This is a genomic window from Nostoc sp. LPT (assembly GCF_017115165.1).
GTDB lineage: Bacteria > Cyanobacteriota > Cyanobacteriia > Cyanobacteriales > Nostocaceae > Nostoc.
On record NZ_JABXKF010000081.1, the window covers coordinates 1 to 56,544 of the forward strand.

45 protein-coding genes and 1 pseudogene are annotated in these 56,544 nt (G+C 41.4%); 20 read left to right on the forward strand and 26 right to left on the reverse strand.

All coding sequences use genetic code 11. From position 1 onward, the window contains the following. The 7 genes from HWQ58_RS17240 to HWQ58_RS17270 form a co-directional block, all read left to right on the forward strand. Positions 1-190 (forward strand): hypothetical protein (locus tag HWQ58_RS17240; RefSeq protein WP_292864931.1); only part of this gene is annotated, 190 nt, incomplete at its 5' end. 1,283 nt (positions 191-1,473) lie between these two features. Then, on the forward strand, positions 1,474-1,671 hold the full coding sequence (locus tag HWQ58_RS17245; RefSeq protein ID WP_292864934.1) for an NblA/ycf18 family protein: 198 nt from the start codon (positions 1,474-1,476) through the stop codon (positions 1,669-1,671). A 71-nt stretch (positions 1,672-1,742) separates the two neighbouring features. Further along, positions 1,743-1,922 carry a chlorophyll a/b-binding protein gene (locus tag HWQ58_RS17250; RefSeq protein WP_104906897.1) on the forward strand — a complete coding sequence of 60 codons (180 nt, stop codon included), beginning with the start codon at positions 1,743-1,745 and terminating at the stop codon, positions 1,920-1,922. Positions 1,923-2,153: 231 nt separating this feature from the next. Continuing rightward, entirely contained in the window at positions 2,154-2,399 is a 246-nt protein-coding gene (locus tag HWQ58_RS17255) for a hypothetical protein (RefSeq protein ID WP_292864939.1), read from the forward strand. 200 nt (positions 2,400-2,599) lie between these two features. After that, positions 2,600-2,941, forward strand: a complete 342-nt coding sequence (locus HWQ58_RS17260) for a hypothetical protein (RefSeq protein WP_292865041.1) — start codon at positions 2,600-2,602, stop codon at positions 2,939-2,941. An 87-nt stretch (positions 2,942-3,028) separates the two neighbouring features. Then, positions 3,029-3,196, forward strand: a complete 168-nt coding sequence (locus tag HWQ58_RS17265) for a hypothetical protein (RefSeq protein WP_292864942.1) — start codon at positions 3,029-3,031, stop codon at positions 3,194-3,196. 532 nt (positions 3,197-3,728) lie between these two features. Next, the gene (locus HWQ58_RS17270) at positions 3,729-4,100 is read left to right on the forward strand and encodes a DUF2237 domain-containing protein (protein ID WP_292864945.1); all 372 of its coding nucleotides are present in this window, start codon (positions 3,729-3,731) and stop codon (positions 4,098-4,100) included. A 115-nt stretch (positions 4,101-4,215) separates the two neighbouring features. Here the strand turns inward: HWQ58_RS17270 and HWQ58_RS17275 are convergent, their stop codons facing one another. The 6 genes from HWQ58_RS17275 to HWQ58_RS17300 form a co-directional block, all read right to left on the reverse strand. Then, positions 4,216-6,435 carry a response regulator gene (locus HWQ58_RS17275; protein ID WP_292864948.1) on the reverse strand — a complete coding sequence of 740 codons (2,220 nt, stop codon included), beginning with the start codon at positions 6,433-6,435 and terminating at the stop codon, positions 4,216-4,218. 4 nt (positions 6,436-6,439) lie between these two features. Next, positions 6,440-7,012, reverse strand: a complete 573-nt coding sequence (locus HWQ58_RS17280; protein ID WP_292864951.1) for a chemotaxis protein CheB — start codon at positions 7,010-7,012, stop codon at positions 6,440-6,442. Between the two features lie 64 nt (positions 7,013-7,076). Next, entirely contained in the window at positions 7,077-7,940 is an 864-nt protein-coding gene (locus tag HWQ58_RS17285) for a metal ABC transporter permease (RefSeq protein ID WP_292864954.1), read from the reverse strand. A gap of 24 nt (positions 7,941-7,964) precedes the next feature. After that, entirely contained in the window at positions 7,965-8,744 is a 780-nt protein-coding gene (locus HWQ58_RS17290) for a metal ABC transporter ATP-binding protein (protein WP_292864957.1), read from the reverse strand. A gap of 150 nt (positions 8,745-8,894) precedes the next feature. After that, the gene (locus tag HWQ58_RS17295; protein WP_292864960.1) at positions 8,895-9,893 is read right to left on the reverse strand and encodes a metal ABC transporter substrate-binding protein; all 999 of its coding nucleotides are present in this window, start codon (positions 9,891-9,893) and stop codon (positions 8,895-8,897) included. Positions 9,894-10,573: 680 nt separating this feature from the next. Then, positions 10,574-10,714 carry a hypothetical protein gene (locus tag HWQ58_RS17300; RefSeq protein WP_292864963.1) on the reverse strand — a complete coding sequence of 47 codons (141 nt, stop codon included), beginning with the start codon at positions 10,712-10,714 and terminating at the stop codon, positions 10,574-10,576. Between HWQ58_RS17300 and HWQ58_RS17305 the strand changes: the two genes are divergently transcribed. From HWQ58_RS17305 to HWQ58_RS17325, 5 genes are all read left to right on the forward strand, one after another. Further along, positions 10,696-11,196 (forward strand): DUF2231 domain-containing protein, encoded by a 501-nt coding sequence (locus tag HWQ58_RS17305; RefSeq protein ID WP_292864966.1) that lies wholly within the window; start codon positions 10,696-10,698, stop codon positions 11,194-11,196. The genes HWQ58_RS17300 and HWQ58_RS17305 overlap by 19 nt on opposite strands. Further along, entirely contained in the window at positions 11,193-11,810 is a 618-nt protein-coding gene (locus HWQ58_RS17310) for a DUF2231 domain-containing protein (RefSeq protein ID WP_292864970.1), read from the forward strand. The genes HWQ58_RS17305 and HWQ58_RS17310 overlap by 4 nt, the downstream gene beginning before the upstream one ends. A 109-nt stretch (positions 11,811-11,919) precedes the next feature. Beyond that, positions 11,920-12,834 (forward strand): cytochrome c oxidase subunit II, encoded by a 915-nt coding sequence (locus HWQ58_RS17315; RefSeq protein WP_292865044.1) that lies wholly within the window; start codon positions 11,920-11,922, stop codon positions 12,832-12,834. Between the two features lie 13 nt (positions 12,835-12,847). Further along, a complete protein-coding gene (gene ctaD, locus HWQ58_RS17320; protein ID WP_292864972.1) occupies positions 12,848-14,509 on the forward strand; it encodes a cytochrome c oxidase subunit I in 1,662 nt (553 codons plus the stop codon). A gap of 161 nt (positions 14,510-14,670) precedes the next feature. Beyond that, the gene (locus HWQ58_RS17325; RefSeq protein ID WP_292780386.1) at positions 14,671-15,273 is read left to right on the forward strand and encodes a heme-copper oxidase subunit III; all 603 of its coding nucleotides are present in this window, start codon (positions 14,671-14,673) and stop codon (positions 15,271-15,273) included. Between the two features lie 114 nt (positions 15,274-15,387). Here HWQ58_RS17325 and HWQ58_RS17330 read toward each other — a convergent pair whose 3' ends face one another. From HWQ58_RS17330 to HWQ58_RS17340, 3 genes are all read right to left on the reverse strand, one after another. Continuing rightward, entirely contained in the window at positions 15,388-15,984 is a 597-nt protein-coding gene (locus HWQ58_RS17330) for a hypothetical protein (protein ID WP_292865047.1), read from the reverse strand. A 202-nt stretch (positions 15,985-16,186) separates the two neighbouring features. Continuing rightward, entirely contained in the window at positions 16,187-17,548 is a 1,362-nt protein-coding gene (locus HWQ58_RS17335; protein WP_292864975.1) for an OB-fold nucleic acid binding domain-containing protein, read from the reverse strand. Between the two features lie 226 nt (positions 17,549-17,774). Continuing rightward, a complete protein-coding gene (locus HWQ58_RS17340) occupies positions 17,775-17,900 on the reverse strand; it encodes a hypothetical protein (protein WP_292864978.1) in 126 nt (41 codons plus the stop codon). Here HWQ58_RS17340 and gatA point away from each other — a divergent pair. After that, positions 17,899-19,359, forward strand: a complete 1,461-nt coding sequence (gene gatA / locus HWQ58_RS17345; RefSeq protein WP_292864981.1) for an Asp-tRNA(Asn)/Glu-tRNA(Gln) amidotransferase subunit GatA — start codon at positions 17,899-17,901, stop codon at positions 19,357-19,359. The two genes, HWQ58_RS17340 and gatA, sit on opposite strands and share 2 nt — an antisense overlap. Positions 19,360-19,599: 240 nt before the next feature. On the opposite strand, the gene HWQ58_RS17350 is transcribed toward gatA, so the two are convergent. Further along, on the reverse strand, positions 19,600-20,064 hold the full coding sequence (locus HWQ58_RS17350; protein WP_292864984.1) for a helix-turn-helix domain-containing protein: 465 nt from the start codon (positions 20,062-20,064) through the stop codon (positions 19,600-19,602). A gap of 294 nt (positions 20,065-20,358) precedes the next feature. Next, positions 20,359-26,070, reverse strand: coding sequence for a Calx-beta domain-containing protein (locus tag HWQ58_RS17355; protein WP_292864988.1), 5,712 nt, complete (start codon positions 26,068-26,070; stop codon positions 20,359-20,361). Between the two features lie 516 nt (positions 26,071-26,586). On the opposite strand from HWQ58_RS17355, the gene HWQ58_RS17365 reads away from it, so the two are divergent. The 3 genes from HWQ58_RS17365 (at position 26,587) to HWQ58_RS17375 (ending at position 29,250) form a co-directional block, all read left to right on the forward strand. Beyond that, a complete protein-coding gene (locus tag HWQ58_RS17365; protein ID WP_292864991.1) occupies positions 26,587-27,714 on the forward strand; it encodes an acyltransferase family protein in 1,128 nt (375 codons plus the stop codon). Positions 27,715-28,093: 379 nt separating this feature from the next. Further along, positions 28,094-28,795 (forward strand): CAP domain-containing protein, encoded by a 702-nt coding sequence (locus HWQ58_RS17370; protein ID WP_292864994.1) that lies wholly within the window; start codon positions 28,094-28,096, stop codon positions 28,793-28,795. Between the two features lie 182 nt (positions 28,796-28,977). Further along, the gene (locus HWQ58_RS17375) at positions 28,978-29,250 is read left to right on the forward strand and encodes a hypothetical protein (RefSeq protein ID WP_292864997.1); all 273 of its coding nucleotides are present in this window, start codon (positions 28,978-28,980) and stop codon (positions 29,248-29,250) included. Between the two features lie 253 nt (positions 29,251-29,503). Here the strand turns inward: HWQ58_RS17375 and HWQ58_RS17380 are convergent, their stop codons facing one another. The 4 genes and pseudogenes from HWQ58_RS17380 to HWQ58_RS17395 all read right to left on the reverse strand — a co-directional run bounded on the left by HWQ58_RS17380 (position 29,504) and on the right by HWQ58_RS17395 (position 35,336). Continuing rightward, positions 29,504-30,886, reverse strand: coding sequence for a carotenoid oxygenase family protein (locus tag HWQ58_RS17380; protein ID WP_292865000.1), 1,383 nt, complete (start codon positions 30,884-30,886; stop codon positions 29,504-29,506). A gap of 165 nt (positions 30,887-31,051) precedes the next feature. After that, positions 31,052-31,411: pseudogene (locus tag HWQ58_RS17385) on the reverse strand (efflux RND transporter permease subunit); the annotation flags it as partial. A 103-nt stretch (positions 31,412-31,514) separates the two neighbouring features. After that, entirely contained in the window at positions 31,515-33,104 is a 1,590-nt protein-coding gene (locus HWQ58_RS17390; RefSeq protein WP_292865003.1) for an efflux RND transporter periplasmic adaptor subunit, read from the reverse strand. Between the two features lie 942 nt (positions 33,105-34,046). After that, the gene (locus tag HWQ58_RS17395; protein WP_292865006.1) at positions 34,047-35,336 is read right to left on the reverse strand and encodes a glycosyltransferase family 4 protein; all 1,290 of its coding nucleotides are present in this window, start codon (positions 35,334-35,336) and stop codon (positions 34,047-34,049) included. A 1,519-nt stretch (positions 35,337-36,855) separates the two neighbouring features. Here HWQ58_RS17395 and glyS point away from each other — a divergent pair. Continuing rightward, the gene (glyS, locus tag HWQ58_RS17400) at positions 36,856-39,006 is read left to right on the forward strand and encodes a glycine--tRNA ligase subunit beta (protein WP_292865009.1); all 2,151 of its coding nucleotides are present in this window, start codon (positions 36,856-36,858) and stop codon (positions 39,004-39,006) included. An 84-nt stretch (positions 39,007-39,090) separates the two neighbouring features. Continuing rightward, on the forward strand, positions 39,091-40,572 hold the full coding sequence (gene murD / locus HWQ58_RS17405) for a UDP-N-acetylmuramoyl-L-alanine--D-glutamate ligase (RefSeq protein ID WP_292865012.1): 1,482 nt from the start codon (positions 39,091-39,093) through the stop codon (positions 40,570-40,572). A 40-nt stretch (positions 40,573-40,612) separates the two neighbouring features. Here the strand turns inward: murD and HWQ58_RS17410 are convergent, their stop codons facing one another. Then, entirely contained in the window at positions 40,613-41,014 is a 402-nt protein-coding gene (locus HWQ58_RS17410) for a transposase (protein WP_366838139.1), read from the reverse strand. 711 nt (positions 41,015-41,725) lie between these two features. Here HWQ58_RS17410 and HWQ58_RS17415 point away from each other — a divergent pair. Then, positions 41,726-41,947 (forward strand): ferredoxin-thioredoxin reductase variable chain, encoded by a 222-nt coding sequence (locus HWQ58_RS17415; RefSeq protein WP_292865053.1) that lies wholly within the window; start codon positions 41,726-41,728, stop codon positions 41,945-41,947. Positions 41,948-41,952: 5 nt separating this feature from the next. Here HWQ58_RS17415 and HWQ58_RS17420 read toward each other — a convergent pair whose 3' ends face one another. The 7 genes from HWQ58_RS17420 to HWQ58_RS17450 all read right to left on the reverse strand — a co-directional run bounded on the left by HWQ58_RS17420 (position 41,953) and on the right by HWQ58_RS17450 (position 49,158). Further along, positions 41,953-42,174 carry a hypothetical protein gene (locus tag HWQ58_RS17420; protein ID WP_292865015.1) on the reverse strand — a complete coding sequence of 74 codons (222 nt, stop codon included), beginning with the start codon at positions 42,172-42,174 and terminating at the stop codon, positions 41,953-41,955. A gap of 122 nt (positions 42,175-42,296) precedes the next feature. After that, positions 42,297-43,088 carry a YdcF family protein gene (locus HWQ58_RS17425; protein WP_292865018.1) on the reverse strand — a complete coding sequence of 264 codons (792 nt, stop codon included), beginning with the start codon at positions 43,086-43,088 and terminating at the stop codon, positions 42,297-42,299. Positions 43,089-43,295: 207 nt separating this feature from the next. Beyond that, positions 43,296-43,802, reverse strand: coding sequence for a hypothetical protein (locus HWQ58_RS17430; protein WP_292865020.1), 507 nt, complete (start codon positions 43,800-43,802; stop codon positions 43,296-43,298). Between the two features lie 141 nt (positions 43,803-43,943). Further along, positions 43,944-45,473 carry an AAA family ATPase gene (locus HWQ58_RS17435; RefSeq protein ID WP_292865023.1) on the reverse strand — a complete coding sequence of 510 codons (1,530 nt, stop codon included), beginning with the start codon at positions 45,471-45,473 and terminating at the stop codon, positions 43,944-43,946. 74 nt (positions 45,474-45,547) lie between these two features. Next, positions 45,548-46,165 (reverse strand): 50S ribosomal protein L25/general stress protein Ctc, encoded by a 618-nt coding sequence (locus HWQ58_RS17440; RefSeq protein WP_292865026.1) that lies wholly within the window; start codon positions 46,163-46,165, stop codon positions 45,548-45,550. Between the two features lie 98 nt (positions 46,166-46,263). Continuing rightward, the gene (locus HWQ58_RS17445; protein WP_292865029.1) at positions 46,264-47,607 is read right to left on the reverse strand and encodes an adenylosuccinate synthase; all 1,344 of its coding nucleotides are present in this window, start codon (positions 47,605-47,607) and stop codon (positions 46,264-46,266) included. Positions 47,608-48,381: 774 nt separating this feature from the next. Next, positions 48,382-49,158, reverse strand: a complete 777-nt coding sequence (locus HWQ58_RS17450) for a DUF4198 domain-containing protein (protein WP_292865031.1) — start codon at positions 49,156-49,158, stop codon at positions 48,382-48,384. Positions 49,159-49,983: 825 nt separating this feature from the next. Here HWQ58_RS17450 and HWQ58_RS17455 point away from each other — a divergent pair. Beyond that, the gene (locus HWQ58_RS17455) at positions 49,984-52,185 is read left to right on the forward strand and encodes a PAS domain S-box protein (RefSeq protein WP_292865033.1); all 2,202 of its coding nucleotides are present in this window, start codon (positions 49,984-49,986) and stop codon (positions 52,183-52,185) included. Between the two features lie 230 nt (positions 52,186-52,415). Here the strand turns inward: HWQ58_RS17455 and HWQ58_RS17460 are convergent, their stop codons facing one another. From HWQ58_RS17460 to HWQ58_RS17470, 3 genes are all read right to left on the reverse strand, one after another. After that, entirely contained in the window at positions 52,416-53,654 is a 1,239-nt protein-coding gene (locus HWQ58_RS17460; protein ID WP_292865035.1) for a hypothetical protein, read from the reverse strand. Between the two features lie 65 nt (positions 53,655-53,719). Then, positions 53,720-54,112 carry a hypothetical protein gene (locus HWQ58_RS17465; protein ID WP_292865038.1) on the reverse strand — a complete coding sequence of 131 codons (393 nt, stop codon included), beginning with the start codon at positions 54,110-54,112 and terminating at the stop codon, positions 53,720-53,722. 82 nt (positions 54,113-54,194) lie between these two features. Next, the gene (locus tag HWQ58_RS17470) at positions 54,195-56,483 is read right to left on the reverse strand and encodes a CHAT domain-containing tetratricopeptide repeat protein (RefSeq protein WP_292865056.1); all 2,289 of its coding nucleotides are present in this window, start codon (positions 56,481-56,483) and stop codon (positions 54,195-54,197) included. Positions 56,484-56,544 lie beyond the last annotated feature (61 nt).

Sequence of the window (56,544 nt, forward strand, 5' to 3'; positions counted from 1 at the left end):
ATCCATTCGCAGAATCGATCCCATACGTTGGCGCTTTCGCGACGTTGTAAGGTTGCTGTCATGGTTTTATAAGTGCGTTTGGTTGTTTATGAATCAGGCGGTTTTGTTTTTGCCTGTAAATGTACTTTACAATGCTTTACAATTTTTAATCAAGTTTTATTACTTCAGTAAACCTGATAGAAGTTATTAGTTTTACTTATTTAAAGGCAAGCAACGAGGTCAGGATACGCCGAAGCTCTTTTTTGTATGACATCACAACATACATAATAGACCTCTTGCACGAATGTAAAACTTGCCCACCCTGCGGGATCTTGCTACATCCCCCAATCCCTTCTCCCAAAGTTGGGAGAAGGGGAGCCAATTTCAAAGTCCCTCTCCCTAGTTTGGGAGAGGGCTTTTGATTCATGCAAGAAGTCTAATAGATAGTTGTAGAAATTCTTATATTTTGGTTTTATTGCTTACTGACGTGGGAATAATAGCTTTATAGATTCCGCTATTCCAAAAAAAATTAACCCTCGGCTTACCACTGGAGGCTTTTTTTGTTTGGCAAAATGGCATATCTCTAAATTAGACGGTTGCTATGGTATTTGAGTAGGATACATTCCATGCGAAAAGTACTGACTTGCATTACCCCTGGCTAGCTACCAGGGGTTTTTATTGGAACTTTACTCTAGTAATTGTGGAACTCTAAAAAATTTTTCGCTTCCTGAAATCTTGCAAGGTGTAGATAAGCCACACTGTACGGTTTTAGGAAAGTACAACTCATATTCCTCGCAATATCTTCAACAAACGCAGCAAAATTTGTGTCTTGCGCGTTTGTATTGCTTTGATCCTCCATTGGTCAAAATCTGCGAGACCCTACACGTAGCTTGCTTCTCCGGAGGAGTACGGTAAGCTTCTCTACGAGACGACAAGTGCGATCAATCGCAACGCTTCGACAAAATTCAAGATCAGTGCGGGATTTTGCAGTTATTGGACAATGAAGCATTTTATCCAGAAAGAACTGCAACTTGGACTAGAGCACTCAGGGTATCGAGTAGCGTCAGCAAAAAATGCCACAGAGGCAATAAATGTAATTTGAACGGTGCTAATTGCTTGATTAGCCTAAAGGCTGACATATCATACTCAGTCAAAAATGTCTAAATATGTAAACAATATGTTATATTAATTTATATAAAGTAACAAGTAGGCAATACAGCCCTGTACACCACTGATGACAGAGGTGCGCTCAATGCCTACGCAACTAGAAAAACCGACTCACCTATCTGATTGTTCTAGGTCTGAAGAGCGCCGTTGTTATTTTTTCCAAGAAGCGTTGCTATGCCGCTGATGATACTGACTTGGTTAACTGCCTTTGCCGTTAGCTAGGTGTTAAATATAGCAAGGCGTTCAGCTTCAGACCTAGATTTGAAGATAGTGCCCTGCAAGGTCAATTTGACAGTTTTTACCCTAAGTGGATTAAAAGAGGCAGTAATGAATCAGCCAATCAAATTATCTTTAGAACAAGAATTTAGCATTCGTTCCTTTAGCGATCAAGTGCAGCAGATGTCCCGTGAACAAGCTCAAGAGTTCTTGATCTTGCACTATAAGCAGATGATGATTCGGGAAACGATGTTTAAAGAAATCCTCAAACACAAGTGGAAACTAGATATGGATTTCGCCTCATCGTAAAACCGGGAAGCAATCCTTACTTTGCACAACGCCAGTAAGTTATTACAGTCACAAAACTTGGATTATTAACTATGTCAGCTAACACAAACATTAACCCCCCGATGCTTGATAATCGCAATGCCTGGCGTTGGGGATTTACACCCCAGGCTGAACTTTGGAACGGTCGTTTGGCGATGATTGGCTTTTTGTGCGCCGCCCTAATTGAACTATTTTCTGGTCAAGGCTTCCTCCACTTTTGGGGTCTTCTGTAGGTCAGCAGTTGCTCTAGTGCTGGTTAGGTTTTGTAAATGTATTTATATTACTGCTAGTGGTCACGGTGTCACCACTTGATACATTTTGAGTGATATCCGTTCCTCAGCTCCCTCTGAAAAATCACCAGTCAACTAGGCGATCGCTGCCCTCGACATATCTACCTTGCCTTTATCTGTTGGTTTATATCATAAAGCTAGCTATTTGACAAGATTGTTGTTATACTTATTTACATGAACACTAATTTAGACTTCAAATCTCCTGAGCTATTTGGTTCTGTTGTTTTCAGACCTGATTTTAATAGCTTTAAGACTATCAATGCTTCCCAAGCTTGGTCTTTATTCTTTACAGGTGGTAGAGAAGACAACAAACTAGATTCTAACCCTCGAATAGGTCTTTTGTTTACTAGTATTTTGCTAGGTCTTAGTGTTTCTGGGTTCGCCAGCGCACTGATTAGCCGGACAATATTTCCTGCTTAAGTGTTTGGCTAGTAGCTAATACGAAGTATAACTCTGAACCACCAACTTCTTGGTGGTTCAAATTTTTAGTGTGTCTTCACTAATATCTGAGTAACCCAATAGTTTCGGCTAACCTACAAATCTTTTAAAGTCTGACTAGCCTTGAAGGATATCAGGACAAATATTCATCTAAAATTTGGCAATTTAATCTAGGAGAATTAATATTGGACTTCAACACTTTGACGGTATTTTCAAGCACTTACTGCATTGGTATTTGTGCCTTTCTAATCCCAGTCAACCTAATTGCTACCTCGTTAACAATAGGTTTGACATTATTGTGTCGTCCAGCTATTGAAATTTGGCGAAGTGCTGCAATTGCCAGTACCTTTGCTTTATTAATGATACTGCACGTATTTGCTTGGTTCATGATTGGAGTTGTCATGGCTCCTACATACATTTTATTGGGACTAGGAAGCATCTGTCTGTTCGCAAATTTAGGAGCAATTCTCCTATACAAACGCTTTGCAAACGCATATGTAGCGATTCAACTTGAATTTTCCTAAGTACACGGAGAAGTAAGCCTTTATAGAGCAAACGCTTGTATTTTTCTTGGTAAGCTTACCCAAATGAGTATCTATCTTGGTATAAAGGTGGTACCAACTTTCAGGAGTGCGATCGCAATTAGAGTGATGATTAAATTGATTGCTGGCAAGTTCTATTTAGTTGAGGGTAGAGTATGCCGTTTTGCTGGCATTGCTCAAAATAAGTATTTTGGTACGATACACAATTTTATTGATGAGTTTGATTACTGCTGGTGAATTGTCTCCTCAGCAGTGCCCTATATTAAATTCTGGGTTAGAATAACCTGTTACCAAGTTTATGAAGTGCGATGGCGTACTCGCCCGCTTTATAGCGATCGCAAGGGGTGATCGCCAAAAATCTGATTAAAGATAGCGCTTTTGAGTAGCACATCAAACCCTTATAACTTCATGAAGAGTGCTGAGTTAAAAGTGCTGAGTGCTGAGTCGAAAGACCGCCCACAAGGAGCGGGGCTTTTACCAAGTACATCAGTAATGAGTACTTTTCTTTACTCAATAACCAGTACTCAGCACTCAGCACTGAGTATGGAAAAACTTTAATTGCCACAGTGGCAATTTTGTCTGCGCCTGGGGATTCTACTAAGATATTGCAGCATTCTTAATAACTCTAAGGTTGACAACTTGGGATGAGTAGTGATTCTAGAATTTCCTGCTTTTCCGAATTAATAAGGGATAGCGATTTTAATTTAACTAGGGAAGTGTCAATATAGGCTTATATCGAAGTGAAAAAATCAAGTGCAACGAATTAACGATGACAGAAGCTAAAAACGTAATCGGTGCAAACCTAGAAGCCTGCTGCACTTCTCCCATGACTGGGTTTTACCGCGACGGTTTTTGTCGCACAGGTGGTCAGGATTTTGGGGCGCATGTCGTATGTGCCCAAGTGACATCAGAATTCCTGGAGTTCACTAAATCGCAGGGGAACGACCTGAGCACACCTGTTCCTGATTCTAATTTTCCTGGACTGAAGCCTGGCGATCGCTGGTGTTTGTGTGCTTCTCGCTGGCAAGAAGCTCTAGAAGCTGGCGTTGCTCCACCTGTAATACTTTCAGCAACCCATGCTAGAGCTTTGGAAGTGGTTTCTCTAGACGAACTCAAAAAACATGCTCTAACTTTGTCTTGATTGGGCATTGGGCATAAGAGGCAGAGGTGTGGGGGAACAGAGGAGAAAACTACTGTAATTTCTCCTCTGCTCCCCTGCCCCTTTGCTTTACCTACTCCCCACTCTCCATTCCAAATCAACTCACTGGAACTTCAATAGGCAGTTCTAATACATTGACAACCGCAGAAATCAACTTATTGGGGTCAATTGGCTTAGATAAATGCTGCTGAAACCCTGCTCTTAGAGCTTCCAAGCGGTCTTCCTCTCGCGTGTATGCTGTTAAAGCGATCGCGGGGATGCATCCGCCTTTTTCTGGTTCTAAAGATCGCAGTTTCCTAATTAATGTATAACCATCTTGCTCTGACATACCGATGTCGCTAACCAGGATATCTGGTTTTGCTTGTTCAAGTACTACTAGGGCTTCATCAACTGATCCTACCGCAGTGGCAAAAGCTCCATACTCCTCAAACATAAAACTGAGAAAGTTACGGGTATCTGTTTCATCATCTACAACTAAAACTCTTAATCCAGCAAGGGGGGTAGATGCTACAGAGGAGGAAATTTTTCCTGTTGCTTCTCTATTTCCCCTATTGTCTTGTAAGAGTGGTAGTCTTACAGTAAAGGTTGCTCCTTGTCCAGTGCCTAAACTTTGGGCAAAAATTGTCCCCTTGTGTAGTTCTACTAGATGACGGACGATCGCTAATCCTAGTCCTAATCCATTGTGCGATCGCGTTGTGGTACTGTCTGCTTGCCGAAAACGCTCAAATACTTTGGGTAAAAACTCGGAACTGATACCAATGCCTGTATCGATAACTTTAATTTGGGCGTACTGAGATTTTGAATTTTGAGATTTTGCGGAAAGTTTAAGACTCGGCTCCCGACCATCAGAATTTTCCAAGACGGATTTTAGATTATTGCTTTCTTCAGTGTTTGAAGAGTCTAAATTTTCACTAAGAGATTCAAATCCAAATTCGTTCGACTGGGTTGTACTGAGGCTTGTGGAAGTACCGCTCACACCTAAATCTGAAATCGGTAATCCAAAATGCTTTGACAGCCTGACTTCTACCCTACCACCTTTAGGGGTAAACTTTATTGCATTAGTTAGTAGGTTCCAGACAATTTGCTGTAAACGGGCTGGATCGCCATAGACTGACCCTATCGAAGTATCTAGCACAGTATTTAATTGAATATCTTTTGGCTCTGCTAGGGGACGCACTGCCTCTAAAGCTGCCTCCATCACCGAGATTAGATTCACTGCCGATACGTTTAACCGCAACTGACCACGGATAATCCGGGATACGTCCAAGATATCCTCAATTAGTTGCATCTGAGATATAGCGTTGCGTTCGATCGCCTCCAAGGCGCGGGAAGTGGCTTTTTCGTCAAGTTTCTTGGTGCGGAGGATTTTTGACCAGCCGAGCATTGAGGTTAGAGGCGTGCGGAGTTCGTGGGAGAGAACAGCTAGAAACTCATCTTTCATCCGATTCGCAGCTTCTGCTTCCTGTCTTGCCGTTTGTTCGCGAATCACTTGAGCGTGGACTTCTTCTGCTTGCTTGCGTTCGGTAATATCTTCAAGAGTGCCTACATAACCCAACAAGTCTCCTTGACTGGAAAGCATCGGTGATGAGCGAACTTGAACCCAACGAATGTTACCGTGAGCAGCTTGAAAGCGAAATTCTTCTGAGTATTCCCGACCTTCATTAATGTAAGCAGACCAACTAGCGATCGCTCGTTCTTTGTCTTCTAGATGAACAGATTCCAGCCATCTCTTTTCTAAACTCTCTGACGCTTTCAAGCCACAAATTGCCTGATAGCGGGGATTAGTATATTTACAGTCACCTTCGGTATCAGTTTCAAAAATGCCAACGGGTGAGCAGGTACTTAGCGATCGGAATCGTTCTTCACTTTGCCTGAGTTCGGTATTCACAGCCACCAGTTGCGCTGTTTGTTGCTTGACGGCTTCTGTTTTCTTAAATAGTTCTACAAATACTGTGACTTTAGAAGTCAAGATATTGGGGTCTAGTGGTTTGAGCAAATAATCAACTGCACCCAAGGCATAACCTTTAAACAGCATTTGGTCGCTGGTGCTAAAGGCGGTGAGAAAGATAATTGGAGTGTGACGCGATCGCCCCCGATTGCGAATTAAGGTAGCAGTTTCAAAACCGTCCATTCCTGGCATTTGCACATCCAGCAAAATCACAGCAAAGTCTTGATGCAGCAGACACCTCAAAGCTTCTTCCCCGGAAGTAGCTCTCACGAGATTCTCCCCTAGTTTTTCTAGGATTGCCTCTAGTGCCAGCAAATTTTCTAGTTTATCATCTACTAGGAGGATGTTGACTTTGGGTTCCATCTGCATCGGTTTATTTCTGTGATAATTGACAAAGCTTGACCATCTGGGAAGCAATGTTTGAGAGTGTCAAAATCCAGTCTACTGTAATAGCAGAAATTGCTGCCTCTGGCATAATGTCGCTCTCCGCTGTGGCAGGTTCTTGTACAATGGTAATTCCTCCCCGCGCTTTTATTTTTTTAAGACCTTGCACACCATCTTGGTTTGCTCCTGTCAATATTACACCAATAACTTCTTCTGTGTAGACATCGGCTGCCGACTCAAACAGCACATCAATAGATGGTCTAGCATAGGAAACAGGCTGATCAGTCGAAAGAGCAAAGTGACCTGGTTCAACCAGTAAGTGGTAATCTGCTGGGGCTATGTAGATATGTCCCGGTAGTAGTTCGTCCTTATCTTCCACTTCTCGAATTTTCAACAAAGTGGATTCTTGTAATAAATCCTGGAGTGTGTTGCTAGAGTCTTTATGACGGTGTTGCACGATCGCGATCGGCACAGGGAAGTCTGCTGGTAAATTTCCCAGGACGATTTTCAATGCTGATAATCCGCCTAAAGAAGTACCAATTACCACAATTTTAAACGACACTTGTTTCGCCCTCACACCTGCAAAATGGGGGTTACGTAAATAGCAAAGGCTATTTCATCCTGAATTAGTCAGTGTTTTCTTGCTTCTTTGCTCTTACCAGTAACCCATGTTTAGGTGCAAAAATCATTGCTATGACAAACAACAAGGTTTGCAACACAACTATGCAACCCCCTGTTGCACCATCGATATGATAGCTGATGTAAGTCCCCATAACACTAGAAAATACTCCCGATGCCATTGCAATTAGTATCATGTGGTCAAAACGGTCTGTTAACAAATAAGCCGTTGCTCCCGGAGTAACTAACATAGCGACAACCAGAATAATTCCCACTGTCTGAAGTCCGGCGACTGCAGTTAACGAGAGTAATGATAGTAAAATATAGTGCAGCGCTCCTGTATTCAAGCCAATGGAACGTGCATGAGTGGGGTCAAAACAAAATAATAGTAGGTCTTTACGTAAAACAGCTATTGTTACTAAAGTAATAACGCTAATAATAACCGTTTGGATAATGTCTTCATTAGAAATACCCAAGACATTCCCAAACAAAATGTGCGTCAAGTCTACGCTACTTGGAGTTTTGGAAACTAGTACCAAACCCAGAGCGAAAAATCCTGTAAATACAAGTCCAATGACAGTATCTTCTTTAATTCTCGTCTTCGCTTTGATATAACCGATCGCAATAACTGAACCTACTCCGAAAACAAAAGCGCCCACAGCAAAAGGGATATTTAAAACATAAGCAATTACTACCCCAGGCATTACCGCATGGGAAACAGCATCTCCCATCAATGCCCAACCTTTTAGGGTCATAAAACAAGATAAAACAGAACAGACCACCCCAACTAAGGCACTTACACAAATTGCCTTCACCATGAATTCATGCTGTAAAGGTGTGGTTAACCAATCTAGGAATGCGAGAGTATTCATATTTTTAACAATATTAATTAGTAATTAATCAGATTCGCTTTTATTTCCACGGATTATCTGACTTTTGCTGAAAGATAAATCTCCAAGAGAACCACCAAAAGTCCGAGAGAGATTCTCTTCTGTGAAGACTTCAGATGTATTTCCATAAGCTAAAATAGTACGATTGATAAGTACTACTTGGTCGCAGAAAGTGGTAATAGACGCTAAATCATGGGTAGAAATCAAAATTGTATGACCTTCTTCTCGCAATTCCAGCAATAAGTCAATCATCGCTTTTTCTGTTTTGATATCTACCCCAGTGAAAGGTTCATCTAATAGTAAAACTGTTCCCTGTTGTGCTAAAGCACGGGCGAGAAAGGCGCGTTTTTTCTGTCCACCAGAGAGTTCTCCTATTTGGCGATCGCGCATTGACCACATTTGCACCCTTTCCAAACTTTCCTTCACCACTCTTTGATCTTTCGCCGATGGGATTCGTAATATATTCATGTATCCGTAGCGCCCCATCATCACCACATCATGGACACTTACTGGAAAATTCCAGTCCACTTCTTCTGACTGTGGTACATAGGCGACCAAGCTTTTTTTCTGTACAGTTTTTATCGGTAAGCCATTAATCAAAACCTGTCCTGTAACTGGCTTCAAAAAACCCATAATCGCCTTAAATAGGGTTGATTTACCACTACCATTCATCCCCAGTAAACCACTAATTGAACCTGCTTGGATTTGCAAAAAAGCACCATGTAAAGCAACTTTGCCGTGGTAAGCAACTGTCAGATTTTCGACATCAATACTAATAGATTTCACTAAAAATCACCTCTAAGATTAATCATTACTTTGTAGTGAGCGACTCCAGCATTTTTTGCGAATACGTAACGTTTTCTAGAGAACAAAACAGGACTAAAGTCCTTACTACAAGCTAATTTTAAATAATTAAATTTATTCTTACATACTTGCTCACTTTTCCTCTAATCCCTGAGTTAGAGTATTAATATTAAGTTCTAGCAACTTGAGATAAGTTGGTGCTGGCCCGTTTGCTGGAGACAGGGAATCAACGTAAAACACTCCACCAAACCTTGCTCCTGATTCTCTAGCTACCTGACGTTGCGCTCCATCGTTTACTGTACTTTCACAGAAAACTACAGGTATTTTATTTTTTTTAACTATATCAATGACTTTTTCTAGCTGTTTGGGAGTAGCTTGCTGTTCAGAATTGACTGCCCAGAGATAAGCTTCTTTCAAGCCATAATCGCGGGTGACGTATGAGAACGCGCCTTCACAGCTTACCATGTAGCGCTTGTCTGCTGGAACTACCGACACGCTTTTTCGCAGTTTCTCATCAACTTCTTTAATTTTTTGGCTGTATGCTTTGGCATTGGTATTATAAGTCTCTGCATTCGCTGAATCTAAATTAACTAATGCCTTGCGAATATTCTCTACGTAAATCAAGGCATTTTGTGGTGACATCCAAGCATGGGGATTAGGTTTCCCTTTGTAGGCATCCTCCGTAATTTCTACAGGTTTAATTCCCTCACTTAAGGTAACGTGAGGTACATTAGGGACGCTGTTATACAATTTCTGTGCCCAACGCTCTAAATTTAGACCATTATTCAAAATTAGGTCTGCTTTTTGCGCTCTCACCAAATCGCTAGGAGTTGGTTCGTAACCATGAATTTCCGCCCCTGGTTTGGTGAGAGATTCAACAATCGCCTTGTCTCCCGCCACATTTTGCGCCATATCTGCGATGACTGTAAAGGTGGTAAGAACCACTTTTTTAACTTTTTTATCTAGATTGGTGGTAGTTGTGGCTGGGTTTGGACTTAACTGTGGTTGAGAATTAGAGGCTGACGGGCTACACCCAGCCAAACATAGCCCCAATAGCAGCCCAGACGCTACAACCAATTTTTGTCCGTATAACGGTAGTTGCATCTGAAAATTATTGATATTAAATCTCATTATAGCAATTTCATAATCTTCTCACTTTTGTCTCACTTTAGCAGAAGTAAGATAAAAATGAAAGAATTATGAAAATAATATCAGAGGAAAAAAGCGAAGCTGTTGCAATTAACTGTATTTCTAGATTCTGACTTAACCTGGATTCGCCTTGATTCCTTCCTTTTCTCATTTTACGGTACTTTTTAAGTGGTTCAAATATTTTTGTTGTTTGCATAACAAAATAATATTTTATTATTGTGAAATATCTTACAGACAAATCTTATGTTTGAAATTGTTTATATTTAAAATAATGCAAAAATAAATACATTGTAAAAATATTTTTTTGTTAGCTAACTAACTTTTAAAAGTTTAATATTTATTGTTTTGACAATTCATAAAAATTTACTTAAGCTAAAAGATAGATTAAGCAAATCAATAAACGACAGCGATTTGATTTAGCTACATCAAGAATTGCTGTTGCAGACTATTGTCATAAGGAAATGAATCAAAACCAAAATTATTCTATGTAGGCAATTTAACCAAATTTGGCTACAAAAAGCTAAGACATGATTAAGCGTATTGAACCGCGCAGATATTGAACAGATTTCGGTCAATTATGGATGGATACTTGTGGTGATGTTAGTGAGTGTCCATCAATTATTGAAGCTTGACTAGCGATTTTAGATTTTTGATTAGGTCTTCTAGTTTATATCTCCTCTGGGACGGAATAAATCTAAAAGATGCTCGCTAAGACTGCGCGATCGCCAATCCAAAATCCAAAATTGATTGACCAAAGTGCGGTAGATATGTCCAGGAGAAGACGATGATTGAGTATTTGACATCCTTGAACGACCACAATTTGCCCTATCCAGATACGGTTCATCCCATCGTTGTCCACTTCGTAATTGCGATGGTGTTGTTTTCCTTCTTCTGCGATGTAATTGGCTATTTTACTGGGAAATCCGGTCTTTTTGAGGTGAGTTGGTGGAATATGTTAGTTGCCACGATCGCCATCTTCGTTGCGATTATTTTTGGTCAGTTTGAAGCGGGATTAGCACAGCCTTACAGCCTAGCGAAATCGGTGCTGAATTTACATACGCTAATTGGTTGGTCGCTTTCAGGAATTATCACAGCGATTACAGCTTGGCGCTACGTAATTCGTGCCCGTAACCCGCAAAAAGTACCGATTTATTATTTGGGAGCCGGACTAGTTTTAACCCTGATAGTTGGCTTGCAGGTATATCTCGGAGATGAGCTTGTTTGGGTATATGGATTGCATACCGTGCCAGTTGTGGAAGCAGTAAAGGATGGTTTGTTGCGATGAACTCAGAATTGATTGACCAATTGAGCGGCTCTTTAGGCGCAAACGGATTACCTTACACAATTCCCATTCATCCCAACTTAGTCCATCTGACAATAGGTTTGTTCATCATTGGTATGACCTTTGATATCGTTGGTGTTCTGTTCCCGTTTGAAAAATGGGTTTTCAAATTTTTGGCAATTACTGTGGAACGTAACAACTTGTTTGATGTTGGCTGGTACAACATTTTAGCTTGCAGCATTATTACATTTTTCACTGTCGGGGCAGGCTTTTACGAAATGCTATTGGCAACACCACCAGCTGATATGAAGAGTGCCTGGGGATTGCAGGCAATGGAAACTATGCTCTGGCATAGTATGGGTGGTGTGTTCTTATTAGCGCTGATTGTTGGTATGACCATCTGGAGAGGATGGCAGCGCTTCGTTTGGGGCAAACAAGAATATAAACAGACAGATAGAGAAGTGCAATGGATCTATCTGTTTGCAGGCATAGCAATCATGTTCATTATGTACATCCACGGCACACTAGGAGCGCAACTAGCCACCGAATTTGGCGTACACAATACAGCAGATAGTTTGCTGCGATTAGGTCAAGACCTCAATACAACACTCAAATGAGTCATTAGTCAATTGTCCTTTGTCCTTTGTCCTTTATTTAAAGTTACTAACCAATGACCAATGACCAATGACTAATGACCAATCACCATGACCAATGACTAATGTGACCATGAAAATCCAGAAGATTTTAAATATTTTGACGCTGCTTACAGGCGCGATCGCAGTGACTGTTACTAGTCTCTGGATCGGGAAGCAGGTTTACTCCTGGCTTCCCCCCCAAGCAGCAGCCGAATCCCTACTAATTGATGATTTGATTAGCTTCTTAGTAACCCTCGGTGCCTTCATCTTCTTGGGAGTAACAAGTACTTTGATGTATTCTGTAATCTTCCATCGGGCAGTCAAAGATGACTTTACTGACGGTCCCCCAATTGATGGTAATGTGGCAGTGGAAGTCGTCTGGACAGCGATCCCAATTCTCTTGGTATTTTGGATTGCAGGCTACAGCTACCAAGTTTATGAACAAATGGGAATTCAAGGCCCATCAGAACTAGTTCATCTGCATAATCCGCTGGCAATGGAATCAGCTTATACAGCACCAGCTAACGCCTTAGCAGAACCCGTTGAGAAAATCGACGTACTAGCTAAACAGTGGGCGTGGGTTTTTCACTATCCCGAAAGAGATATTACCAGTACCGAATTGCATTTACCGAGCGATCGCCGGGTACGTTTAGCGCTGCGATCGCAAGACGTTCTCCACGGCTTCTATATTCCTGCGTTCCGCCTCAAGCAGGATATTATTCCTAACCATGCGATCGACTTTGAATTTACTCCCATCCGTCCCGGCAAATACCGATTGACCGATTCTCAATATAGCGGTACATACTTTGCGACGATGCAGGCGAATGTAGTCGTCGAATCTCCTGAAGATTATCAGCAGTGGCTAGCACAAGCTGCAATCCAAAAGCCATCCCTAGCAAATAATCAAGCAGCTTCTGAGTATTCCCAAACATCCAATCAATCAGTCCAAACTGGTTGGGTCACAGTTCCACCTGCTGCACCTCCTCTAGTCAATTCACCTGGTTGAAAGGAAAGTAACCATGACTAATGTTCCTATTGAAGGTATCCTTCTCCCTGATGAGAAGCCTAACCATGAATCTTCGAGTAACTGGAAAGAATACTTCAGCTTTAGTACCGACCATAAAGTTATTGGTATCCAGTATCTCGTTACCTCATTTTTCTTCTTTCTCGTCGGCGGTATCTTTGCAATGGTGATGCGGGGAGAACTGCTAACACCCGAATCAGATTTAGTCGATCGCACCGTCTATAACGGTATGTTCACCATGCACGGCACCGTGATGCTGTTCTTGTGGACATTTCCCTCACTGGTTGGTTTTGCTAATTATTTAGTGCCCCTGATGATTGGAGCGCGAGATATGGCATTTCCCCGCCTCAACGCCGTCGCCTTTTGGATGGTACCAGTAGTTGGGATTTTGATGATGGGTAGCTTCTTTGTTCCTGGTGGCCCTGCCCAAGCGGGTTGGTGGTCTTACCCGCCAGTTAGTCTCCAGAATCCCACAGGTAACTTAATTAATGGTCAAGTTATCTGGCTCTTAGCGGTGGCAATATCCGGCGTATCTTCAATTATGGGCGCAGTGAACTTTGTCACCACAATTGTCAAGATGCGGGCCCCTGGAATGGGCTTCTTTCGGATGCCCTTGTTTGTCTGGGGAGTGTTTAGCGCCCAGATTATCCAACTATTCGGATTACCTGCACTGACAGCTGGTGCAGTAATGCTGTTACTCGACCTCACAGTTGGCACCGCCTTTTTTGACCCCGCCAAGGGTGGGAATCCAGTTATGTTCCAGCATTACTTCTGGTTTTACTCTCACCCCGCCGTTTACGTGATTATTTTGCCTGTCTTTGCGATTTTCTCAGAAATCTTCCCAGTTTATTCACGTAAACCTCTATTTGGTTACAAAGTAGTTGCTATTTCATCCATCTTGATTGCAGGAGTGAGCGGCATTGTTTGGGTACACCACATGTACGTCAGTGGTACATCAGGATGGATGCGGTTGATTTTCATGCTGACAACGATGTTTGTATCTGTCCCCACAGGAATTAAAGTATTTGCCTGGGTAGCAACTATTTGGGGCGGTAAACTGCGGCTAAATACCCCCATGCTATTTGCCTTGGGCGGATTAGTCATGTTTGTTTTCGCTGGTATCACAGGCATCATGCTTTCCTCCGTGCCGGTTGATGTCCACGTTAACAATACCTACTTTGTGGTGGGACACTTCCACTACGTCCTCTACGGCACCGTGACGATGGGCTTATTTGCTGCCATCTATCACTGGTTCCCCAAAATGACTGGGCGGATGTACTCCGAAAGCTGGGGTAAAATCCACTTCTGGTTAGCCTTCATCGGCACCAACCTCAACTTTTTGCCCATGCACCCATTAGGATTGCAAGGGATGTTACGCCGAGTCGCTTCCTACGCCCCAGAGTATCAATTCTGGAATATCATCGCTAGCCTCAGCGGATTTCTCTTAGGAATGTCCACCTTGCCCTTCATATTCAACATGGTGATTTCTTGGATGCAAGGCGAGAAAGCACCCGCTAACCCTTGGCGAGCAATCGGACTAGAGTGGCTAGTTTCTTCACCCCCCCCAGTAGAAAACTTTGAAGAAACTCCCATCATCATCTCCGAACCCTACGGCTACGGCAAATCAGAACCCTTAACATCCAACCTCCCAGAATAAACGCAAACTATCGGGAAGACGCAAAAACCCTCCGCGTACCTCTGCGCTTCCCTCCGCGACGGCAGTCGCTCATGGAAACCCCCATCGCCCTTGGCGTCTCCCCTTAGGAGAAGACCGCGCTGCCTCTCCTTTGCTTTTCAAACTCCCCCTCAAAAACCAAAATGGACAGCTATATCAATTCCCATGAATTGCCCCATACAAGCGCAGAACACAGCCACGACGAAGAAGGCAACAAAATGTTTGGCTTCATCGTCTTTCTCCTGTCAGAAAGCGTCATCTTCTTAAGTTTTTTCGCCGGATATGCCATCTACAAAACAACAACCCCTAACTGGCTACCAGTTGGTGTTTCTGGACTAGAAATAAAAGAACCAGCAATCAACACAGTAATTCTCGTTGCTAGTAGCTTTGTAATTTACTTAGCAGAACGCGCCCTTCAACGCCATGACTTAGTGAAATTTCGCCTATTTCTCTTGGCAACAATGGCAATGGGAACTTACTTTTTAGTTGGCCAAGCGATTGAATGGAACGGCCTCGCCTTTGGTTTCACCTCTGGGGTATTTGGTAGTACATTCTATCTGCTTACAGGCTTCCACGGTTTGCACGTTTTCACAGGTATTTTGTTGCAGTTGATAATTTTGGTACGTTCTTTCCTACCTGGCAATTATGACACAGGTCACTACGGCGTAAATGCAACCTCATTGTTTTGGCACTTCGTCGATGTTATCTGGATTATTTTGTTTGTTCTGATCTATGTTTGGCAGTAAAGATTGATGGGAAGGAAAACCCAGATAATTTCTCTGGGTTGGTGTATGTGGCATTGTTAATTGCTTTTATGCCCCATACACCATTTACTGTAATAACTATATTTGGGTCTTAGTTCAACCTTTCAAATTCAACCTTTCCTCAAACTTTGACCCATCTTGATGAAATAAAAATTTTTCACTACTGTGATAGCTTCTTCGCCATTGTTCGAGCTTATCTATAGATATTGATTTAGATGTGACATTCACACCATTTCCTCGCCAAGCAACTTCTGCATCTGTTGTGAAAACCCCGCACTCTAATTGATCTAGCCTCATATTCCAATATTCGCTAAATCGACCTTTTAAAGTAATAACTTGCTCAAATACCTTGTTTCTATGCTTATTTCTTCTTTTTCGTTCTGTTGCTCCAGTTGCTTCTGTATCAATAAACTTAGTTTCAATTAAAAACAGACTACCTTTAAAAGTCAGGAAGACAAAATCACACTTCCCTAAATCTGTGTAATCTGAAATTGGAGACTTTTCAAATAACAGCAATTCAGCGCACGAGGGAAACAATTCTTTAATATTCAGAAATAAATAAGCTTGCAATAGAAGTTCCTTATCATAAGGAAATAATATTACTCCTTCAAAAAATTTTTGAATGTCCTCGTGAGTTTGGGGTTGAATTTTTTTACAGTATGAAACAAATCTATGTAGCTCGTTGACGATCATCAAGTTTTAACTCCTTCCCCCGGTCGCAGCCTTAAGGGTATTAGCATAAAAAGATACCACTACCTCAAGGAAATTCTCATCCGCGTAAGTAACTAAAAAAACGATTAAAATCCTGAATACCTAAGGCAATTTACTGATGACAGTTCAATAAAACTAATTCTTAAGCTGCTTTTCAGTATTAGTGGATTTTTTACTGCTGGCGTCAGCTACCAGTCAGGGATTTTATGTGAGCAGGAAAACTAGCGTTTTGCAAAGCTTGAACAGTTATTCGAGAATCTTGTACACAAAATTGCCAACCCAAGCGAACAAGTTTACGAGAAGTTACAGTTTGGATAATTCCAATCACTGGCATTTTTGCCTTTTCTTTGTCTACTGAATGGTCTTGTAAAATTGTTTTCAAGCGATGTAAATCTTCCATATTACCTGCTTGCTGGGGATTTAATTCCACCATTACCATTTGTACTGTTTCCACTGGTTCTGCATCTTCAAGAATAAATTGAGTTTGCTCGTCACGTCGATCTACTTTTCCCCAAATAATCAATCTCGTATCAACTTGGAGTATGGAACTAATACGTTCATAAGTTTTCGGAAAAACTACAGCTTCTGATTGTGTAGTTAGGTCTTCTATTTGTAATATTGCCATCTGATCGCCTTTTTTAGTCACCACTTTTTTGACGTTATTCAACATTACAACTGCACAAAGCCTTGTATCTTCTCTTTGTTCTCCCAGCTGCGAAAGGTTAATTGGTGTCAAAAGTGGTGCTATTTGCCGTAAGGATTTCAGGGGATGATCTGATACATAAAAGCCTAGTAATTCTTTCTCCATTTGCAACTTTTTCTGTGGAGGTATATCCGTCACAGGTTTAGATTTGGGAGCAGTTTCAAAGGCATTATTTGCTCTTTTATTTTGAGTCCAAGAAAAGCCGTCGCCCAATAAATCAAATAGATTCCCTTGACCACTAGCTCTATCTTTCGCGCGAGATTGTGCCCAATCATACACTAATTCAGAGTCGTTAATTAACTGTTGGCGGTTGGGTTCAATTTTGTCAAAGGCTCCACAATAAATCAGCGACTCTAGAGTGCGGCGGTTAACTGCACGCAAATCCACGCGATCGCAAAAATCAGCGAGTGTTTTAAACTCTTTAAACTCTCCTGCCTCATTTCTCGCTTCCAAAATAGAAGCGATCGCATTTTGTCCCACGTTACGCACCGCCGAAAATCCAAACAGAATCTTGCCTGCCGTTGGCGTAAAATCAACACCAGAACGATTAATATCTGGCGGATCTATGGAAATCCCCATATTTGTACAGTTAGTAATGTATCTCTGTACCTTATCGGTATCACCACTGTTAGCCGTTAACAGCGCCGCCATATATTCCAATGGGTAATTAGCTTTTAAATATGCTGTTTGATAAGTTACATAACCATAGGCTGTAGAATGGGATTTATTGAAACAATTAGCAGCTATTAAGCTATTTTTAATTGCAAAATTATGGTCACGCTCAACCCCAATGTCATAAACATTTTGTTTGCCTAAATATTTACGTGTGGCTATTTTTATCATCCTACCTTACCTCGAAAAATTTTGTGGAATTGATAAAATTATAAATTTTGTAGTATTAAGAAGGTTGTAATACAAAATTATATCATTAGAAAACACTGCTATACTCTTACACAAAAGTAGCCAATATATATGAAAACTTTGGCAAACTATTCAATAGATGGTTGATAGCCATGTATTTGCTGTTTTTCAAAACTTATTAAACACATTTCAATACATATTAATCCGCTTATTCAGATGAATGGGGAATGGCAAGCAAAGGAGAATAAGCCATGCCCAAAGCCCAATAACCAATACCCAATTTTGACCAATATGTACTAGAATCAATGACTTGAGTCACAAAGAGAGCAATCATGGCATCCATCCGCGAGTTGCACCAACAGCTGGTTAAAAAAGAACGTTCTGCCGTTGAAATTACCCAAGAAGCTTTAGAGCGCATTCAAGCGTTAGAGCCGAAATTGCACAGCTTTTTATGTGTGACGGCAGATCGGGCATTAGAGCAGGCGGGTGCTGTGGATACCAAAATTGCCGCAGGAGAAGAAATTGGGCTGCTAGCGGGCATTCCTGTGGGTATCAAGGACAATATGTGTACCAAGGGGATTCCTACCACCTGCGCCTCCCGGATTTTGGAAAATTTCGTGCCGCCTTATGAATCAACAGCGACGCAAAAACTGGCAGATGCTGGGGCAGTAATGGTAGGCAAAACCAACTTGGATGAGTTTGCAATGGGTAGTTCCACAGAAAACTCTGCCTATCAGGTCACGGCTAATCCTTGGGATTTGTCACGAGTTCCAGGTGGTTCTTCGGGGGGTTCGGCGGCGGCGGTGGCGGCTCAAGAATGTGTAGTTGCTCTCGGTTCTGATACTGGTGGTTCGATTCGGCAACCTGCATCTTTCTGCGGTGTGGTGGGAATGAAACCTACTTATGGTTTGGTTTCTCGTTATGGTTTGGTGGCTTACGCTTCATCTTTGGATCAAATTGGGCCATTTGGAAATACGGTAGAAGATGCCGCAATATTATTAAGTGCGATCGCAGGTTACGATCCCAAAGATTCTACCAGCCTGAAGGTTGCCATTCCCAACTATGCTGCTAGCTTAAAACCAAACTTCAAACCCAGAGGTCAGCTAAGAATTGGTATCATTAAAGAAACTTTTGGTGAAGGTTTAGACTCTGTAGTGGAACAAGCTGTTACCAAAGCAGTAGATCAACTACAAAGTCTAGGAGCGGAAATTCATATAATTTCTTGTCCCCGCTTTCGCTATGGCTTACCCACCTACTACATCATCGCCCCATCAGAAGCATCAGCAAACCTAGCTCGTTACGATGGCGTTAAATATGGGTATCGCGCTCCTGATGCAGATAACCTGCTATCAATGTACACTCGTACCCGTGCAGCCGGTTTCGGTACAGAAGTCAAACGCCGGATTATGATTGGCACTTACGCCCTCTCGGCTGGCTATTATGACGCCTACTACCTGAAAGCGCAAAAAGTCCGCACCTTGATTAAGCAAGACTTTGAAAAGGCTTTTGGCGCGGTTGATGTATTAGTTTGTCCCACATCTCCCACTACAGCATTCAAAGCAGGGGAAAAAACTACTGACCCTTTGAGTATGTATTTAAATGACTTGATGACTATTCCTGTGAATCTTGCTGGTTTACCTAGTTTAAGTTTGCCATGTGGTTTTGACGATCAAGGGCTACCGATAGGATTACAGCTAATTGGCAATGTGTTGCGAGAAGAGCAACTGTTTCAGGTAGCTTATGCTTATGAACAATCTACTACTTGGCATCTGCGTAAACCGCAAATATCTTGAAAATTGTCATTTGTCATTGGTCATTGGTCATTGGGTAAAACAGTTCTGTTAACAGAAGCGGGGCGTTTAGCCCGTTTCGAGTTCCTCGGCAAGCGAGTAAAGAAGTGAGATTCCCCACTCAGCACTCAGCACTCAGCACTCCTGAGAGTCATTGGTCATTTGTCATTGGTTATTAATACTTTTCTTTTACTCGGTACAGACGCGATTAATCGCGTCTCTCCACTCCCTCTATGTTTTTGGTCATTTGTTAGTCTGATTGCTGACTATTGACTGTTGATTATTGTCTTCTGGAGTCAGGGATTCAACTGTAAGCTGTGGATTAAGTATATGAAGAAGACCAGCAGATGCACTGACCAATAATAAAATATAGGTCAGAATAAGAGGTATATATGTATTTTGTTTGTTGTCTGAATTGTGATGAGCATTTTTAGAATCTTGACAGACAACATTGGTTACAAGGCTGTATGATAAGGCATTTCCATCCAGCCCTAAAGCATCTCCATAACGACGGATGAATCCTTGAAGAAAAATTGGCTCAGGCAATTCTTCAAATCGATCTTCTTCTAAAGCTTGCAAAATACCTACTCGAAGCATTGTCTGAGAGGCTATTTCTTCTATGCGGATAGATTTTTCTTGTCTTACTTGTCGCAAGCGTGTGGTTATTTCCTTTAGTTGCTCTACTTGAGCTTCATTTAAGAGCGTCACAGTCTTCTCCTGTATGGGCTAATTCTACTATTCATTGAGAAGACTTCAATCCGCATACGTAAATTTACTGAATATTTGATTTTAGGATAAATTTTTTTGATAATGGCTTCATACTGTATTTAAAAATGCTATTCTAACTATAAATAAGTACAATTTATGTTATAATTAATACTTTAAAAATAAAAATATGGGTGCTAAAATTAACAGGGCGCAACTTATAATACAAGTATTTTTCCAACGGCTACTCTGGGCTGCGATAATTGCAGCGATCGCTAATGTTCTATTCAATAACGATTAATCATCATTCTTGATTGTGCCAACTCCTTGGTTATTATTAAATATGGCATTTGCTGCACTATAGATATTGACAAAAAATGTTTCATTGGGTTCAACTTTATTATCACCTCTGACGCCAATACTAATAACTTTGCTAGTTTCGCTAGGGTTGAAAACAATTGTCCCCAACTCAAAATTGTAATCCGAGTCAGATTCTTTAGCAGTCCCATCACTTGTACTGTAATTTACGACTATCGGTTGATAGAATTCATTAGAGAGGGTGACGACAAAATTAGCATTAGTTGTCATTCCTGTGGTGCCTTCTTTGACTAACACATCTGCAATGCTGATGGCTGGGGGTTGGTCATCATTTATGATAGTAGCCACTCCCAAGCTATCAGTAATCGTGGTGTTTGTAGCACCGAAGAGATTGACAGAAAATGTCTCGTTGGTTTCAGCTTTTTTATCACCTATGACACCAATACCAAGAGTTTTGCTGGTTTCACCAGGATTGAAAACGATTGTCCCAGAAGCAGAATTGTAATCAGAGTCAGAAACTTTAGCAGTGCCATCACTAGTGTTGTAATTTACAGTAACCTGCTGTAAACTCGGTGCGGAGAGAGTGACGAGAAAGTTAGCATTAGTTGTTGTGCCTGTGTTACCTTCAGCAATTGAGACATCCGAGATACTGACAGTTGTTGGGTTGTCATCATCAATGATGGTAGCAACTCCTAAACTATCTGCTATCGTCGCATTTGTCTCACCTGAAAGATTGACAGAAAATGTCTCGTTGGCTTCAGTTTGGTTATCGCCGATGACTCCAATACTAATAACTTTGCTAGTTTCGCCAGGATTGAAAGTAATCGTCCCTAAAGCCAAATTGTAATCAGAGTTAGCAACTTCAGCAGTACCATTACTCGTGTTGTAATTTACAGTAACTTGCTGAGAACTAGAATTAGAAAGACTGATAGTAAAGTTAGCATTAGTTGTTGTACCTGTGTTACCTTCAGTAACCGAAACATCTGATATAGTGATAGTTGGTTGGTTGTCATCATTGATGATGGTAGCAACTCCTAAACTATCTGCGATCGCGGCGTTTGTCGCACCCAAAAAATTGACTGAAAATGTCTCGTCGGTTTCAAATTTGTTATCACCTACAACACCAATGCTAAGAGTTTTGCTAGTTTCGCCAGGATTGAAAGTAATCGTTCCTGAATCAAAGTTGTAATCAGAGTCAGCAACTTGAGCAGTACCATCACTCGTGTTGTAATTGACAGTAACCTGCTGATAACTGGGATTGGAGAGACTAATAGTAAAGTTAGCATTTGTTGTTGTGCCTATATTGCCTTCAACAACTGAGACATCCGAGATGCTGATAGTTGGTTGGCTGTCATCGTTGATGATGGTAGCAACTCCTAAACTATCAGTAATTGCGCCATTTGTCGCACCTAAAAGATTGACTGCAAATGTCTCGTTGGCTTCAGTTTGATTATCGCCAATTACATCAATACTAATAACTTTGCTAGTTTCGCCAGGATTAAAAGTAATCGTCCCTAAAGCCGAATTGTAATCAGAGTCAGCAACTTGAGCAGTACCATCACTGGTGTTGTAATTTACAGTAACCTGCTGATAATTAGGATTGGAGAGACTAATAGTAAAGTTAGCATTAGTTGTTGTGCCTGTATTGCCTTCAGTAATTGAGACATCCGAGATAGTGATAGTTGGTTGGTTATCATCGTTGATGATGGTAGCAACTCCTAAACTATCAGTAATTGCGCCATTTGTCGCACCCAAAAGATTGACAGAAAATGTCTCGTCAGTTTCAGTTTGGTTATCGCCGATGACGCCAATACTAATAACTTTGCTAGTTTCACCAGGATTGAAAGTAATCGTCCCTAAAGCCGAATTGTAATCAGAGTTAGCAACTTTAGCAGTACCATCACTCGTGTTGTAATTTACAGTAACTTGCTGATAACTGGCATTGGAGAGAGTGATAGTAAAGTTAGCATTAGTTGTTGCACCTGTGTTGCCTTCAGTAACTGAAACATCCGAGATAGTGATAGTTGGTTGGTTATCATCGTTGATGATGGTAGCAACTCCTAAACTATCAGTAATTGCGCCATTTGTCGCACCCAAAAGATTGACAGAAAATATCTCGTCGGTTTCAAATTTGTTATCGCCTACAACACCAATGCTAAGGGTTTTACTGATTTCGCCAGGATTGAAAGTAATCGTCCTAGAAGCAGAGTTGTAATCAGAGTCAGCAACTTCAGCAGTGCCATTACTCGTGTTATAATTTACAGTAACCTGCTGATAACTAGGATTAGAAAGACTGATAGTAAAATTAGCGTTAGTTGTTGTACCTGTGTTGTTTTCAGTAACAGAGACATCCGAGATGCTGATAGTTGGTTGGCTATCATCATTGATGATGTTTACTGTAGCCAAACTGTTAGTAATTGTAGAATTTGCTGGCGCAGTTGTGAGGTTGGGGTTACTCAGGATAACAGTAATATCTTCATTGAGTTCAAATGTGTTGTCACCCAAAACATCGGCTGTAATTGTTTTCGTGGTTTCCCCAACAGCGAAGCTTAAAGTCCCAGATGCAGCACTTCCTCCACCTGTCACTTGAATATTGTTATAGTCACTGCCAAAAATTGCCGCACCGTTAAAAGCATAATTTACGGTACTAGCCACGCCAATACCACCACTGCGAGTAACCGTGAAGCTAACAGCTTGAGTACCGCTATTACCTTCAATTAAAGTTGAAGTGGGAGTGGAAATTGCATATTGAATTGAATCATTAGCAGCAATATTTAGAGTAGTTTCAGTTATTGTCCCCAAATCAGCCCCTGTTAGCGTGCCGAAGTTGAGTACAACTGTTTCTGCATTTTCAGGTAAATCGTCTGGCTTAATAGTAAAAGTAATTAGCTTTGTTAAATTTGAGCCTGTTGCGCCAGCAGCAAAAGAGATGGTAGTGGGGGAAAAAGTGTAATCGTTGCCACTAGTAGCCGTGCTAGTATTTCTGACGACAATAGGAATTGTGACAGCCGTTTCTGGAGAAGCATCTAAGGTAACAAGAATAGTTACTGTAGTGGCGGCACTATCTTCTGTTGCATTGTACGTAGCAGCACCAAAGCTGACTTTTGGAAGCACATATTCAAATGCTCCAATGTCAATTCTCCCGCTTTCAATACGGTTAAAATCCGTGCCGCGCTGATCGGTAGTTAAGCCACCACTGTAAGCCGGATCGCCAGCATTCCTGGCAGGACTGTTAAAGTATAGAGCGTGAGTTTGTGTAGAACCACCGTAATCTCCTAGCGGTTTGAGTCCAGGGTTAGGGTTAATAATATCTGTACCCGTACCCAGAGTCCCGGATGATTTACCAACAATTTTGCCAATTAGGTTGTAAGCATTACCATTGAAGTTGTTACCAAAGACATCGGCTCCTTGATTACCTGGATCAATATTGCCAGCAATGATGCTATTGCTAATGGTCGCCGTGCCGCCAGATTTATAAATGCCGCCACCATCACCTTGTCCATTATTATCACTATCAGCAGTGTTGCTAAATATAGTGCTATTGCTGACTGTGGCATTGCTGCTGTAGATGCCGCCACCATGAGTTTTTGCTCTATTGCTAGAAATAGTGCTATTGCTTGTGGTGACACTAGTACTGCTATAGATGCCGCCACCATTGCTGTTCGCGGTGTTGTCAGAAAGAGTGCTATTGTTTACTGTGACATTGGTACTGTATATGCCTCCCCCAAGGTTCGCTATGTTGCCAGAAATACTGCTATCGCTGACTATGACACTATTGGTACTGTAAATGCCGCCACCATCACCTTGTCCATTATTATCACTATCAGCGGTGTTGCCAAAAATAGTGCTATTGCTGACTGTGGTATTGCTGCTGTAGATGCCGCCACCATTAGTTTTTGCTCTATTGCTAGAAATAGTGCTATTGCTTATGGTGACACTATTATTACTACCGTTTATGAAGATGCCGCCACCATTACTGTTCGCGGTGTTGCCAGAAAGAGTACTATCGTTGAGTGTGACACTACTGCTACTGTAAATGCCTCCCCCAAGGTTCGCTATGTTGCCAGAAATACTGCTATCGTTGAGTGTGACGCTACTGGTACTGTAAATGCCGCCGCCATAACTGTTCGTAGTGTTGCCAGAAATAGTACTGTTGCTGACTGTGACGCTACTGGTATTGTAAATGCCACCACCATTACTATTGCCTGCATTTCCCTCAGTTATCTTCAACCCATCAATTGAGAGGGAGGCACTGGCATAAAAAACACGGGAAGTATTGTTACCACTGATGGTAAGTTTATTAGCCCCTGTTCCTTGAATGATCACTCCTTCTGTAACATTCAATTCCCCAGAAGTGAGGGTAATAGTGTCGGGGGTGGCATCACCGAATATTCCAGTCGTATCAAAGAGGATTGTCTCAATCCCTGGATCGTTATTGGCATTGATAATAGCTTGCCTTAAGGAGCCAGCACCGCTGTCATTGGTGTTAGTTACTATATAAGTAGTGCCATCTACTTTGACAGATACATCGTCAATCGCTAAACCATGATCGTTGCCTCCATTATCTATGTCTTCCCAACGCAATATAATCTCTTCACCATTAGCTATTAGGGTAGCTAGGGTAATTGTTACAGGTGTGATGACAACTCGATTGGCAATTTGATTACCATTTAGGGCACCTGCGGTTGCATTTGCAATTGGCGCGGTGAAATCTAGCGATGTCACAGGCGTCCATGTTCCTGTTGTCAAACTTGTGAGAGTTGACCCAGTTTGATAACTAAATTTCAGCTGTTGCTGCAATGTATTACCACCATTACGCCATTGCTCACCTGTGTAACTTACTTGCAACTTAGTAATTGGTGAACCTGTATTGTTTTGGAGGCGCAACCCATAATAAATAATGCCTGTAGTAGCAGAAGCTACAGAACCAAGTGCCCGGTCTGTAGTAGTACCAAAACTGTACATTGCACCTGCATTATTAGTGCCAGAACCAGCGTTATAATTTGTTCTTGTGGAATACCAGCCTGAAATAGTTGAATCATTAGTCCAAGCAATAGATGTTCCCGAAGCAGCTAATGTGTTGAAGTTTTGAGAGTATATGCCAGTAAAACTAGCTGGTAAAATAGATTTGTAAGCCTGTACTACTTTTGATTGAAATGCCAGGGAAGTCTCAATTTTCCCAGTCTTCACTTCTAAATTCCAGTCGCCACCTAAAGCTGCACTTCCTGTTTTATTATTGGAAGCGGCAACATCTGCTCCAGTAATTCGGCTAATCTGCTGCACAAATTTTGTGCCTTCACCACTAGCTACGTCACAGCCATAAAGTAGGATGTCAGCTTTCTCAGTTAAAGCACTTGCCCACTTTTGTAACTGATTTTTGTAGCTATCCAGATTGCTAAAGTTGAAGTTGATTGACCCTAGTTGCAAACTCCCCACACTTCCGTGGGAAACAATGTGAATTGATTGAACTGAATTGGATTCACGTTTTGCGAGAAACTCAGTGATTTGTGCTAAACCGTCTCTATTGGGATCAAGAATAACAACTTCACTGCCGAGTGCGATACCAGACACCAAACTTTGGTAATCTATAACTTTTGGATCTATAAAAACAATATTTGTGCTTGCTTCTAGTAATTTTATAGTAGACTTATTTCTGGTTTTAGGGTAATGATTTTCTGGCAGTTTGATCATAATTATTGTCCTTAAATATAATTTTTTAGCTTTAGTTAGCTTGGTAATATTGAGCGTGCATAACAAAATAGAAAGTGAATGACTATGCATTCGCTTTAATTCCCAAATTAAATCGGTAATTAAACCTTTTATCTAATGAGAAAAAACCGCAATATTTTTAGTTGTTATATAAGCAAGCATGCCTTAAATAAAGTTAGCTATTTTTTAGTTACAGCTTTTGTTTATAGCAATTTATACTAAGTTTAGTGACAAGACAACTGCATTTCCACTTAAATAGCAATAGATTGACTGAAATTTGAGTATATCTAGCTTTATTAACAGTTCTGGTACTACCAATCCTTTTTGGATAGCTAAAACTTTGGTCTGGATGCGATCGCGTACTTCTAATTTGTACAAGATAGTATGGGCAGGAACCTTGATGAAAAACTATATTTAGCAAGTAGACCAATAAATTTTGCTTGATTACCTTCATCAACGTGGGTAACTTAGATACTCATTTAATACAAGATTTCGTCTATGCGCCTGACTTCACTGGATGTTTTTCGTGGCATTACCATTGCTGGAATGATTCTCGTCAATATGGCGGGTGTCGCAGATGATGTATATCCTCCCTTAGCCCACGCCAATTGGCACGGCTGCACGCCAACAGACTTGGTATTTCCCTTCTTTCTCTTCATTATCGGTGTAGCAATGACTTTCTCGCTGTCAAAATACACCGAAGGCAATAAACCAACCTTAGCTGTTTACTGGCGGATATTGCGCCGCGCCGCTATTCTCTTTGCCTTGGGATTGCTACTAAATGGCTTTTGGAATCAGGGTATTTGGACTTTTGATTTGAATAGTATCCGGATTATGGGAGTGTTGCAGCGCATCAGCCTTACTTATCTGCTGGCTTCGCTTGCTGTTCTCAACCTTCCGCGCAAATATCAATGGATGCTAGCAGCAGTGCTACTCATTGGCTACTGGCTAACGATGATGTATGTAACAGTGCCAGAATATGGTGCGGGCGTTTTGACGCGAGAAGGTAATTTCGGTGCTTATGTTGACCGCCTGATTATTCCCAATGCACATTTATATAAAGGTGATGGTTTCAACTTTATGGGAGATCCAGAAGGACTTTTCAGTACTATTCCCGCCATAGTAAGCGTTTTGGCTGGCTACTTTACTGGTCAATGGATACGCAGTCAACCTGTACAGTCACGTACAAGTATCGGTTTAGGATTATTTGGAGTCGGTTGCTTAATTATCGGTTGGGCGTGGGGGTGGACATTCCCTATTAACAAAAAGCTGTGGACAAGTTCTTATGTAGTATTTACAACAGGTTGGGCGTTACTATTGCTAGCAGCTTGTTATGAACTCATCGAAGTACGGCTGATGCGTCGCTGGAGTAAACCTTTTGAAATTATGGGCTTAAATGCGATCGCTCTTTTCGTTGCATCAGTTTTGTTGATTAAAATTTTAGTCAAAACCACTATTGGCACTGGTAAAGACGCTCCCAGTACCTACAATTGGATTTACCAGAATTTTTTCGCATCTTGGGCGGGTGTGCTGAATGGTTCTCTGTTATTTGCCTTAGTCACCGTGTTGTTGTGGTGGGCTGTTGGTTTTCTGATGTATCGGCAACGCTGGTTTCTGAAAGTATAGCTAAGTGCTGTACATGGATAGCGGGGCGTTTAGCCCGTGCTGAGTAAAAACCCTGTTGTTTCAAGACTTTGAGCAATCAACACTGTCCTAACCTGTGTGACTACGGCTATATAAAAAAGATTTTTGTTGTTATTTACGTTTTCATGTTTTCAATGTTACAACAGGTGTCAAGTGATAGATTTGTAACACTTTAGGAACAAAGGCAATTGCAACTTTATCAATATTCTTGGCGCCTTAATCTGCGCTTTCTTTAGCAAACTTACTTAAGTCCTGATATCGTTTCTAACGGCAGAAGTGTCTACAGACTTATCTGTGCGTTGAAAATTCTTATTTCTTCTAATTCACTAAATTAATCCATAGAAAAATTGTGAGGTAATCGATGCGTCGCTTGAATTTTTGGGTATTTTTGCCAATTACCTTGATATTGGGCTGCTCAAATCAACTGCTTCAATCTAACCCGTCTGTAGCCAACTCTAACCCAGCAGTACAAACTAGTCCAACTTTATTAGCAAAGGCGAGTTACCTTTCACTGTTGGAACAACAGGTAATTGTTGAAACAAATAAGGTAAGAACAAATCCTAAAGCATACCTTCCAATTCTGGAAAACTATAGAAAGCGCTTTGAGGGGAACCGAGTCAAAATTTCTAATAATACTTATCTGCGAACTCAAGAAGGAGTCAAAGCAGTTGATGAAGCGATCACATTTCTCAAATCAGCACGTCCTATAGGAGCCTTGAGTGCATCTAAAGGTATGTCTTTAGGAGCAAAAGACCATGTAAAAGACCAAGGCCCAAAAGGTGCTATAGGTCATGATGGTAGCGATGGTAGCAACCCTTTTACTCGCATCAACCGCTATGGTAAATGGCAAACAACCGCAGGTGAAAATATCAGTTATGGGCCAAACAGCGCTCAAGATATCGTTATGCAGTTAATTATTGATGATGGTGTGCGCGATCGCGGCCATCGAAAAAACATTTTTAACGGCGCTTTTAAAGTCTCTGGTGTTGCTTATGGAACTCACAAATCATATAAAACAATCTGCGTAATTGACTACGCTGGTGGGTATCAGGAAAAAACGTAAACGTGAGTTCCACTAACCTCTCCCTGCTTTGAATTAAAGTTCAAGTCTGTCCCTCTCCGAGTCGGAGAGGGACAGGTTTTGCGATTTTTCACTGTCGAGGTTCAAAGTGCAATTTCGAGGCTCAAAGGCTCAACGTTCAGGCACTACAATGCTGTAAGAAGCAATCATTTGGTGTAATTGTAATGCAATCAATTTTCTGGAGTGTAGAAGAAGTAGCCCTAAGAGCTAAACAATTTTACGAAAACGGTATTCGTCAAAATGTCGAGTGTGGTGACAATATCGGCAAGATGATTGTGATTGATGCAGAAACTGGTGAATATGGGATAGATCCAACTGGTGTAGAGACAGCGTTAAAGTTAAAACAGAAAAACCCTAATGCTAGATTGTTCACCATACGAATTGGTTATGATGTTGCTGTAAGTTTTGGTGGTGCGATGGAGCGTACTGCTGAATGATTTATGGCACTTTTAGGTATAGGACTTACGCACAGACAACGATTTTACGTCATTACGAGCAAAGCGTACCCCTGCGGGGAAGCAAGTTACGCGGAGCATCTCGCACAGAAGTAATCGCAAAGGCTTAGTTTTTCGTCACGAGTGCGTAAGTCCTAAAGTAATTAAACCATAGGGTAGGGTAGCACATCTGTGCTACCCTACAAAGGATTATGGTTCAAATAGATGAAAAAGGCTGTAAAAGCTAAATTGTTGACTATTCTTCTACAAACCAAGCACCATGAAACCCATAAGGCACTCGTTGGGGAATTATCACCTGTGCTACAGGTTTAGCCGTCACATCTTGGGCATTCACCACTACTAATTCTGAAGTGTTTGAATTTTCATCGTGGACGAAAGTCATAAGCCAACCATCATCCTCAGCTGTTGCACCAGGACGCGGCGCAAATACAGCTTCACCGCTATAGCGCCCCTGTCCAAATTCATGTATTTGGGATTTTCCATTGCTGAAGTCGTATTTGATGATACCTTCAAATAAAGGTACGGGACTGTTTGCCGCTTTGTTAGTGTAGCCATATCGGTTTTGTCGCCCCAATCGGTTTTCGTTGACGCGGGGAAATTCGGAAGCTACATCATCCAACATCTCTTCACGCACTGACCCTGTGCTGAGGTTAAATCGCCAACGATGCAGACGGGGAATATTTGCGTCTGGGTCGGGTTGCGAATCATCAGAACTCAAAACACTTGTAGAACTCATACGACAGGCAATCAGCACTACTTCGTCTCCCTCTTCGTAAGCGTTGAGGGTATGGAAGACGTAGCAAGCAGGACTTTCAAACCAGCGGATATTACTGTTGTCACCGTGACGTGGTACAATGCCGAAGCGACTGGGGCGATCGCGCTCAAACGCCACTAAAGGTTCTCCCCGTTGCGATCGCTCTGGGTTAAAAGTCAGCGGCAAATCCATGAAAATCGTGTAGTTTTCAGTGATGGCGAAATCGTGCATCATCACTCCTATTGGCAGGTCAATTGGCACTGTCCGCAACAGTTCGCCTTGTGCTGAGACTACACTATATTGCAGGTACGGTGGCGCAAACAGAGAATAGCCAAAAAAGATCATTTCCCCTGTAACCGGGTCTACCTTGGGATGGGCTGTGAAGGCAGAAACCAGCTTGCCATTGTAGGTGTACTCGCCAATGGTTTCTAATTCAGGCAGTTTAATGGCGTGAGGTTTACCCCCCTCGTTCAGCGCTAACATCTGACCAGCGTGCCACACTAAGGCAGTATTGGCAGTATTTTTATAGCGACCGTGGGGGTTATCCATTTGTGGTGGTTCTAACAACCCAGTCCAGATAGCTTTACCTGCTTCTCGTTCTTTTTTCCATCCGACTGTCTGGACGTAGCGGTTACGATAAGTGGCTATGCCGTTGCTAATTTGCACACCATGCAACATCCCATCCCCATCAAACCAATGATATTGACCGATAGGCGTCCATTGAGGGTTAGGACCATTCCGCACAAACATCCCTGATAGGTCAAGGGGTAATTCACCGATGACTGGCAATTTGTCGGTGGTGATTTCTTCATGAACTGGAGCAAAATTCCCATTGAGATAGGGATTGACTGCTATTGTTACCATAGTCTTGATTTAAACATACATTTGTACTATACTTCGGGTTTGTCTTCATGCCCACATGGAAATTTTGAGGGCGTTGTGGAATTTTTGCAATCGGTCTACAAATTAAACTTTTTTCTCTTGCTGTTTAATTAGTTTTATTTGTAGGAAGTTATAGTAATCTTCAGAATCGGGCAGTTGTGGTTGGGCAACAGAAACACGATTTTGTACATCCACAGCCGCAATATCTTTATCCCGTGATGAATCAAAGGTGACTGTAATGGTACTTGTACCATCGTTGCTGCTGCTAGAAGTCAGATATCTTAGTCCCTCAACCCCGTTGATTTGCCTTTCTAAGATATTTGTCACACCGCTTTCTACGACTTCTGCACTAGCTCCACTATAGTTGGAGGTTACACTAATTTGGGTGGGACTAATTTCTGGAAATCTAGCGATCGGTAGTGTGGCAATATTGATTAATCCTATTAAAAGTATGACGATCGCACATACCGACGCAAAAATTGGCTGCTTAATAAAGAAGTCAACAAACTATAGTTTAAAAATTGGGCATTGGGCATTGGTTATTCTCCTTGTCTCCCTTGTCCTTTTATCTCCCTGTCCCCCCTGCCCCGCGCCCTCATCTTCTCTTCAGCTAAGGCTTTTGGCTACCAACTTCTTGTGTTTCAGGAGTAATGGGAGCGCCATTGGTTAAGTTAAGAATGCCGGAAACAACAATTTTCTCCCCCGCTTTTAGTCCTTCGATAACTTGATAATTAGTCCCCTGAGTATGATATTGTTCCAATTTCACCGGCTTTTGTTGAGCTACTAAAGATGGCGCTCCAGGTTTAGACTTTTCTGCTGGCGCTTGCGCCACAAATACAAAAGTCTCTCCACCCAAGCGAGATACTGCTGTAACTGGAATTAAAATTCCTGGACGTTCGTTCCAGATCACTCTAGTTTGCACTGACTGAAGATTAAGCAGTCGATTTCTCGAATTACCAAAGTTGGCTTTTACCAAAACTGCTTGCGAATCGGAACTAGCGTTTGGGGAGATAAAACTGATTTTACCCCTTGCTATGGGTTTGTCTTGGACATCTAACATTTGCACAGGTAAGCCTAAGCGCAATTTTTTGGCTTCAGCTACGGGAACGGAAATATTCAATTCTAAAGAGTCGTTTCTAGTTAGTGTAGTCAGTTGCTCGGCTTTTTCCACATAATCTCCCACCTTTGCTGGAATATCACCAACAATGCCAGTGAAAGGTGCTAAAACTTTTGTGTATTGCAATTGGACTTGGGCAGCTTGAACTTGGGCAGCTGCTTGAGTTACTTGCGATTGCGCTTGGGCAATTTCTTCTGGACGAGAACCATTTTCTAGTTGTCTTAAGTTTTGTTTCTGTTGTTCCAAGGCACCAGCTAACTCATTGATACTAGATTTTCTGCTTTGGCGGAGTTGATCTAGGCGTTTCTGGGCTACAACCAAGGCAGCTTCAGCACTTTGCTGTTCTTTGACATATCCTTCTAAAGTATCTTGGGAAACTGCGCCCTCTTTTCTCAATTGTGCGTATCGCTTGGCGCGTGACTGTGTTAGTTCCACATCGGATTTAGCTGACTGAATTTGAGCCTCAGCCTGAGCAATTTCTTCTGGTTGCGATCCCGATTGGGCATCTCTAAAACGAGCTTGGGCTTGGGCTAACAACGCTCTAGCTTGGGCAACTTCTTCTTGTCGCGTACCTGCTTTGAGTTCAGCAAGACGTGCTTGGGCTTGTTGTAGTGAGCCTCTAGCTTGTAACAATTGAGCTTGGACATTATCACTTTGCAGACTAATAATGACTTGTCCTTGTTGAACGCGGTTGCCCTCTTGGATGAAAATCTCGGTAATTCGTCCTTCAACCTGTGGCTTGATGATTACTGAACGTGGAGCCTCTAATAAGCCAATAAACTCCGAACTTTCTTGAACGGTTTCAGTTTTCACTGTCGCTAGCTTGACCGGAACTGCTCTAGGTTGACCAGCATCTGCCCCAGCCGCTGGTGCTTTGCTAGCATTACTAGTTTGCCACCAACGCCAACCAAAACCTACACCTGCAATTAATAAGACGATTCCTAATATCAGGGGCCAACGCCGTTTTTGAGGTGGCTTAGGCGATCGCTGTGGCAATTGTTGCGACTCTTGACTAGAATCAGTAACAGCGGGCTGTTCTGTTTCAATGGAAAGGGGAGAGTCAGGGAACTCAGAATGGGACATCTTCGTTTTCTCGTCTTGTGGATTTAGACTTGGGCAATCTACTTTTCGCTAAAAAAGCATTAATTATTTGAATAGTCTTTTAGCCTTTTTTCTCTATGTTGGTAAAAAATATGTCTGGGTATTTGGGCGATCGCTTACGATGTCTAGCACCTAAAATGAGCCAATTTTGTTCAGCACATTATGGTTGATTTGTACATTACTTAACTCCGTCCAATTTCTGAAAGTGTAGTTTATAGTTTTTTGTTAGTCAGTATAAACACAGTGCTTTAGCTCAGAGAGAAAGCATGGTTCATGTTGTTGCAGCTAAAGCTTCTGCCTGTAAAGCGATCGCTTTGGTAATCAAAGCAAGTTAGTAGTTGCTCTTTAGTTCTGGAAATGACGAAATCAATTTACCTCATTGACCGCAGCAACACAAGTAATTTCTCGCGTTGTCGCTGTGGTTAAACCTGTCGTTGCAAATACCTTAGTTGCTGACTAGATCAAGGATGCATAAGTTTGTGCCGTACTTGATGCTAATGTTTTCTATGAGTGTTTGCAAGCGCTTGCTTGCATTATAACCACATAGCAGACAATATTGGTATTATTTACAGATGAGTTTATCGCTCTTGAGTAGTACTGAATACTGATCTTAAGGAAGAAAAGAGTCGGGAGCGATGCCTTCTCTACGAGAGGCTCCGCCAACGCGTGGCTTGCTTCCCCGTATGGGTACGGCGGGCTACGCCCACGCTGATTAATTCAGCTCTATTAATCATCAAGTTATCCTCACCAAGAACGACGTGCAATCAATCAGTATTCTCTAGATTCTTATTTTTGACCAATCTCAACTTCCTACAGTTAGTTCACCCGATTGGTTGATCTTTAACTCACCCGAATGGGTGATTTAATTTATCCCAATCGGAGTTTTGTTTGTGTAGCTAACGAGTGAGAAATCTTCAATCCTGTTCAACCATCCACAACTGATTTCTTAGAATCGAATTTTGGTAAGATACCCACAGTTGATTTTCGGTTGGTAACAATATGAGAAAAAAGCCACTCATACCGATCAAGGGCTTGCTCTAAGGAATAGTTTTCTTCGGCAAATTGTCTTCCTGTGTTACCTAGCTTCCTTCCTAGAGCAGGATTAGCATATAAATCATGCACAGCGGCAGCCATTGCTTGGGGTGATTCTGGTTCAACAACTATCCCACCACCACTGAGTTCGATCGCTTTAGCAGCAGTACCAGTGGCGGGAACTGAACCCACAATTGGGCGACCGCTCGCCAATAACAGTGGTATTTTTGAAGGCATATTGAACGAAATCACATTGTGCTTTTGCACAATTAGCCCGACATCAGAAGCTGCTAGCATTTCAGGTAGTTTTTCTCGCGGTTGTAACGGTAGTAGCAAAACATTATCTGCTCCATTTGATAGACAATATTCCTGCAACCTTTGCAATGCTCTTGATTCGCCAACAATGACAAAGACAATATCTTTGATATGACGTAAACAAACGGCTGCTTCTATTACTGTCTCTAAACCTTGCGTTAGAGCAATGTTGCCTGAATAAAGTACTACAAATTTCCCATTTAATTGATGGTTAGATATCCAAGAGTTGCTCTGTTTTGGTAACGGGCGAATGAAATTTACATTTACCCAATTGGGAATACAAACGATTTTATTAACAGGTACTCCTTTATTTACTAAATTCTCACGAAACCCATCAGCGATCACACTAATAGTGTGTGCAGTCCGATATGCAAATTTCTCTAAAGCTGCAAGAGTTCGGATCATCCACTTGTTTTTTAATAACCCGATACGCACAGCAGCTTCTGGTAAAATATCTTGCACATTTAGAACTACTGGGCAGTTGTATAGCCAGCCCAATGTTGTTGCTGGTAACGTACCTAGTAGGGGCGGGACTGTTAAGATAATCACATCTGGTCGCCCACCTTTAAAGGCTTGGGGTAAACTTGTGAAAACAAAGCTCAACTCCAGTAACAGCCGATCAACTAGGTTTGGTTTAGACTTAATTCGGACGTAACTTCGCTCAATAGTGACGCCATTTTTTTGTTCTGTAAGATACCATCTATTTTGATACCCATCGTAAATTTCGCGCTGAGGATAGTTGGGCATTCCCGTAATCACTCGCACTTTATGACCTCGCTTTACTAGTCCTTCTGCCAATTCAGTCATTAACGGAGCAATTCCAATTGGCTCTGGATGATAGTTGTAGGAATAAATCAGAATATGCATGAACTATATTGATTGTGAATTTCGTGAAGACAGCATGAGACGATCGGATTTCTTACTTAATAAACAGTGGGGGCTGCTATTTCTATTACTTACAGCGTTTTATTGCATGAAGTACAAAGCTATTGGTTTGGAGGCAAGAGGCAGAGGTAGAAACTGTTTGTATCTGATTTGTATCCCTACATTTTGTACCTCGTTTATTTGCAAATGCTGTATTTTGACTTGTAAAATTGTTTGATTAAAATTGTGTTAAACATTAGATGAAAATTTTTTATATTGGTTTTTACAAAAGAATTTTTGTACTGCATAAAACTCTTAAAAATCAAAATATTAGTTTGTATAAACGGGTTAGGCTATTGATAAATATAGGCTTGATTTCTGGTGATTATGACAATAGTTGGTCTGTTTATTTCCGAACTAATGCCTAAATTTACACTTGGGGAATTGTAGCATTATATTCAGTGTTGTGCATATAACCCTCATTCCGCCTTTTAAACTGGCACATGAAGTATTTTTAACCAAATCATCAATATTGTATTAATTAGAGAGAATCCCAATTTTTAAGTAGTTTAAAGGCACTGACCAAAACGTGTTGGTGCTGAGTAATGAATGCTGGGATAAAAGTAAAATTAATTGCACTCAGCACTGAGCTTTGTAAAAGTGTTAATGACGAACTATTATACATTTGGTGAAATTAAATATGCGTTATCCAGAATCCTTGTAAAGATTTAACAATGCTACGTCTATACATTCTTTTTCACTCAATATTTATAATCAGGTTAAAGATAACCCCACCAGTTTACTGAACTAAGTAGGTATAACGGCGTAAATATTTGTAGTTGGGATGAGGCAGAAGGCAGGAGGGAAGAAGGTTTTAGCCTCGTTCATTTTTATTAACATAGTTTAGTTTTTTTCTACCGACCTACTTAAGCTTACGATGGAAATATATATCCGTAAATACCGCATAAAACTACGTATGTAATGTAATGAATTTATAAAGATAAGCACTTTTTTTATAAAGTTTTGCATAAAATGCCAAGTCTATAGCGATGTCCTATACCATTTCTTTGTGAGGCTGCGCCAAACTCTTTTAACTTCTTTCTTTGTGTCCTACCCTGCGGTCAGCCACTTCTCTACGAGACGCTTTGCGAACGTGTCTATGCGTCCTTCTCTAACGAGACGCTGCGCGAATGCGGGTCGTTTTTCTTTCTTGTACTTATGGTTTAGCGTATCTTCATACAGAATCGGTATTACGACAAGCCGCTCCTTTGTATACAATCCAATCTGACCTAACTTCCATTTCTGATTTATCTTAAAACTTACGCAAAAAACCTCTCTAACTCTTATTCCTCTGTGTTCTCTGCGTTTTCTGTGGTTTGATTTTGCGTGACCTGTGCGTAAGTCCTATATCTATGGGGTTTTCCCCTTATCCTCTTCGATGACCAATTCAGCTAAAAATCACGAGCGATCGCTTGAGAATAACTGATAAAGTTGAGCTACGCAAAGTTGAAAACAGTGTCCTATGCCTGGGTTTCTATTAGAAGTTGGTACAGAAGAACTACCTGCAAGTTTTCTCAGTGATGCTTTAGTGCAATGGCAGGAACGCATTCCCCAAAGCCTGGAAGCAAACAGCCTCAAGGGCGATGTCCAGGTGTACGGTACTCCCCGGCGGCTGGCGGTAGTGATTAAAGGTCTACCATCGCAGCAACCAGACCGAGAAGAAGAAATCAAAGGGCCCCCCGCCCAAGCCGCCTTTAAAAATGGTCAGCCGACAGCAGCAGCAGCAGGCTTTGCTAAAAAGCAAGGTGTGGAACTGGATGCGCTATCTGTTCGCCCCACTGACAAAGGGGAATTTGTATTTGTGCAAAAAAGAATTCCCGGTCGTCCTGTGGCGGAAATATTGACAGAACTTGTTCCCCAGTGGATTTGGGGTTTGGAAGGTAAGCGGTTAATGCGTTGGGGGAATGGGGATGCTAGGTTTTCTAGACCAATTCGTTGGCTGGTAGCTTTGTTAGATGAGACGGTACTACCTCTAGAATTAGTGAATGGTTCTAAGACGATTCAGAGCGATCGCATTTCTCAAGGTCATCGGGTCTTACATCCTGAACCTGTGACAATTGCCCAAGCTACTGATTATGTTACCACCCTCAAGTCTGCATCTGTCACCGTTGACCCAGAAGAACGGGCAAATCTGATCACAGAGCAAGTAAAGGCAGTAGCAGAGAATTTAGGCGGATATACAGTAATTTACCCCGATTTGTTAGCGGAAGTAACCAACCTTGTAGAATATCCTTCTGTAGTTGTTGGTAAATTTGAACCAGAATTTTTGGAATTACCAACTGAGGTAATTACTGAAGTCATGGTTACTCATCAACGTTATTTTCCCGTATTCAAACCAGGGAGTTTTCAGCAAGAATTATTGCCCAATTTCATCACCATTTCTAACGGCGACCCGAAAAAATCAGATATTGTTGCCGTTGGCAATGAAAGGGTAATTCGTGCCAGATTAGCTGATGGCAGATTTTTCTACGAAGCTGATTTAACTAAACCAATAGATAGCTTTTTACCCCAGTTAGAAAAAGTCACTTTTCAAGAAGAATTAGGTTCAGTGCGTGCCAAGGTAGATAGAGTAGTCAAGATTGCCGAGCAAATTACTAGCCAATTAGAATTAGGAGAAGACCAGAGCCAAAGAATCCAACGTGCTGCTTTATTATGTAAAGCAGATTTGGTGACACAAATGGTCTATGAATTTCCCGAATTACAAGGTATTATGGGAGAAAAATATGCCTTAGCAAGTGGTGAAGATGCTGAAGTAGCAAAGGCAATTTATCAACATTATTTACCAAAAGGAGCCGGTGATATTTTACCTGAAACACTCACGGGTAAAATTGTTGGTTTAGCAGATAGATTAGATACTTTAGTGAGTATCTTTGGTTTAGGCTTAATTCCTTCCGGTTCATCCGATCCCTTCGCCTTGCGCCGTGCTGCCAATGCTGTAGTTAAAATTACTTGGGTTGATAATTTGCCGATAAATTTAGATGATCTATTGGCACAAATAGCCACGGACTTTGCAGCAAAATATCATAAAGACCGGGCATCATTAACCACAGCATTACAAGAGTTTTTCTTGCAACGCATCCGCACTTTACTACAAGAAGAAAAGCAGATTGATTACGACTTAGTAAATGCAGTTTTGGGAGAAAATGATCCAGAATACACAGAACGGACGTTAAAAGATTTATTGGATGTCCGCGATCGCGCCTTATACTTACAACAAATCCGCAACGACAGTACTTTAGATAACATCTACGAAACCGTTAATCGTTCCACACGATTAGCCGCTCAAGGTGATTTAGATACAAAACAGCTAGAACCAACAACCGTAGTTCGTCAAGAATTATTCCAAAAGCCTTCTGAGATAGCTTTGTATAATGCACTAATCGAATCAGTACCACAGACTCAAGCAGCGCAGCAGACCCGAAATTATCAACTGTTAATAGCAGCACTCACAAAAATTGCTCCAGCAGTTAGTAACTTTTTTGATGGCCCAGATAGCGTTTTAGTTATGGACTCCGATCCAGAAGTCAAGCGTAATCGGTTACATCTGCTCGGATTAGTTCGCAATCATGCCCGTGTTTTAGCTGACTTTGGTGCGATCGTCAAAAATCTGTAGCGTAGGTCAACAAAAACTGGTGTAATTTTTGCCAAGAAACGCTAGTATAGGGAGTGCTTAACCAGGGACACTCTGCTGCAATCTATGTCCAAAGCTACTGTTATTGGATTGGGAAAGTCCGGTGTTGCAGCGGCGAGATTGTTGAAAAGGGAAGGTTGGGAGGTAGAGCTGAGCGATGGCAACACCTCCAAAACCCTCCTAGAACAACAACAAGAACTCGCTGCCGAGCAAATAACCGTTAAACTAGGACAATCCCTAGAATTGAATCGTGCTAATTTACCCCAATTAATAGTCGTTAGTCCTGGCGTGCCTTGGGATATTCCCGTATTAATTAAGGCACGCCAATTAGGTATTGAAACCATTGGGGAAATAGAACTCGCTTGGCGAAATTTGCAATCGCTACCTTGGGTAGGAATTACCGGCACTAACGGCAAAACTACTACTACAGCTTTAATTGCTGCCATTTTCCAAGCAGCAGAATTATATGCACCCGCCTGCGGTAACATTGGCTACGCCGCTTGTGAAGTTGCCCTATCTCAGGGAGCAGGGAGCAGGGAGCAGGGAGCAGGGGAAAAGTTTGATAACTCCTCGATTGATTGGGTGATTGCGGAAGTTAGCAGCTATCAAATAGAATCTTCGAGTTCTCTTGCTCCCCGGATCGGAGTTTGGACGACTTTCACACCGGATCACCTCAGTCGCCATCAGACTTTAGAGAACTATTACAACATCAAAGCCAAGTTATTACGCCAGTCCGAGTTGCAAGTGTTCAATGGTGATGATGCCTACTTGAGCCAGCTAGGTTTAAGTGCTTGGCCTGATGCCTATTGGACAAGTGTCAGAGGAAAAGATTTTCTGATTAGCGAAAAAGGCTTTTACATAGAAGACGGTTGGGTTGTGGAAAAATTGACTGCAACCTCTGCACCAGAACCGATTGTGAAAGTATCTAGTTTGCGAATGGTGGGAGAACATAACCAGCAAAATCTTTTGATGGCAGTAGCAACAGCAAGATTAGCGGGAATTAATCGTGATGCGATCGCGCGTGCAATTCGGGAATTTCCTGGCGTTGCCCATCGTTTAGAGCATATCTGCACATGGGAAGGTATTGATTTCATTAACGACAGCAAAGCCACCAACTATGATGCTGCTGAAGTTGGTTTAGCATCCGTTAACAGTCCAACGATTTTAATTGCTGGTGGAGAAGCCAAAGCAGGTGATGATAATGGCTGGCTAGCACAAATTCAAACCAAAGCTGCTGCTGTGTTATTGATTGGCTCTGCTGCACCCGCATTTGCCAAACGTCTGCAAGAGGTAGGGTATGATAACTACCATATTGTGAAAACTATGGAAAGGGCAGTTCCCAAGTCGGCAGAATTAGCCAAGCAGTATCAAGCGCGTGTGGTGTTGCTATCTCCGGCTTGTGCGAGTTTCGACCAGTACCCGAATTTTGAGGTGCGGGGCGATCGTTTCCGTCATCTGTGCCTTGCTTGGGCGGGAGGCTGGAAACCTGCCAGAGTAGACCTTCCATTTGAAAACTCTATTCAAGAGTCCATAGTACAAAGTCGATAAGCATTGTTTGTCAACAAGTTCGTAGTCAGGACTTTAGTCCTTATTTTCTCAGCACTAAAGTCCTGACTACAAATAAATCTTCATAGGCTACTATTGAGTTAGCTTTGTATACGCAGCGTCCTAGTCTCTTAGAATGCTCATTGCGTTGCCTACTTACTCTTAAATGTTTTCGAGCATATCTCTGGATTGCTTTGCGTCGCTGATTCTTTCCTTTCTCTTTTTTGTAAATTTGTCGTTGAGCGTTTTTAATAGCTTTTTCTGCTTTACGAAGAAACCGGGGATTTTCTTCATGATGTCCGTTGTAATCAGAATAGAAAAACTTAAGTCCGACATCCAAGCCAATTTCACCATTACCTGTTCTTTGTTCAGGTTTAATCTCAATATCAAATACAAACTGACAGTAATATCCATCAGATTTACGAACTAAACGTACACGCTTAATAGCCTTAGGCCAAAAGCCTTAAAGTGTGTAGTGTGTAGGTTGGGTTGAGGAACGAAACCCAACATTTCCGGGGCTTTGTTGGGTTGCGCTTTGCTTAACCCAACCTACGATTTTTCTTAACCCAAGCGTATTGGTCTATATTCCACCTGTATCGATTGTGGCTAATAGTCATTTGATGATATTTGCGAAAGCCAACTTGGAGACTAGCAGCAGATTTGTATCAGAACCTGCTAGACCACCTCCATGACTTTTGGGTTCTAGCGTACCTGAAAGTTTGTATTGTTTAAATAGTTCATGTACAAAACTCGGAGCAATTCGGAAACGCTCCGCTAATTTGCGCGATCGCAATCACAAAGCATCTGCCATACGCAAAAATTTGTGAGAGAGTTGACCTGGGGAACATCCTAGAGTCAAGATAAAAGGGTTGGATATCTTGTCAAAGTACTAAGCACATCCGATATCGCCTGATTTTCTTTCATTTCCCTATTTTGGGGTTAAAGAGGAAGGCTATAGGCGATACTTATTAACGCGGCAATAAAACTTAAAAAAGTACGCACGGATTGCTAAGACGTGCCTGGACGCAGAGGGTTAAGCCGTTGCACCCCGATGAAGCGTCAAGAAATAGCTGATTAAATCAAATTCTAAGGGATTTAATCATATATTTTGTAGCAAATACTTGTGGAAAAGAAAATGCTAGGTGTAAATGTTGTTATGAAAGTTGGCGATCGCGTCCGCGTTAAAGATTCAGTAGTGGTGTATCATCATCCTGAACATCGGAGTCAGCCTTTTGACATAAAAGGCACAGAAGGCGATGTAGTAGCTATTACCACCCAATGGCGAGACAGACCAGTAAGCGCTAATCTGCCGATTTTAGTCCAGTTTAGTAAAAAGTTTAAAGCCCATTTACGTGAAAATGAGTTAGAAATCATCTAAATTGCTTATCGGCGGCGAAACCACTGAAAAATATTCAGTTCGCCGCGCATTTTTTTAAGGTCTTGGCGGTTTTGTTCTGCGGTGGTATAATACCAATCACAATAACGCTGAAACTCTGACCGTGACTGAACTTCGTGGTAAAACTGATGGGTTGTTTGGTAAGAGGCAAAAGCTTCCTCAACTTGGGGTTGAGCAGCTGGCATAATATAAGGTAAATTTTTTGACATAAAATTAAGAGTAGTAGAGACGCGATTAATCGCGTCTGTTTTGAATTCAGCTAATTACCGCATTTCCTAATTAATAACTCATAATTCATAACTCATAACTTTCTAACAACTCCTAACTTTAATTAAAGCCAACCGCGTAAGCGATAAACTAAAGAACCAATATACTCTTTTAGAGCGGTGGTAAATTGGTGTAAATTGTCGGTATCAGGTAATAAATTTAGTATAGCGGCTTTGGGAGTACTACCGAGTTCTTGCAACTCACCCTCACTAACTAAAAAGTCAGTGGGTGCAGGAATAGCATTGATTCCTTGACGCTGGAAAATCTGAAGCGATCGCGGTATATGCATTGCCGAAGTTACTAATAATACCTGACGAATGCCACGAGATAACAAGATTTTGCGGACATTTACAGCATTTTGATAAGTATTGAAAGAGTCAGGTTCTTGGACAATCGCCTCAGATGGAATACCAATAGATGTGAGTATTGTTGCCATATCTGCCGATTCTGGAGAACCACTTCCACGCCAATCAATGCGGCCGCCGCTCAGAATGATTATAGGCGCTTTTTTCTGGCGATACAGTTGTGCGGCGTAGATGATGCGATCGCCTGCTTCACTTAAATCGACAGTAGGTCTTGGGGGAAAAGCTGATTTTGTTGCGCCACCCAAAACCACAATCGCTTCTGCATTAGGTATTTGAGCAGGTGGAAGATTTTGCCATTCTAGCGATCGCACTAACGATTTAGCGATCCAAGCATTGCTACAAAATAGCAATAAAGTTAGGGAAAAAGCAATTGCGATCGCCGCAGTCCTTGGTCGTTTCCACAAAGTCACTAATGCTACTACTAAGCTTACACACGCTAATCCTAGTGGATAAAAAAATAGTGGCAGTAATTTAGAGAGATATAAAAACATAGTGGGGAGTGGGGAGTGGGGAGATGAGGGAGATGAGGGAGATGAGGGAGATGAGGGGAAGATGAGGAGAAAAGGGAGACAAGGGGACAAGGGGACAAGGAGATAAACAAAACTCCTAACTCTTAACTCCTAACTCTTAACTCCTAACTCAGCACTCAGCACTCAGCACTCAGCACTCCTAACGCCCAATGCCCAATGCCCAAATTATTACTTTTCCCAAAACTTGAAATTGAAACTACTTCCAGGAGCGCGACGGTAACGGCGACCGACCCTTCTGATTTGCCGTTTGTTGATCCTTTCATTCGTTGGTTCAACTTCAACCTCTTCTGACTCTTCAACTTGCAATTGAGTTCTAGTTTCTTCCTTACTTCCCCACCAAGCAGTAATCCAACCTCCAGCTAAAGCGCCTAATCCACCTAGCAAGATACTCATGGGTGCTGGATAGCCCAAATATACAAAGCCCAGCATGAAAAATAACCAGTATTTCAGTCCGGCATCAACGCCATCAGATGAGGCGACAGCTGGAGCTTGGGGGCTATTATCGGTTACATTTGTGATCCAGCTTAAGATGAAACCGCCCATGATTCCTAAGAAGATGCTCAGGGCTGGTGCGGAGCCGGTCATTATTAATATAAATGTTAAAAATGCCCCAAATAATAGTTGAGAAAAGAAGCTGGGAGAAATACTGAATAAGTCGTTCTTTTTGTCTGCCATAGAAGAAAAAAGTTATTAACCAATTACTAATTTGTAATTCGTAATTTTCAATTCAATTACGAATTACGTTAGCGCAGCGGTAGCGAGTCAACTCCTGCGGGGAGACGCCAAGGGCGAACGAGCGTCATTAAGAATTACGAATTATTTTAATTGTGCCTGTTGTGGTTGAGTTGTATCCCAAATCTTTACATAAGGTTGTTCCTCTTCTGTGAAAGGTTCAGCTTGTTTGATTTGTGAGGCTAATAAATCGGCGGTGGCATCAGCAATATCACCAGTGCGATTGTTCAAACGCTCTTTTAGAACTTCCAGCGGTGCTGTGCATTGGATAATCTGAAGGGGAAGTTGATGCTTTGTAGCTTGTGCGATCGCTTCTTGCCGTAATTGTTGTTTATCATACTTAGCATCTAAAATTACCGAGAAACCTTGTTTAGCCAGGATAATTCCCAATTCCAACAGGCGTGTGTAAGTTTTCTCGGTCATCTCAGGTGTATACAAATCATCGCCACCCTTTTCCCACAAAGGAATTCCCCCTAAATGCTTCCGCACCGCATCAGAACGCAGGTGAATCGCTCCTTGTTGACGGGCTAAAGACCTTGCTGTGGTACTTTTGCCAGAACCCGACAACCCCGACATCAAAATTAGTTGTCCCAGGTTTGGTTTAGTGTATTCCCAAGCCTGTTTGTAATAGTCAGCAGCCGTTTTTGTCGCTTCTTCCTTCACCGTCGCGGGTACACTCGGATCGTCTAGCAAAAATGATGTCACCTTTGCCCGGACATAAGCCTGACGACTTAAATACAAAGGCAGCACCTGTAAGCCTTCCCAATCTCCAGTTTGCTCTATATAGGCATTCAAAAACGCATTACCCAAGTCTTTACGCTGACGGGCTTCCAAATCCATTACTGTAAATGCCACATCGTACATCACATCGACAAAGCGAAACGGCTCATTAAATTCAATGCAATCAAACAACAAGATTTTATCGTGCCATAAAGCAATATTTCTCAGGTGTAAGTCTCCGTGACATTCACGAATATAATTGTTGTGAATTCTGCTGGTAAATAATTCTGGACGTTCGGCAAAAAAGTTATCTGTATATTGCTTTGTTTCTGTAAATTGCGCCTGAGTCTGGGGGCCACCAATATACTTTTCAGTTTGCTGATAATTCTCATCAAAGGCGGCCCGAACATTTGGCACTTCACCAAAAGTGCGAATGTAATCATTCGTCTGTGCTTCGGCATGATATTGAGCCACCACCCGTCCCAACTCATCTAGGCGTGTCTCATTTAACTTACCCTGTTCAAAAAGTGTACTTAATAGCGACTCTTGAGGAAACTGGCGCATCTTCAGCACATATTCTACAGCCTCGTCAGTTCCTCCTAAATGGTATTGTTCCCCTACCAAAGTTATAGGTAACACTTCTAAATACAGTTCACCTGCTCCCCGTTGATTCAACCGCAACTCTTCCTGAGAAAAATGTTGCCGCTTCTCTAAGGTGGAAAAGTCTAAAAAACCAAAATTCATCGGTTTTTTTAGTTTATAGGCGTAATCTCCAGTCAGCAGTACATAAGAAATGTGGGTTTGAATTAGTTGAATAGGTTCTGTTACTGCATGGGGATAAAATCCAGGTTGCAACATTTGCTCAATAAAAGCTGGAAGAGTTAGTTCTGTCATCTCTTTGTTCTGCGGGTTCAAATACAAAAAAACCAGGAGTTTCCCCCTGGCTATCATCAAAAATTATTACACACTTACGTAGCTTCAGAGGTTGTTTCACTCTCTAACTCAGCTTCATCCTCAGCAGCAGCGCTGATTTGCGGCTGCGAGACGCTAACTACGACTCGCTCTGTATCACCAAGAACTGTGACACCTTGAGGCAAGACTAGCTCGTAAATACGCAAGCTGTCTCCAATTTGCAGGTTAGAGACATCAATTTCAATTATTTCCGGGATGTTTTCTGGCGCACAGCTCACTTGCAATTCAGTAATAACAGTGTCTAAAAAACCACCTTCTTGTTTAACTCCAACAGCAGTTCCCATAAAACGCAGTGGTACTTCTACAGTGGTGTCGCCGTGGCCAGCAACTGCGAAAAAGCTGAGGTGATAAGGCGTACCTTTAGCTGGATGAATCTGAAGTTCCCGCAGCAAGGTTTTACCGCGCCAAGGTGCATCAGCAATATTCAACTCAATCAAGGTGTTGTTGACGGAAGCTCTTTTGAGCAAACGCTCAACAGTTTTAGCATCAATGGTCAAAGAAATGGATTCTGTACCCTTATGACCATACAAATTGGCAGGTATCAGTCCAGCACGGCGCAAAGCTCTTGGCTTGCTGCCTTCTGGACGTTTTTGAGATTCGACTGTAATAGCCATAAAAGTTGTCCTTTGTCATTTGTCAGTTGTCCTTTGTCCTTTGTCCTTTGTCATTTGTCATTTGCTAATGACCAATAACAAATGACTAATGACTAAATTTACGCACTAAGCAGGGTCGCAGCTGTGCCGTCGGGGTGCAATAAAGCGCGTTTGGGTCCGTGGATGGGGTCTTCTACGATTATGGTTTGATCGCGGCTGGCTCCTAGTGAGACGATCGCGATCGGAACTTCCATCAATTCGGCTAAGAATTTGAGATAATCCAATGCTGCTTGTGGCAAGTCTTCTAGGGTGCGGCAGTGAGTTGTTGACACTTTCCAGCCTGGTAAGGTTTTGTAGATGGGGCGACACCTAGCAAATTGACGAGAACTTGTGGGGAAGTGTTCGCTGCGTTGACCATCTATGTTGTATGCAACACAAACTTTAATTTCTTCTAATTCATCAAGAACATCCAGTTTGGTCAGCGCCATACAATCCATGCCATTAATCCGCACGGCATAGCGACCGATGACGGCATCAAACCAGCCACAGCGCCGTTTGCGTCCGGTGGTTGTGCCAAATTCCGCACCGCGATCGCACAACAATTCTCCCAACTCGCCATCCAATTCAGTGGGAAATGGCCCCTCTCCTACACGGGTTGTATAGGCTTTCGACACCCCAATTACCCGGTCAATCATTGTCGGCCCTACCCCAGTTCCAACGCAAGCCCCACCCGCCACCGGGTTAGAGGAGGTGACATAAGGATAAGTTCCATGATCTAAGTCTAGGAGCGTACCTTGTGCGCCTTCAAACAAAATATTGCGCCGTCGCTGAATTGCATCGGATATTTTCAACGATGTATCAACAACGTAAGGTCGCAAGCGTTCTGCATACCCCAAATACTGCTCAATCACCTCTTGTGGATCTAGAGGCGGCAAGTTGTAAAGCTTTTCTAAAATGACGTTTTTATAATTAATCGTCCACTCTAGCTGCTCACGTAGCCCATCCGGGTTCATCAAGTCTAAAACCCGAATGCCTGTACGTTCAGATTTGTCAGCATAAGTCGGCCCAATGCCCCGACCTGTTGTGCCGATCTTATAGCTTCCCCGTCGTTCTTCCGATGCCTGGTCAATCAATCGATGATAAGGCATCGTTACGTGGGCTGTCTCAGATATCAGCAGGTGGTCAGTGGAAATATTTAACTCTTTTAGTTGGTCGAGTTCTGCGATCAAAATCTGTGGATCGATCACTGTTCCACAACCGATAATGCAATCGGTATTTGGATACAAAATCCCAGAGGGAATCAAGTGCAGTTTAAAGGTCTGACCTTTAACTACAATCGTGTGTCCAGCATTAACACCCCCTTGGTAACGCACCACAACATCTGCAGAACGGCTGAGTAAGTCAGTTATTTTACCTTTTCCTTCATCGCCCCATTGGGCACCTATGACAATGACGTTAGCCAAGAGCTTATATTAAGAAGTAAAGTTTCCACAACCTATAATTATTAACATATCGCTTGAATCATGTCAAGCTTATTGCAGTAGGGGCGCACATCTGTAGATTGGGGGATGAGCAGGGCAAACGCATGTTATTTACTAATAAAAACTAAAAAGGATTCCCAAATTATCTAAATAAATAACTGTAAAAATTGATGAGGTTATAAACCAAATAAATCGGAGATTTTCTGAAAATATGAATTAGGTTTTCTTCAAATATATAATTTTTTATATTAAAACAAATCATTGATTGGGTATATAAAAAAAGTAAATCTCTCTTGAATTTGCAGTTGCCCATGCACTCACCATTACAATTGCACTTTGGTCACTAATGATAACCAATGCTTAACAAGCATCCAACTGATGATGTTGCATTAACCTTGAGGTTCATTTGCTAGGGGAACACCTGATTACCTACTAACAAAAATCCCCCAATCGGTCGGGGGTTAAAAAGTCAGAAAATAATATTAAACCTATTATTTGCAATCCTAGCGTTCACCTCGCTGACAAAAATCTTTCAAAAGTTTGAATGCTCTCTAAAGAACGATTGTGATAACCAACACAAATTAACGCTTCAATAAAACTGAATTTTTTCATTATTGCCTTGTGGTGGTTCACTAGCAGTAAGATCGAACACAAGAGGGTTAGGATGAATTGGGCAGCATACTCTTGCTTACCTGTATTTGAGTGAGATGTAAGTGATGGAGCAGCCTATCCAAAATCTGACTTTTTCCACTAAATTCAAATTAAAAACTTTTTTTTGCGTAATCTTAGTAATCCCACTACGCCGAGAGCAATTAATGCTGATGGTTCGGGAACAGAAATTTTTTGTGCTGTCAAACTAGTTTCGTAAGAAAGTTTAAGGTTTGTAGCCGACTCAACCGTATAACTAGCTTCAACTTGTTGTAATCCTCCCTCACCAATGGGAATGGAGAAGATACCGTCTTGATCTCCGGTTATTTTTTTACCCAAGTATTCTACTGTAACATCTGGAATTTGTTTTCCTTCGTAAAGAACTTGAACTTTTAAGTTATCTCCTGCTTTGACTGCAAGAGGATTCTGCAAGGATACGATTTCTAATGGTAAATTGAATGGTTTAGCCAGAGTCTCAGACCAATCATAAAGAGCTTTTGTATATTTCAGGTAATGGCCTACGTCTTGATATTGCCCAATTTCCTGCTCGGAAATACTGCGATATTCATTGTCGGATATTCTAGCATAATAGCCATTATCAAAAAATCCAGTTAATGCTGCAATTTCACTATTAGGAGTGAGAGATAATCCATCTTCTTTCTGGTTAATATTAAATGGAACTTCCTCCCTGATAGCATCATAAGCAGTAGCTTGCTTAAATTTAGATGTTTGGTAAGGTTCTGGGCCATCTTCTGGATGACCAAATAAGAGATTATATTCTCCGCTTTTGTAGTCAAACCAGATAACGTGTGCTGAGGCGGGCTGAATAATTAAAGGTAAAACTGCCACCGCTAATAGAAATTGTTTCCAAATTTTGGTAAACATCTAAATTGTCCTAAATCAGGTAATAAGTAATTAAAAGCATAATATTTGATGTATAACAATCCTCCTCCCAGGGATATTTATTAAAAATAATTTTAAATAATAAATATTGATTTTTCAAAAAGCATCTATTGTTAACAGTGATCCAATATTTTTTTACAATAAATAGCCTTGTTGCACGAACAGGGAAAATGCTAATCTGTGCTATCGTGGCTATCGTGAATAACCGGGCTGCAAAACCAGGAGATACTGGGTAGCTGATAATTGACCCACCTTTGCCTGCCTGACCGAAAACGCTTTCGTATACAAGCCCCTAAATTTATTTATGGAGAAGTAAAAAAATGTATTTTGAGACACACAGTGCAAGAAATACTACGTCCGTTTACTTGCCCCTGAATTTATTTATGGGGATTAAAAATTATTGAATGCGTGAATGCGTGAATGCGTGAATTCGGAGCGTACCCCTTTGGGGAAGCAAGCTACGCGCAGCGTCTCGTAGAGAAGCGACGTGACTGGGGAATTAATACCAATCAGGAAATCCCTGTGATTTTGCGGTTAATTAAAATTCTCAACGAAATATGTTGCATTGCAACGTCTCTGCAAATATTATAGATAGGCAAATTATCCGATCCGAACTGTATTGGCAACACTACAGCTAAAAATGAATTTATATTAAAAATGAACGGATTTATTTGTGAGTATCATGTATAAATCATCATCCCTAAAAATCCAGAGATTTACAACTATAAAAGATCGTATTTTGCTACCCGTGTTATCAAAATCCTTAAAATATTCTCAGTATTTGTTTTTAATCTTTAATCTTAACTGATGGAGGGCATCTGCGGCAGAAAAGGCGATCGCATGAGCAAAAAATGGTATCGAGTTCAAAAGCTAAAAGCAATATTCGTCCTAGCATTGGCAGTTGTATTTACTAATGCTGTAGTCTCATATAGCAATACTGTGAAGCTGATTCACAACCAGCAATGGCTAACAGACTCCTACAAAGTTATTACCCAAATTGAAAGTATTCAATTTACACTCAAAGATACTGAAGCTGCACAACGTAGTTATTTAATTACAGCAGATGCAGATGATTTACAGACTTATCTTGCAGCTTATCAACAAACTAATAGCAATATTCAGATTCTCAAAAATTTAACTGCCAAGAACCATCAAAAGCAGCAGTGGATTGGTTTTCTGGAGCCGAAAATTACCAACAGACTTAACATTCTGCAACAAGAAATTTACCTCAGAACAAACCAGGGATTAGAAGCAGCTCGGAAGCAAATATTATCTGATAATGACAAGCAAATCGGCAAAGAGATTCAACAACTGATTAACGACTCTTTGAAGGCAGAGCAAAATTTATTACAGCAGGGAATGCAGCAGTCACAAGCAAATTCCCAAAAAGCGATAGTGACATTTTTTATCGCTGCAATTGTGGATTTGGTGCTGGTGGCGCTGCTGTATGATTTGTTGTGGCGTTATATCAGGCAACTTCAGCAGACAGAACTGGCCCTACGCCAAAGCGAAAATCGTTTACGAGCCATAATAGATGCAGAACCAGAATGCATCCAGTTAATTGCTAGAGATAGCACCCTTTTAGAAATTAATGCAGAAGGGTTGGCAATGATGGAAGTGGAAAGTGCTGATATCTTGATTGGTAAACCAGTTGATGCCGTAATTGTGCCAGAGTATAAAGTAGCCTTTGCCGACTTGCATAAAAATGTCTGTCAAGGTAGTAAGGGGACTTTGAAGCTTGAAATCGTGGGATTTAAAGGCACTCGCCGCTACCTGGAAACTCATGCCGTACCATTACGTAACGAATCTGATGACACGTTCATGCATTTGGCACTGACGCGAGATATAACCCAGCAAAAACAGGCAGAACAGAAAATCCGCGAACAAGCAGCGCTGTTGGATGTATCAACTGATGCGATTCTGGTGCGAAATATCCACAACCAAATCTTATTTTGGAATAAAGGTGCTGAACGTCTATACGGCTGGAAGGCTGAGGAAGTTGTGGGTAAAAATGTTTTACAACTTTTATATAAAGAGATTTCACCACAGCTAGAAGATGCTTACTTGAGGGTGATGAATACGGGTGAGTGGCGGGGTGAATTGCATCAACTGACAAGGGAAGGCAAAGTAATTATCGTTGAAAGTCGGTGGACACTGATCCGAGATGATCATGGACAACCCAAATCCATTTTGAGTGTGAACACTGAGATTACGCAGCAGAAACAACTAGAAGCTCAACTTCTGCGATCGCAACGTTTAGAGAGTATCGGTACTCTAGCTGGCGGTATCGCTCACGACCTCAACAACATACTATCGCCAATTTTAATGTCAGTTCAACTGTTGCAGAAGAAATTGCCCGATTCGCAAAGTCAGCAAATACTGCAAACTTTAGAAAATAATGTCAAACGCGGCGCTAATTTGCTTAAACAAGTGTTATCTTTTGCACGGGGTATTGAAGATAAACGGACAATTGTGCAAATTCAGCCTTTGATGGCAGAGATTGAGCAAATTATCGCTCAAACATTCCCTAAATCCATTATTTGCCAGATAGATATCCCTAAAAATCTCTGGTACGTTCGTGCAGACATAACTCAACTACATCAGGTATTGATAAACTTAGTAATCAACGCCCGCGATGCTATGCCCAATGGCGGTATTCTTAGGATTGCGGCGGAAAATCTGGTGATTGGCGAACATTCTGCCCAGATAAATATTGATGCGAAAGTTGGTTCTTATATTGCGATCGTGGTGACGGATACTGGTATGGGGATGTCGTCAGAAGTCCAGCAACGGATTTTTGAACCATTTTTTACGACCAAAGACGTAGGCAAAGGTACAGGTTTAGGACTTTCTACGGCGTTGGGTATCATTAAGAATCACGGTGGTTTTGTCAATGTTTACAGTCAAGTAGGCAGAGGTACTCAATTTACAGTCTACTTGCCTGCCTCTACATTCAAAGACACACATTCGCTGTCTCAACAATTGGAATCATTTATAAAAGATGGCTAAACAACTTATATCATGTCCGGTTAATTAGTTATAATTCCCGTAATCTATGCAGAAACCGGAAAACCCTTTTTCCCCCAGTTAAGAGCCAGGATGATAACTTGGAAACCATCATCCGCCGACCAGTTAATGAACAACTTGCAATATTAGTAGGGATAGATAATATTATTCCGTGTCGGGTTGAACGGAGTAGCCGTGGAAGTTTTATCAAACTTGCAAATGGGCGGCTGAATTTAAGGACGAAGCCGGGGTAGGATTTTGGTTAGAATAATCCAGAAAACAAGGCTGGCGATCGCACCTGTGCCAATACTGTACCAAAAAGCTTGTGTTTGGTAGAAAGGAATATCGGGACATGGGGGTTGTTGAGCGATAATGACAGAGGATGCAATCTGGCTTGTTGCTAGCCCAATACTTGCAATAGCAATATTAGTCTCGATATTGCGATCGCGCTGTGCTTGCTCTATCTCCACCATCCCGCGAATTGTAGCGGTCAAGTTTTCTAATATTGCTAATCCTGGATTTAGACCTAGATAGTCTTTTTCTAATTGTACTTGATATTTGTCTTTGACTATCTTGCTGAATTCTTCTAAAAATTTCTCTTTTGGAAAAAATTTTTTACACTGTTTTTCGTAGTTACGCTCATTAACTTCAACTGTGTGCTGTTGAGTTTGCAGGTGGTTTATATCTCGCACGTAACTACTTACAGTCACAATGTTTTTTTGCAATTCGCTTTTTAGCTCTTCCAATCCTTTGTCTGATAAACTTTTTAAATTCTCCGGGTCTACTAAACTATGCTTTTTATATTCCCTTAATAGCCTTAATTTTATTTCCCGTCCTTGTTCATAAGCCCAAAGGATTTTATGTCTACATTCAAACAAGGATATCCATGCATTATAGTAACTACCGGCTTCCTTAATTTTATCTTGATCAGCATAGAAAATAACAATCACATGACTGTCTTTTTCAATTTCGTCCCAACGATTTTTACCACGCCACATTTCATAGACTGTAGCGCCTAGAAATTTTCCTAAATTTTGATATTCGTGTCCTTCTGGAATTAAGGCTTTGTAAGCTTGATGAGCTATTGCTTCAGGAATTGAGTTATGAGATGGAACTGTGAAGCCTGATATCATCCAAGTTTGCCCCAAATAGCCACTTTCTTCTTCCAAATATTTAGGGTCTGCAAGTCTTCCATGTGCTAAATTACCAATTTTTGGTAAAACATCTATATCTTTGATTTTAGTTAAGATATCCTCAATCTTAGATACATCATATTGCTGATTAAAAGAGCAGCTATAGCGTAGGCAGTTAGTATCGCCCAAATTCGCTTGACGGTAAGAACATTCATAAGATGAAGTTTTATCCTTAAAGTTAAGGCGTTGTGGATTTTGGTTGTCGGGTGTAGATGAGAATCCCTTTTCTTTAAGTTCTTTTACAAGTTGTTTTGCAAGCTCTGACCAGTACTCTTGCATATTGCTCGAGTTCTTTGTAAGATTATAAATCAATAAGTCTAGGGTGAGATACTCTATTTTAGACATTAAGGTTTTTTTGCGATAATTTCTAACTTGTGCTTCTTGGCTTCTGTACTTGAATCAGAAGCAGTAAAAATTGGTATGGCAATATTCTTAACGAAATGTTCGGGTGTTGTTGTAGGTTGCTTCTGCTTACTTTCGTCTTCGTATCTGTTGAGTTCTTGAGTTTTATATTGCGTCTGAATCTTCATTCGTGCATTATGGTAAGATGCCCTAAGAGACTCATTTTCAGCCAATTCTATCAGACGGTTAAGAGCATTATCTTTATTAGATGTGTTTACAAGCATTTCACCAACTTTATTGATTTCCTGCTGTAAAGCTGTTGGTAAAGGAGAATCTAATTCTACCAAAGCTGTTAAAAAGGCGCGGAGGGTGACTGTTTGTGGTTGGTTAAGCATAGGATGGAATAGGGGGTAAAGAAAATAAAGCTAACACCTAAAATAGGTAAAAAGCGCTGGCTTTCCAACGAACTGGCTCCTTTTACCCTGTTGTCCTTGGTTTACCAGTTAAAATAAAGCCAGCCGAATAATAAGGATGAGCATAGGGAACTTCGGTAGGTTCCTTCTTCTTTTTCTTTATGTGATCTTCAATAATTTCCGCTTCTGTTTCCAGAGAGGCTTTCGATTGGGGTTCATTCAATTCCTTGGCTAAGTCTCTATACCACTTAGCTAAATCTTGATGGGTTGACTGACGTAGCCAATCTTTTGCTTGTCTCAGTGCTATGGTAGGGGTTTGTCTTTGCTTGAGTAACTGGTAAAATTTAATTACGAGTAAAGCAGTGGAACGTTCATCGACTCTCCACAGAGTACTAACAACGTGGTTTGCTCCCTTGGCAAGAAATCCACTTACTAAACCAACATATTCATCGATTATCCTCTCTTTGCTGAATTCCTGGCTGGTGACCCCAGTTTCGCAAGCAGAAAGACAAATGAGTTGATACTTTCGTAAGTCTAATTCTGGACACTCAAAAATGTCACCCAAAGTCAATTTCTCTGTGTCTGCTAACACCAAAGCTGATTCTATCGGGTTTTCTAAAATGTGATAGCCATGTCCTGTAAAGTGAAAGTAACCTTCATACTCTCCTAAAGCTTCGATCAAGTTAGTTTTTGTTACAGTCTGGTTTGGGAATTTACCATAGCTTGGATATAGGTGGTAAAGAGCAGCAGATTGAATGTCTGTAAATAACAAGTTATTTAAAGACATTTCTATATTCACAAGTTTTGGGCTATCAGTATTTTCGCTGTTTGATGTCGATTCCAACAACTGCAAGCCAATCTGAAAACTTGGTAAGTAAGTAATGATAAAATCTTTCTCGTTAAATAGGTAATCTAGGGGTAATAGGTGTAATTCCCGGTGGGGAATGAGAATCAAGTTATCAACATCTTGGAGATTGTCTTGAACAATGCGTTTAATTTCTAGAATTTCACCAAGAGTTTCCAACATAGATTTCATATTTTTCCGCCAAGGAGTCGTTTGTTTATCTGTGTAAGGAGCATTACAGTAATCCTCATAAGACTTTTTCCATCGCTGCATCCAGCGTTCAAAACGCTGAAGCTGATAAAAATAAGGGCGAGAGTCTTTCTGTTGTGATTCGCTTGGTAATTGTGGTGACAGGATTTTTAGAGGTTCATTATGTTTGATAATGAAAGTAGTGATAGCAATGGGGCTGAGATGCCAGTAAATTACCGCAGTTTTGGGATTAAGTAGTTTTTGCGTCTGTTTAAACTCAAACTCCTCGGTAGGCGGTTGATAAATTGAACCTTCCTTCAGCCAAGCAAGGCAAATATTCTTGCGTATCTCTGCTCTTTCTAAAGCTTCTATGTGTTTCTCTGGAACTTTTGACTGTGCAAGGATATCTACCCGCATTTGATTAAAAGCCGCTAATTTGCTGTCTAGGGTTATTCTCTCTTGCTCTGATTTGGGTTCTTCGTTCAATTCTTCTAACTGCTGAGTCCCTTTCTCCAAATTTTCTTGGAATTTTTCAGGGTTATCCGATGAATATACTTTCAGCAATTCTTGCAAGAATTGCAAGTGTTCCTCCGGAAACTTATCAAATGTCAGAAACTCAAGGGCTTCTTCATAGCTTTTTTTTGCTTGAGATAAATCTGAGAAAAGACTTGGTTGTTGCATCATGTAATATTGCAACTGTTTCAATTTTTCAGAATGGAATTTGCTGCTACTTCCTTGCTCATCAGGTGTTGGTATATATACCGAAGTTTTTACAGCAGCTTCCTTCTTTAGAGCAGATATGTTTGCTAAACCCTGATTCTTATTCCAAGCTTCCCACCACTGAGGATCTATACAGTTAAGAGCGCGATTATAAAATTCAATGGCATCTCCATCTCGCTTTAACTTAACAAGTACATTTCCTTTGTTAACCAAAGCTTCATGCTTATCTGGTTTAAATTCAATGGCTTTGTCGAAAGATGCAACAGCTTCTTCGTAGCGTTCCAAAAACCCCAGCGCATACCCCCGGTTGTTCCAAGCCCAATCGTCGTCTGGTTTAAATTCAATGGCTTTGTCGAAAGATGCAACAGCTTCTTCGTAGCGTTCCAAAAACCCCAGCGCATACCCCCGGTTGTTCCAAGCTAAATCGAAGTCTGGTTTAAATTCAATGGCTTTGTCGAAAGATGCAACAGCTTCTTCGTAGCGTTCCAAAAACCCCAGCGCATACCCCCGGTTGTTCCAAGCTAAATCGAAGTCTGGTTTAAATTCAATGGCTTTGTCGAAAGATGCAACAGCTTCTTCGTAGCGTTCCAAAAACCCCAGCGCATACCCTGACTATCTAATTAGTATTTAAGAGCTTGAGACTCAAGCACAGCGAGAAGTT

Excerpts from the sequence above, each read along its gene's own strand:
- HWQ58_RS17455 (WP_292865033.1), top strand. The coding sequence starts at position 49,984 with ATGGAGGGCATCTGCGGCAGAAAAGGCGATCGCATGAGCAAAAAATGG.
- HWQ58_RS17255 (WP_292864939.1), top strand. The coding sequence starts at position 2,154 with ATGAACACTAATTTAGACTTCAAATCTCCTGAGCTATTTGGTTCTGTT.
- HWQ58_RS17435 (WP_292865023.1), bottom strand. The coding sequence starts at position 45,473 with ATGACAGAACTAACTCTTCCAGCTTTTATTGAGCAAATGTTGCAACCT.
- HWQ58_RS17370 (WP_292864994.1), top strand. The coding sequence starts at position 28,094 with ATGCGTCGCTTGAATTTTTGGGTATTTTTGCCAATTACCTTGATATTG.
- glyS (WP_292865009.1), top strand. The coding sequence starts at position 36,856 with ATGCCTGGGTTTCTATTAGAAGTTGGTACAGAAGAACTACCTGCAAGT.
- HWQ58_RS17390 (WP_292865003.1), bottom strand. The coding sequence starts at position 33,104 with ATGTCCCATTCTGAGTTCCCTGACTCTCCCCTTTCCATTGAAACAGAA.
- HWQ58_RS17465 (WP_292865038.1), bottom strand. The coding sequence starts at position 54,112 with ATGCTTAACCAACCACAAACAGTCACCCTCCGCGCCTTTTTAACAGCT.
- HWQ58_RS17250 (WP_104906897.1), top strand. The coding sequence starts at position 1,743 with ATGTCAGCTAACACAAACATTAACCCCCCGATGCTTGATAATCGCAAT.
- HWQ58_RS17285 (WP_292864954.1), bottom strand. The coding sequence starts at position 7,940 with ATGAATACTCTCGCATTCCTAGATTGGTTAACCACACCTTTACAGCAT.
- HWQ58_RS17275 (WP_292864948.1), bottom strand. The coding sequence starts at position 6,435 with ATGCAGATGGAACCCAAAGTCAACATCCTCCTAGTAGATGATAAACTA.
- HWQ58_RS17415 (WP_292865053.1), top strand. The coding sequence starts at position 41,726 with ATGAAAGTTGGCGATCGCGTCCGCGTTAAAGATTCAGTAGTGGTGTAT.
- HWQ58_RS17335 (WP_292864975.1), bottom strand. The coding sequence starts at position 17,548 with ATGATAAAAATAGCCACACGTAAATATTTAGGCAAACAAAATGTTTAT.
- HWQ58_RS17460 (WP_292865035.1), bottom strand. The coding sequence starts at position 53,654 with ATGCAAGAGTACTGGTCAGAGCTTGCAAAACAACTTGTAAAAGAACTT.
- HWQ58_RS17395 (WP_292865006.1), bottom strand. The coding sequence starts at position 35,336 with ATGCATATTCTGATTTATTCCTACAACTATCATCCAGAGCCAATTGGA.
- HWQ58_RS17305 (WP_292864966.1), top strand. The coding sequence starts at position 10,696 with ATGATTGAGTATTTGACATCCTTGAACGACCACAATTTGCCCTATCCA.
- HWQ58_RS17425 (WP_292865018.1), bottom strand. The coding sequence starts at position 43,088 with ATGTTTTTATATCTCTCTAAATTACTGCCACTATTTTTTTATCCACTA.
- HWQ58_RS17355 (WP_292864988.1), bottom strand. The coding sequence starts at position 26,070 with ATGATCAAACTGCCAGAAAATCATTACCCTAAAACCAGAAATAAGTCT.
- HWQ58_RS17375 (WP_292864997.1), top strand. The coding sequence starts at position 28,978 with ATGCAATCAATTTTCTGGAGTGTAGAAGAAGTAGCCCTAAGAGCTAAA.
- ctaD (WP_292864972.1), top strand. The coding sequence starts at position 12,848 with ATGACTAATGTTCCTATTGAAGGTATCCTTCTCCCTGATGAGAAGCCT.
- HWQ58_RS17325 (WP_292780386.1), top strand. The coding sequence starts at position 14,671 with ATGGACAGCTATATCAATTCCCATGAATTGCCCCATACAAGCGCAGAA.
- HWQ58_RS17440 (WP_292865026.1), bottom strand. The coding sequence starts at position 46,165 with ATGGCTATTACAGTCGAATCTCAAAAACGTCCAGAAGGCAGCAAGCCA.
- murD (WP_292865012.1), top strand. The coding sequence starts at position 39,091 with ATGTCCAAAGCTACTGTTATTGGATTGGGAAAGTCCGGTGTTGCAGCG.
- HWQ58_RS17315 (WP_292865044.1), top strand. The coding sequence starts at position 11,920 with ATGAAAATCCAGAAGATTTTAAATATTTTGACGCTGCTTACAGGCGCG.
- gatA (WP_292864981.1), top strand. The coding sequence starts at position 17,899 with ATGGCATCCATCCGCGAGTTGCACCAACAGCTGGTTAAAAAAGAACGT.
- HWQ58_RS17330 (WP_292865047.1), bottom strand. The coding sequence starts at position 15,984 with ATGATCGTCAACGAGCTACATAGATTTGTTTCATACTGTAAAAAAATT.
- HWQ58_RS17245 (WP_292864934.1), top strand. The coding sequence starts at position 1,474 with ATGAATCAGCCAATCAAATTATCTTTAGAACAAGAATTTAGCATTCGT.
- HWQ58_RS17300 (WP_292864963.1), bottom strand. The coding sequence starts at position 10,714 with ATGTCAAATACTCAATCATCGTCTTCTCCTGGACATATCTACCGCACT.
- HWQ58_RS17295 (WP_292864960.1), bottom strand. The coding sequence starts at position 9,893 with ATGAGATTTAATATCAATAATTTTCAGATGCAACTACCGTTATACGGA.
- HWQ58_RS17270 (WP_292864945.1), top strand. The coding sequence starts at position 3,729 with ATGACAGAAGCTAAAAACGTAATCGGTGCAAACCTAGAAGCCTGCTGC.
- HWQ58_RS17450 (WP_292865031.1), bottom strand. The coding sequence starts at position 49,158 with ATGTTTACCAAAATTTGGAAACAATTTCTATTAGCGGTGGCAGTTTTA.
- HWQ58_RS17365 (WP_292864991.1), top strand. The coding sequence starts at position 26,587 with ATGCGCCTGACTTCACTGGATGTTTTTCGTGGCATTACCATTGCTGGA.
- HWQ58_RS17420 (WP_292865015.1), bottom strand. The coding sequence starts at position 42,174 with ATGTCAAAAAATTTACCTTATATTATGCCAGCTGCTCAACCCCAAGTT.
- HWQ58_RS17380 (WP_292865000.1), bottom strand. The coding sequence starts at position 30,886 with ATGGTAACAATAGCAGTCAATCCCTATCTCAATGGGAATTTTGCTCCA.
- HWQ58_RS17310 (WP_292864970.1), top strand. The coding sequence starts at position 11,193 with ATGAACTCAGAATTGATTGACCAATTGAGCGGCTCTTTAGGCGCAAAC.
- HWQ58_RS17340 (WP_292864978.1), bottom strand. The coding sequence starts at position 17,900 with ATGATTGCTCTCTTTGTGACTCAAGTCATTGATTCTAGTACATATTGG.
- HWQ58_RS17430 (WP_292865020.1), bottom strand. The coding sequence starts at position 43,802 with ATGGCAGACAAAAAGAACGACTTATTCAGTATTTCTCCCAGCTTCTTT.